The sequence below is a fragment of the Candidatus Methylomirabilis limnetica genome, from assembly GCF_003044035.1.
Lineage (GTDB): Bacteria > Methylomirabilota > Methylomirabilia > Methylomirabilales > Methylomirabilaceae > Methylomirabilis > Methylomirabilis limnetica.
This window is the reverse complement of record NZ_NVQC01000017.1, coordinates 115,343-172,555: the sequence shown is the minus strand read 5'-3', so window position 1 is coordinate 172,555 and position 57,213 is coordinate 115,343. Positions and strand designations below refer to the sequence as shown.

Genomic DNA, 57,213 nt, shown 5'->3' with positions numbered 1-57,213 from the left:
CGCTCTCCGACCCGGCCACGTTCGGCGGCGAGTAGATGACCTCGGGCCACATCTGCTACGTCGATGAAATTCAGGCCAGTATCGATATACGCCGGCATTCGACGGTTCAAGAAATCGACGATGATCTGACCCGTTGGAGTAGGTTTAATGTCGCGGGGTCCGACCGGAGTGCTCGGGTTGACGATCACGACCGGCAGTCCTCGACGCACGGCCCCTCGTGCCTCTTCTTCGGCCAGGAACTTTGACCGCTTGTAGTGGCCGGTCATCTGGTCAAGACAGGACGGTGTCTCCTCGTCGGCTGGGCTGCCATCGTGCCGATAGCCGAGCGTGCCGACGGTACTGGTATAGACAACCCGCTCAACCCCTTCCTCCATGGCGGCTTCCAGGAGCTTTCTGGTGCCGTCCACGTTGACCCGGTAAAAGACCTCCGATGAGGGCTCCCAGAGCGAGTAGTGAGCCCCGACATGGTAGAGCCTTCGGCACCCCTTGAGAGCGTGTCGTAAGGTTTCCTTATCAAGGAGATCGCCAAAGGCCAACTCAAGGTCAAGGCCGTCGAGGTTTTGGAGGTTGCTCCCGCGCCGAGCCAGCGCCCGAACGGCATGCCCCTCCGCAAGCAACAGGCGAACGACGGCGGCGCCGACGAAGCCCGTCCCACCCGTAACAAGTGTCAGCATGACTGGATAATATGTGAACGGTCCGGTTTAGGCAACGGTCAATGCGATGTGCAAAGCGCAGTCCGGGGTGTGTAGGGGCAGTCCCTTGTGGCTGCCCTAAGGGCTGGGAGAGAGTTCAGGTGAGGGCGCTTTGTGCGGACACGCACCCCCTCACCCCAGCCCTCTCCCGCCTGGGGGAGAGGGGGTCTTCTGCTGCGAACTTCTGACTCAGGGCGCTAAGAGGTGATCGTTTGGGAGAGGGAGTCGATTTGTCGCCGGAATGCCTCATCCGTTGCGAGCCTCCGCTTGATCTTCTCGCAGGAGTGGATCACTGTCGTATGGTCCTTTCCGCCGAACGCCTCGCCGATAACCGGCAGCGAGGAGGCGGTGAGTGTTCGACTGAGGTACATGGCGACCTGGCGCGGCAGAACCACACCCTGGTTTCTGCCCTTGGATTTGAGATCCTCGACCTTGACGCGATAGAAGTCGGCCACCGTGTGCTGTATGGCGGTCAGCGTGATGACCTTGGCCCGCTCGGCGTTCAGTTCCTTCAGTGTCTCCTGGGCGAGCTCTAAGGTGATGTCGCGGCCCGTCAGCGAGGCGTAGGCGATGAGGCGGACCAACGAGCCTTCCAGTTCCCGGATACTTGACTGCACGTTCTTGGCGATAAAGAGTGAGACATCATCAGGGATCCGCGCGCCATCCGCCTGCGCCTTTTTCCGAAGGATGGCAGCCTTGGTCTCGAGGTCCGGCAACTGGATGTCAGCGATCAGACCCCACTCGAACCGGGAACGTAGCCGCTCCTCCAGCGTGGGGATCTCGCGCGGGAGGCTGTCAGAGGTGACCACGATCTGCTTGGAGGAGTCGTACAGATCATTAAAGGTATGGAAGAACTCCTCCTGGGTCCGCTCTTTGCCGGCGATAAACTGGATATCGTCGATGAGAAGCAGGTCCAGGCTACGGTAGCGGTTGCGGAACTCACCAGTGGAATCGAAACGGATGGCATTAATCAGGTCGTTCGTAAACTTCTCGGATGAGACATAGGCAAGCCTGAGCCTATTATTTCGCTTGAGGGCCAGGTGGCCGATGGCATGGAGCAGGTGAGTCTTCCCTAAGCCAACGCCCCCATAGATAAAGAGCGGATTGTACGCTTTCGAAAGCTGCTCTGCCACGGCCAGACAGCCGGCGTGGGCGAACTGGTTGGAGCTCCCTACGACGAAGTTCTCGAAGACATACTTCGGGTTGAGGACTGCAGATTCGTTCCGGAATCGCTTCACTGGTCGTCTGACGGCAGGTTCGGGTTTTACATCTGGCTCGCCCTGCCCCCCTGGCTCAGCAATGCGGAGGATGACCTCGACGCTGGCGAACATCAGATCCGCGAGTACCGATTTGAGTACAGTTAGATGGTGGTCCTCAAACCACTCCTTAAAGAATTGATTCGGGAGCTGAACCGTGACGCATGAGTCTTCCAACGACTCCAGGGCCAGGGGGCGAAACCAATTGTCGAAGCTTTGGCGTGTGACCTTACCCTGGATGATTGAGAGGGCCTCTTGCCAGATCTCATGTGCCCTGGTGGACGAATTGATCGGATTCACCTGCGCACCGTGCCCATTGTTATCCACAGGAAGCCTCCCTATCTAACCTGTTGAATCTATTAAGAAAATGCTGTACGATTCCTATAGAGTCTTTGCCAGATGGGGTTTCCATTATCCACAGGGTTATCCACAGGTGTGGATAAGGCGTAAATGCTTGTCGCGCCTCATGAAGAGGCCCATCGTCCCCGACGCGTGACGAGTTCGACAGATAAGGTGGCTGTGGGAAACCGTGTCTCATGTGCAATTACCCGCATGACGTTGTTAAGGAGACGTCTCTTTTAGCCCACTCCATCACGACTGTCAAGTCATTTGTGGGCTTGGGAAAATAATCATTTGTTGGTTAAAAAACACTGTATTTACAATAGGTTACACTTATTACATTTACATGAGGCAACTATCGACCGTTAAGCAGGCGGCCCGTGAAGCCATATGGGCAGCGCAGCGCGAGCTATCGCGGTACGCGAGGCCGCGTTGACAGTGAAATGACGGCATGGTACGTTCTCCGAGCCGAGTTTCGGGGTGGAGAAATCTTTACTTCAGACTCGAAACTCAAAACTGCTATGCAGGCTATAGTGAAGGAGATAACGGCTTGAAGAAGAGCGGGGTATCAATCTACGAGCAGTTTCGCCGGATACATCCTCGTTCGGAGGTTCTGTTCCGTCGAGCCAAGGTGACCATTGCCGGAGGCCTGACCCATGACATCCGGCACCTGCATCCCTTCCCCATCTACGTGGATCGGGCCCAAGGATCTAGTAAGTGGGACGTCGATGGTCACGAGTTAATCGACTACTGGGTGGGACATGGGGCGCTTATCCTTGGCCATGGGCACCCGGCTGTTCGAGGAGCCATTGCCGAGCAGCTTGACCGCGGGACCCACTACGGCGCCTGTCACGAACTGGAGGTTCGGTGGGCCGAGCAGGTGCTGAAGCTTACCCCCTGGGTCGATCGAATTCGCTTCGTCGGCTCGGGGACTGAGGCGACGCTTCTGGCGATCCGGCTCGCTCGGGCTGCAACGGGCAGGGGCAAGATCGTCAAGTTCGAGGGCCACTTTCACGGATGGCACGACTATGCGGTGGTCGCGGTCCGTCCGCCCTTTGGCCGGCCTGTTTCCGCCGGCGTGCCGCAAGGCGTCCTTGATGAGATCCTCATTTGCCCACCGAACGACTGGGATGCTTTCATGACTCTGGCCTCAGGCAGGGACGATATCGCCGGTGTAATCCTGGAGCCTGGGGGTGGCAGTTGCGGCACGATCCCTACCGACCACGACTTCCTGACCCGGCTCCGGGAATTTACCCATGCCCAGGGCGTGGTTCTCATCTTCGACGAGGTGATTAGCGGATTCCGTTTGGCCCCTGGTGGCGCGCAGCAGAGGTATGGGATTTACGCAGACCTGACCACGCTGGCCAAGATCCTGGCCGGGGGGCTCCCTGGTGGGGCCGTAGTCGGTAGCGCCCCTCTGATGGACCAGTTGGCCTTCAGGGACGATCCGGTATGGAACCGGGAAGAGCGGGTGAGCCATGCCGGGACCTTCAACGCGAATCCGCTCTCAGCGGCGGCCGGCCTGGCGACACTCTCGCTTCTGGCTGACGGCCAAGTCCAGATCGAAGTCGATCGTGCAGGACAGACGTTACGGAACGGGCTTACCGAGGTCATCAAGGCACTTGGGGTGGATGCCTGTGTCTACGGTGAATCTTCAATCGTCAACCTCTTCCTCGGGCCTCATCGTCATGGCCTTGTCCCCGACCGACCCTCATGCAAGTCTGACCACCACCTCCTCATGAACCATCCGAACCAGGAGGCCTATCACCGGCTACGGTGCGCACTGATCCTGCACGGCGTCGATTTCCCCCTCTTCCACGGGTGGGTCTCGGCAGCGCACTCGGATGAGGACATCGAGAAGACGATCCGAGCCTTCGAGGCTGCGCTCCGCCTGATGCAGGACGAGGGTGTGCTGTAGGGTTGACAGTTGACGAGTCACAAAATCCCCCCTCGCCCCCCTTTACCAAAGGGGGGTTGGGGGGATTTATGAACCATGAACTTTGAAAGCCTGCGAGAGCGGCTGGCTGGCATTGTCGGGGCTGACCATGTTGTAGCGGCGGAGTTCTGTGCCCCATACGCCGTGGATGACAAGGCTCCAAGGGCGGTTGTCTTTCCTGCGGATGCGGCCTCGCTCTCCGAGGTCATGAGGCTCGCATCCTCCGAGCGACTTTCGGTTGTGCCGTGGGGGAGCGGAACGAAGATCGGCCTTGGGGGCATCCCTGCGAGGGTCGATCTGGTTGTTGGGCTAAAGCGGCTCAATCAGATCATCGATTACGAACCGGGCGATCTTACGGCGACCTTTCAGGCCGGGATGCTGCTTCGCGAGGCTCAGACGTCTCTCCATCGCAGCGGTCAGTTTCTGCCCTTCGATCCGGCGTGCTGCGAGCAGGTAACGATCGGGGGTATCCTCGCCACCAATTCGAGCGGCCCGTGGCGGCATCGGTATGGGACCGCCCGCGACATGGTCATCGGGATTCGCGTTGTCCATGCCGATGGCACTCTCACGAAGGGCGGCGCGAAGGTGGTCAAGAGCGTCAGCGGGTACGACATGAACAAACTCTACGTCGGCTCGCTAGGGACTCTTGGGATTATTCTCGAGGCCACCTTGAGGCTCTATCCACTGCCGGCCGTGGAGCGAACCTGGATAGCGACGTTCCTGACGGGTGAGGCGGCTGCGTGTGCGGTAGCTCAGATCCTCCACTCAACCATCGTCTGCGCAAGGGTCGAACTCCTCTCGTCCTTTGCGGCGCAATCGGTTGGCAGGCAGGCCGGCTGTGCTCTTCCGGCGGACACTGTCGCGGTGGCTGTGTCAGTGGGAAGTATATCCGAGGCGGTGGATACCCAGATCTCGGCCATCAGGAAGCTCTGTCACCAGGAGGGGGCCGTGGCTGGATTCCTCGTAGAGGGGAGCGCGCAAGAAAGCGTGTGGAGAGCCATCTGCGACTTTCCGTCAGCGAGCGGCGATGGCCGGAGTTGGACGATGCTGAAGGCGAGTGTCCCGCTGACAAAGGTCCTTGAGACCATTCATCGCGCTGAAGCGCTTGGCCGCGATCTCGGCCTGGAGTCGGCCGCCGTCTCTGATGCCGGCTGCGGGATCGTCCGGCTGTATTGGAGAGATGAGACGGGTTCGCCGGAGAAAGATCCGGCCGCCATCGCGAAGGGGGTTGAGGAGCTTCGGAGATGGGTCCTACGCGATGGTGGAAGCCTGGTGATCCTGTCGGCTCGGCCAGCGATCAAGGCCAGTATCGATGTGTGGGGTCCGGTCGGAAACGCTCTATTCCTGATGCAGAAATTGAAGCAACAATTCGACCCCCAAGGGCTCCTCAACCCTGGTCGTTTCGTGGGAGGAATCTGAAAGACAGGGTATAGGGTTTAGGGGATAGGGTATAGGTAAGCATGGATAAGCGAAGGATCGGGGAGGAACTGGCAGCAATCGTGGGCCGCGAGTGGGTCATCTCCGACCCGGACGAGTTGACCGTGTACGAGTGCGATGGGATGACGTACCAGGGGAAGGCGCTGCCTGATGTTGTGGTCCTTCCAGACAGCACAGAGCAGGTGGCCGAGGTGGTGAGGTTCTGTGACAGGGAGCAGCTTCCCTTCCTGCCGCGTGGAGCGGGCACCGGGCTATCGGGTGGCGCCATTGCGATTCAGGGCGGGGTCATCGTCGGGCTGAACCGCATGAACGGGATCCTGGAGATCGATCTTGCCAATCAGCGAGCGGTAGTAGAGCCGGGCCTGGTGAATCTTACCCTGACTCAGGCCGTTGTTGATCGTGGGTATTACTTTGCCCCGGATCCTGCGAGTCAAGCCGTCTCCAGTATTGGCGGCAACGTGGCGGAGAACTCCGGAGGCCCCCACTGCCTCAAGTATGGCACCACGGCGATGCATATTCTCGGGCTGGAGCTGGTCCTGGCATCGGGAGAGATTGTGCAGGTTGGCGGGAAGACGCTGGACTGTCCTGGCTATGACCTTACCGGCCTCTTTGTCGGATCGGAAGGGACCTTGGGGATCGCCACGAAGGTGACCGTCCGCCTCCTGCGCCAGGCCGATGCCGTAAAGACGCTGCTGGCCTCATTCCGCACCATCGACGCAGCCAGCGAAGTGGTATCGGAGATCATTGCCACAGGCATTATCCCCTCAGCCCTGGAGATGATGGATCGTCATATCATTAAGGCGCTTGAGGCGTGGTTACATATCGGCTACCATGAAGGCGCCGGCGCGGTGCTACTGATCGAGCTGGATGGGCCGGCTGCGGAGATCGAGGCCCAGGCGAAGGGGATTGAGCGGATTTGCGCCCAGCATGATGTCCTTGACCTTCGCATCGCTAAGGATGAGCAGGAGCGGACCCTCCTCTGGAGGGGACGGAAGGGTGCGGTCGCAGCCGTAGGCCGGATTACCCACGAATTCTACCTGCAGGATGGCGTGATCCCTCGGACCAAACTTCCGCAGGTACTCAGGGAGGTCGAGGCGATTGCGGAGCGCAACTCTTTTGTGATCGCAAATGTCTTCCACGCGGGTGATGGGAACCTCCATCCCCTGATCTGCTTTGATTCCCGCAGGGAAGGAGAGCTGCAGAAGGCTATTGCGGCTGGGGCGGAGATCATGAGACTCTGTCTGTCCGTCGGCGGGAGCATCACGGGGGAGCATGGGATCGGGATGGAGAAGATTGACTTCGTTCCGCTCATGTATAGCCCGGACGATCTCGAGGCGATGCGGAGAGTTCGGGTGGCCTTCGACCCCTCTTCGCGGTGTAACCCCGGCAAGCTCTTACCCACTACCAAATCCTGTAGTGAGGCCAATGTTGCCTATCGGCCACACCGTGTTGAGCGGGAGGGCCTCGCCCAGCGCTACTGAAGGAAAGACAGGGTATAGGGTTCAGGGTGTAGGGTGTAAAGAAAAACCCATGCCTTGTATCCCCAGACCCTACACCCCACACCCCAGACCCTTTCCCCATACCTGGTAACCGGACGGGCTCACCATACGTATTTATGAACGACAGGAGGAAAGACCAGGAGCCTGCTGAGGGATGGCGAGAGGCTTCAGAGAGAGAAGCCCATCTCATCCAGCGGGCGCAGGATGGCGACCAGCAAGCCTTCGAGGCCCTACTCAGGCTCTATGACCGGCATGTGTGTGCCATTATTGGTAGCTTTCTCCGGCGGAAGCAGGACGTAGAAGACCTGGCCCAGGATGTCTTTCTGAAAGCGTACCTGGCTATCGGGCGGTTTCGACCGGGGGCCCCATTCGGGCCATGGCTTCGTCGGATCACCGTCAACACCTGTTACGATCACCTCCGGAAAATCCGTCGACACGCCGAGATTACCTTTACCGACATGGGGGAGGGTGAGCGTGATTTCATGCACCTCCTGGCCGATAAGGGGCATCCGTCACTTGGAGACCAGGTTGCGGCCAGAGATCTCGCAGAGCGGGCGCTGGCTGGCCTTGCGCCAAAGGACCGACTGGTCATCACATTGCGGGAGGTTCACGGGCTTGAGATCGCGGAGATCGCCAGCACGCTCGGCTGCACCAGGGCGGCCGCGAAGGTCCGTCTATGGCGGGCGAGACGGGTAATGCAGGCGTGGTGTCAGAGCCTGATCCGTCAGGAAGAAGAGGCAGTACATCGTGAAGGGAGGGGCGAATGACTTGTCACGAGGCAACGACACTGTTGAAGGGCAAAGGCGGGGAAGGTCACCCCTCTGCAGATGATAAGGATCTCGCGCTTCACCTGAAGAGTTGCCCTACGTGCGGTGAGGCGATGAAGATCGCCAACCTGTCGTCGGCGCTGTTTCAGACCTTGCGCGAAGAGATCGAACCCGGACCCGCCTTTTACCCGCGCTTGCGAGCGCGATTGGCAGAGCGAGAGATCAACCAGCCCGATACGAGCCTGCTTCATGCCTGGGGATTCGCGAGACGATTGATCCCGGCGCTGGCCATGGGAGTCCTGCTGCTCGTCGGGGTGACGCTCTCCCCGGATCGAGTCCGGGGCAGGCTCTTGGGAGCGTCGCGCTCGTCGCTTCCGGTTCAGGTGCGGGGCGGAACGGACATGTATGCCTTTTCCCTGGAGGAAGTGAACCTTCCGGGGGTGGTCGGGCAGCCCAGTCGGGACCAGATGCTGGCGTTCGTGTTGAGGCAGGATGACGTGCAGGGCTTGAGGTAAGAGAGAAAATAGGGTGAATCAGATGATTGAGACGCGCGCTAAGGTTGGACTCGCCTTTCTCATAGTCTTTCTTTTGGGTGTCGCGGCGGGCGCCCTGAGTTGGTCGGCATACCTGCACCGGGTCGATCCGGCGAGCCAAGCTGTGTGGACCGGGAGATTCAATCGGGAGCGTTACGTCCGAGAGTTGACGGAGGCGGTGCGGATCCAGCCGGAGCATGTGGGCGCGTTGAACGCGGCGCTGGATGAGACGCGCGAGGAGTTTCTGACGTTGCGCAGGCGTCTTCAGCCGCAGTTCGAGGAGGTGAGACAGCGGGCGCGTCAGCGGATTCGCTCGATCCTGAATGCCGAGCAGCAGCCCCGCTTCGATGCGTTTGTCAAGCGGTGGGACGAGGAGCGTCGGGCGGAGGAAGCGGCAGCCTCTCAATCGAAAGCGTCGGAGCGCAAGCCGTAGGATAGGGTAGAGGGTATAGGGTATAGGGTAAAAGACGAGGGTATGGGGTATAGGGGAAAGGGAAACGGGTATAGGGTATAAAAAAGGTTGGCATGTGAGTTCTAAACCCTACACCCTACACCCTATACCCTGTTTTTCAAGGAGGTAGCATGACGGCGTTGCAGCGCAAGGTTTGCCCGTGGACGATGATGTCGGTGATGTTGCTGACTGTTCTGCCTGCTGTCGTGGCGGGGGCGGAGGACAGCCTTTCCCCCTCGTTTGCGCGGAGTCGCGTAGAGGTGTCTGACGATCTGAGGCGCCTGGTCGTTCAGTCGGCGCCCCAAGCGGAATCGAGCCGGACCGAGCTAACAGAGGTGGGTGACCTTCGCCTTTCCCTGCGCGAGGCCGTCCTGCTGGCCCTGAAGAACAACCTCGATATCGCCATCACTAGCTTCAGCCCAAAGATCAAATCCGAGGACATCGCTATCGCAAAGGCCATCTTTGATCCGACCTTCTCCCTCACCCTCGATGCGAACCGGACAGTCACGCCTACATTTAACGTTCTTCAGGGGACACAGGTCAGCGAAATTGAAAACCGCGATGTCAATACCTCTCTCACTCAGAAGCTGCCCTTCGGTGCCAGCTACACGTTGAGCTTGACCAATAACCGGTTTGATACCAACTCGGCTTTTGCTCAACCCCCGCAAGGGTTCAACCCCTCGTACAAGACGTTCCTTAACTTAAGCATTACGCAGGATCTCCTCAAGAACTTCGGCGTCGATGTGAACACGGCCCCCATCAAGATCGCCAGGAATAATCAGGCAATCTCGGTGACGCAGTTCCGTCAGCAGGCGAACCAGGTGATCACCAGCGTTCACAGCACCTACTGGAGTTTGGTGTTTGCGATTGAGAACCTGGAGGTTCAGAGGCGCTCGCTGCGCCTGGCCAGGGAGCTGGAGGATCTCAATAGGGCGCGGGTGCGGGCCGGTGTCGCGGCCCCGGTAGAGGTAACTCAGGCTGAGGCCCAGGCGGCAGCCCGGGTCCAAGATGTCATCCTGGCCGAGAAGGCGGTCAAAGACGCCGAAGATCAACTCAAGCTCATCGTTAACTTCCCTGACGGTGAGCGAATCTGGGCCAGGACGGTTCTTCCGGCTGACACGCTACCCTTTGAGGTGGCGCCGATGAATACCGACGCCAGCATCCAGGAGGCCTTAGAGAAGCGGCCAGAGTACGCCGCAGCAAAGCTCACGCTGCAGAACAGCGATCTCGATCTGCGGGTCAAGCGGAATCAGTTGCTGCCCAGCCTCCAATTGCAGGGTAATGTCGGCCTCAACGGCCTTAACAGCAGCGCCGGCGGCGATCTGGATCGATTGACCTCGGGCGACTTTACGCAATGGTCGGCAGCCATGGTCCTGACGTACCCGTTAGGCAACCGCTCTGCCAGGTCGGCATTTACTCAGGCAAGGCTCAGCCACGATCAGGCTGGAGCGAGCCTGCTGAATCTTAAGCGTCAGATTATCTCTCAGGTTCGGGAGGCGGTCCGGCGAATCGATGCCGATGTCCGGCGCGTAGAGGCCACCAGGGCGGCGCGGGCGCTGGCGGAGGAGCAGCTCCGGGTTGAGCAAAAGCGGCTCGAGGCCGGCGTCACGACCACCTTTAACGTCCTCTCGTTTCAGCGAGACCTGGCGGTAGCCCAGGCCAGCGAGATCCAGGCGATCACAACCTATAATCAGGACTTGGCCAATCTCGATCTTCAGAAAGGCACTATCCTCGAAAAGAATCAGCTCGAGCTGTGATGCCCATGAAAATGCCAAAAGCGAAGGTGCTGTTGGTTGTCATTGGTTTGGTCGCGCTTTCCGGCCTGGGTGGCTGGGCGTACCTGCGAGGCCAGAAACGAGTCGAGTACCGGACGGCCAAGGTTGAGCGGGGCGACATTGAGGCAACTATTTCGGCTACCGGAAATCCCAACGCCGTAGTCACCGTTCAGGTCGGCAGTCAGGTCTCCGGGAACATCAAGGAACTCCATGCCGACTTCAATACCAAGGTCAAGAAAGGGCAACTCGTGGCCAGAATCGATCCGGAGATCTTTGAAGCCAAGGTGAACCAGGCCAAGGGCAATCTGGACAACGTTCGGGCGGCCGTACTCAACACGCGGGCGATGCTCCAGAAAACCGAGGCCGATATCGCCAGCGCAAATGCTTCGCTGGAAGTCGCGAAAGCGAATGTGGCCAGGGCTAAGGTTGCCGTCCTGGACGCCCAGATCAAGCTCAAGAGCCGGATCAACCTCTTCAAGGAGGGCGGCATCTCTGCTGAGGAGCGCGATTCGGCGCAGGCGACCTACGATTCCAATATTGCGGCCCTCGAGGCTGCGAAAGCCCAGGAGCAGGCTGCGCAGTTTTCTCTTCGCGCCACCCAGGCCCAGCACGAAGTAGCTATAGCTCAAATCGCGTCGGCCGAGGCACAGGTGAAACAGAGCGAGGCCGCCCTGAGGCAGGCGCAGATCGATCTCGATCATACCTATATCCGGGCGCCGGTGGACGGAACCGTGGTCTCGCGGAGCGTAGATGTCGGGCAGACGGTAGCAGCGAGCCTATCCGCCCCGACCCTTTTCCTGATCGCACAGGACCTGACCAAGATGCAGGTGGACACAAACGTGGATGAGGCCGACATCGGGCGTGTTCGAGTAGGGCAGGACGCCGCCTTCACCGTGGATGCCTTCCCGGGTGAGATCTTCAGGGGAAAGGTGATCCAGATCCGGCAGGCTCCAATGAACATCCAGAACGTGATCACCTACGATGCCGTGATTGGGGTTGCCAATCTTGATTTTAAACTCTTTCCAGGGATGACGGCGAATGTCAAGATCCTGGTGGACAGCCGGGAGAATGTGCTGAAGATTCCCAGTGCTGCCATGCGGTTTAGGCCCCCCGACCTGAAGGAGCAACCGAAGCAAGGAGGAGAGGCGTCGGTCCAGACTCCACAGAGATTTCCGACAGGGAAAGGGACGCCGGATTTCCTCGGCATCCGGAAGGCTGAGAGGGATCAGACCATCTGGGTTCTGGGTGAGGATAGTAAGCCGCGGTCGGTCACGGTGAAGCTGGGAATCACCGATGGCAGTTTTAGTGAGATGATCGAAGGCGACCTCAAGGAAGGGCAAGGAGTGCTCACAGGGATCGGGTCCACAGCGGCCCCACAGGCCCAGCCGTTTGGCCAGCGCGGGCCGAGGTTCTAGGGTAGAGTCATGGCAGCTCTCATCGAGGTCGACAGTTTGGTCAAGAACTATCGGCTGGGCGATGTCACCGTCCAGGCATTAAGAGGGGTCTCCTTCCGAATTGAACGAGGGGAGTGTGTAGCGATCATGGGTGCCTCCGGGTCCGGCAAGTCCACCTTGATGAACATCCTGGGATGCCTGGACAAGCCAACATCCGGAAGCTACCGGCTTGACGGCGTCAGCGTGGGTCAGCTCAATCGAGATGAGCTTGCCGAAATCCGAAATAAGAAGATCGGCTTCGTCTTTCAGACCTTTAACCTCCTGGCCAGGACCAGCGCCGTAGCGAACGTGGAACTCCCACTCCTGTATAATGGTGCTGCGGTCCGCGACCGCCGGGTCAGAGCGCTCAACGCCCTCCGAACGGTTGGCCTTGAAGATCGGAAAGAACATCATCCGAACCAGCTTTCGGGCGGTCAGCAGCAGCGAGTGGCGATCGCGCGGGCCCTTGTCAACGAGCCGCAGATCATCCTGGCTGATGAGCCCACTGGCAATCTCGATTCGCAGACCAGTTCCGAGATTATGGCGATTTTCCAGCGGCTGAACAGGGAAGCTGGGATCACCATCGTCCTGGTGACCCATGAGTCGGACATCGCGACCTACGCCGGGCGCGTACTATTCTTCAAAGATGGCCGGCTGCTGCGGGATGAGGCGGTTGAGCGGCCAAGAACAGCGCTCCAGGAGTTGCAGCAGCGCCCGGCAGACGAGGCAGAGTAGCCGTCTATGAATATCTTGGCCAATGTCAGGATCGCCTTGAGGGCGCTCCGGGTTAATCGACTTCGATCGGCCCTCACCATGCTTGGGATCATTATTGGAGTGGCTGCTGTGATCGCTACGGTGGCTGTAGGCTCGGGGGCCACTGCCCAAATCCAGGAGCAGATCCGAAGCATCGGCAGCAACGTGATAATCGTCCTGTCTGGCAGCGCGACCAGCGGCGGGATACGCGTGGGGGCCGGGTCGGTCATGACATTGTCGGAAGATGACGCCAAGGCGATTGCCGGCGAGTGCCCGGCGGTGGCGTTGACGGCATCCAGTGTACGTGGAACTGGACAGGTCGTACTTGGGAACGACAACTGGTCTACGGTAATCCAGGGGGTTACGCCGGAATACCTGGAGATCCGCGATTTTCGGGTCCTCAATGGTCGTCCGTTCACCTGGCAGGATGTGGACGGGGCGGCGAAGGTGGCGCTTGTCGGCGATACAATAGTGAAGAATCTGTTCGGCGGGACCGACCCCGTCGGACAGATCATCCGGATCAAGAAGGTACCGTTCACCGTCCTCGGGAGCCTGTCTCCAAAGGGCCAGTCAGCCTGGGGACAAGATCAGGATGATGTCATCCTGATTCCCATCTCCACGGCCAAGAGGAAGGTGCTTGGAGTGAGCCAGGCTAATGCCAGGGCAGTGGGGGCGATCGTGGTGCAGGCTCGCGGCCCGATGGTAATGCGGGAGGCTGAAGAACAGGTTGTGGCCCTCCTCCGGCAGCGGCACCGCCTGCAGCCGGAGGAGGATAACGACTTCACCGTGCGGAACCTTGTGGAGGTGTTTGGCGCCCAGGAGCAGGCGGCCCGGGTGATGTCGATCCTACTGGGCGCCATCGCCTCGGTCTCGCTGGTGGTAGGCGGGATCGGCATCATGAACATCATGCTGGTGTCCGTGACGGAGCGAACGCGGGAGATCGGACTGCGGTTGGCGGTAGGCGCCAAGGCGCACGATATCCTGACGCAGTTCCTCGTCGAGGCGGTCACCTTATCGCTCATCGGTGGCCTGGTCGGGATTGCGCTAGGCCTCTCGGTTTCGGTTCTGATCTCATACTTCGCAATGTGGTCTACCCAGATTAGCGGAGGCGCCGTCCTGATGGCTTTTGCGTTCTCGGCGTTGGTGGGGATTTGTTTCGGCTACTACCCGGCCCGCAAGGCCGCCTTCCTCGACCCGATTGAGGCGCTACGATATGAGTAGGGGCGCTGCTTGCTGCGCCCGGTGTGAGGTAAATCCCCCCGCTACCCCCTTTATCAAAGGGGGGTTAGGGAGGGTTTGGTGCGGAGTCCGAAGTAGGGGCAGCCCTTGTGGCTGCCCGTCCTTGTGACTGCCCGAGGTGCAATGAACGATCCGGGGTTTGAGTCATTCGGGACGACGGCGGATGTCGGGATCATGGCATGGGGCGAGACTCTGGAGGAGCTTTTCGCTAACGCCTCCAGAGGGATGTTTGCGCTGATGGTTGATTCCGGAACAGTGCGCTCTACCGGCCTCCTTCCTCTTGAGGCGCGGGGAGGAGATCTACCGTCTCTGCTGGTTGCCTGGTTGAACGAGCTCTTATACCGCTGCGAAACGGAAGAATGGGCCCCCTCAGACGTACGAATAATAGCGGTCGAAGGCGGGCACGCGAGTGGAGAGTTGACGGGGGAGCCGGCAGAGGCGGGGCGGCATCGGTTCAAGGGCGTGGTCAAGGCCGCGACCTATCACCTCCTCGAATGTCAAAAGGACGGCGATCACTGGCGAGCCCGGGTGGTCTTTGATGTGTAGCCTTAGCGATGCACCGCTACGCCGACCTTGGCGCACCAGCGTTCGATTGGACAGCGACTACAAAAGGGAGAAATCGGTCGGCAGAGGTTCTGACCGAACGGGACCAGCAGGTCGTTGTAATAGATCCAGTGCCGCTTTGGCAGTTTCTGCCGGAGGGCCATCTCGGTGTGGTCGGGGGTTTTGGTGCTGACGTAACCCCAGCGATTCGAGATCCTATGGACATGCGTATCGACGCAGATCCCCAGCTTTCTGTAACCAACCGTCACGACAAGGTTAGCGGTCTTCCGGCCAACCCCATTGAGGCTGAGGAGCGCCTCGATGGTATCGGGGACGCGCCCACTGAATTGGGTTAGCAGGACTCGGCAGACCTCCTGGATGGTTCGGGCCTTGGTTTTGTAGAAACTGACCGGGTAGATTGCCCGAGCGATCTGCAGCTCACTGATCGCGAGCATCGTGTCAGCCCGATCGGCAAGCCGATACAGCCGCTCCGAGGCTTCACCAGTGACGGGATCCTTGGTCTGTTGGCTCAGGATGCAAGAGATCAGGACCCGAAACGGGTCGCGGGACTCCTCGGCGATCTTGCCTACGACGGCGGGCTCCCAGACGGAGATTGCTCGGCGAACAGCCTGCAACATAGTACCAATCTGCCTGTTAGTGATCATACTCCCATCCTGTAGGATATCGGCCTGGACGCTGATGAAAAGGGAGGGCTATGTGGTTTAGAGTCCGAAGGTCGAAGAATCCTTGATGAGTTGGATGACCTCTTCAGGGTTATGGGCAATCTTGAGCGTTGCGAGGTCGTTCGGCGTGATCTTCCCTTCGTTCATGACGGGATCGCGGAGCCACTCGTGTAAGCCTCGCCAGTAGTCATTGCCTACCAGAATGACTGGGAACGGCTTGATCTTCCTAGTCTGGATCAGCGTGATCGACTCGAACATCTCGTCCAGCGTGCCATAGCCACCCGGCAGGATGACGAAAGCGATGGAGTGTTTCACGAACATGACCTTTCGGACAAAGAAGTGCTGGAAATTCACAAGGTTGGTCAGGTATCGGTTAGGTTCCTGCTGCTGGGGGAGCTCGATGTTCAGGCCGACCGACACGCCGCCCACCTCGTAGGCGCCTTTGTTAGCCGCCTCCATGGCTCCAGGGCCACCGCCGGTGATGACGGCATACCCGTGCTGAGCCAACAAACGGCCGATCTGCTCTGCCATCGCGTAGGCGGGATCATCTCGTCCTGTATGCGTCGATCCGAAGACAGAGACGGCCGGCGGAATCGTGGCGAGCGTCTCCAGCCCATCAACGAACTCCGCCACGACGCGGAAGATCATTCGGATGTCTTGCGCAGCCAGTCGGTCAGTAACAAATGGAAATTTCATACCGAGTCCGTTTCCTCCTTCATCATGCCTTAGCTTGTGATTGTAACACACCAAATCATGGTGAGATAGTGACCCCGTACGTTCAAGCTTTGGCGCCAAGGCGCAAGGTGTGGTAAGATCACACCTGATAAATGATCAGAGCGTACGCATAAGGAGAGATGATGCTCGATATTCGCTATCGAATCGACCGGATGAAGGTACTGCATGCCCTGAGGGAAAGCGGCCCCACCGAGACCCAGGCGCAGCGGTTGGACGAGCTATACCAGGCACGAGATGAAGACGGGATGTTTGCCCTCCTGGAGGTGGCGACGCTGACCCCGCCGGCCAGAAAGACGTTCGAGGTCATCAGGCAGGCTCGGCTGGTTGGGGAGCGGCTGACTGAACTGGGCCGGACCATCCCGCTTCCCCACGAGAAGATTCAGGAACTCTACCCGCAGATGCGCGACATCAAGCTTGAATACGAGCGGTTGACCACAGAAGCTGACCGGGCCATGACGCGGGTCTAACACGCAGAAATCAGACGAAATGAAGAGAGTGGAGGATGCAGATGGAGGCGGCGGTCGTCATTTACGGAAAGGATACCTGACCCTACACCTCGGCGGCTCGGGAGGAGTACGCCAAGCGAAACGTCCCGTTCACCTACCTCAACGTCAAGAACGACCCAAAGGCTCTGGCGCAGATGTTGGAGGTTTCGAAGGGTTCGCGCGAGGTTCCCGTCATCATCGAGAAGGGCAAAGTGACCATCGGGTTTGGCGGGACCTGAGCAGTCTAGAGGCGCCAACGGTCGTTGGCGTAAGTGAGGAAGAGCTATGAAATTTGAAACGCGTCGCAGCCTCAGTATAGTCTTAGGGTTAGTCCTGCTTGCAGTCTCCATGGTCATGATGCAGTACCTTGTAAAGCTGTTAATCTGGTGGGGATAAACTGCTAGCTCCGGGTTCCGACACCCCCGTAGTAGACAGATGCGCAGTGCACTTACCCTTCCGGATTTCCTGGACCCTCCCCTTCCGCTCCCGTCCAACTCGACCCGGACCGCATGGACTTGCCCCGGAAGATCCTACATCAATGAGAAGTCATCCATCGAATAAATCTGCAGCACATTCGACTACGTCATGTTAAAGACCTATCACACATTGCTGCCGATAAAAGGGACCCGAAGCCCTAATCGGGTTGACGCGGATTACCCAGGGGCGTATCCTCTGCATCCATGAATGCCACACAAATGAACACAATTGACGCAATGAACGCCGCACGCAACGAACGCGTAGGAGAGATGGGGACACTCAAGGCGATTATCTTTGACGTGGATGGGACGCTGGCCGATACGGAGAGGAATGGGCATCTGGTGGCCTGCAACGAGGCGTTCGCGCGGATGGGGTTCGGCATTCGCTGGAGCTGGGAGGAGTTCAAGGAGCTGCTGAAGATCCCTGGTAATGCCCGGCGGATGCGGCTGGCGCTTTCGACCCGGACATCGCTCTCCGAGACCGAGATCGACCGGATTGTGCCGGAGCTGTTTGCGCTGAAGAAGGAATTCTACCTGAAGCGGGTTGGTGAGCTATCGCTTTACCCCGGTGTGGCCCGGATCATCCGTGAGGCGACCCTGCGCGGTGTTCGACTGGCGATCGTGTCGGTTACTGATGAGGATCAGATCTTCGCGCTCCTGAAGGCGCAGATCCCCGAGGCGCTCGGTGCCTTCGACCCGATTTTCGGCCAACAATCCGGCAAGAAGGACTCGGCCCTCTATGCTCGGTGTGCTGCGATGCTCGGATGCGATGCGTCGGAGGTCCTGGTCATCGAGGACTCCGAGAAAGGTTTCAAAGCGGCCAAGGGAGCCAGTTTGCCCTGTGTCGTGGTCTATAATGAGTATACGCGCGGCCAGGACTTCACCGGCGCCGAGCTCGTGGTCCGGAGCCTGGAATATCTGACCCTCGACCTCCTGGAAAGGCTCTGTCTGGGCTGACCAGGAAGCGCGCGATCGCATGTGCGGGATCGATCCTTGACATCGTCAAGGGCGAGATGTATGAACTGTATCAAAATTGAATTGACGTCGATTAAGAAAATCTCCCCTCGCCCCTCTTTTCCAAAGAGGGGTACATCCTCCCTTTGGCAAAGGGAGGTCAGGAGGGATTTTTCGATACCGTAAAGTTATTATTTGGAGACAGTTAGTAACTGTATGCATAGCACATCACCGTCTGCTAATGGGGTAGCGATGGTCATCGGGGTCCCGAAAGAGATCAAAGAGGCTGAGAGCCGGGTGGCGATCATACCGGCCGGCGTGCAGGCCCTGCGGGCGCATGGACACAGGGTTCTGATTCAGCGAGGGGCCGGGGTCGGCTCTGGCTTGCCGGACGAGACCTACGCCAGGGCAGGGGCGGAGCTGGTGGGCGATCCGAGCATGATCTATGGTGAGGCTGATCTCATCTACAAGGTCAAGGAACCTAGCCCTCCAGAGTGCGAGATGCTCCGGGAAGGACAGGTGCTGTTCACCTTCCTGCATCTGGCCCCCACGCCTGAACTCACCAAACGGCTCCTTGCGCGGCGGGTGGTGGCCGTGGCCTATGAGACCGTAGAGACGCCGGAAGGCAGAAAGCCACTGCTCGAGCCGATGAGCGAGATCGCTGGACGGATGGCTATCCACATCGGGGCGTACTATCTGGCTACCCCACATGGCGGACGGGGTGTGCTGATCGGTGGAGTGCCCGGGGTCCCCCCCGCCACCGTGGTGATCCTTGGCGGCGGAACCGTCGGGGCCAACGCGGCGAAGGTGGCGGCGGGCATGGGCGCCTGGGTCTATCTGTTGGACGTGGACCAGGCCCGCATGCGCTACCTGGACGAGATCCTTCCCGAGAATGTGACGACCCTCATTTCAAACCAGATGAGCATCGAGGAGTGCGTGAAGCGAGCCGACATCCTGATCGGGGCCGTCTACGTCTCTGGGGCCAGAGCCCCCAAGCTGGTGACCGGAGAGATGGTCACGCTCATGAAGCCGGGATCGGTCATCGTCGATGTGGCCGTCGACCAGGGTGGCTGCATCGAGACCAGCCGCCCCACTTCCCACAGCGATCCTGTCTATGTAGTGGATGGTATCTTGCACTACTGTGTCGCCAACATGCCTGGCGCCTTTGCCAGAACCTCGACCTTTGCCCTCACCAACGTCACCCTTCCCTACGTCCTCCGGCTCGCCGACAGTGGGTGGCGCCGGGCCATTCTGGAGTGCCCGGAGCTTTCGCTGGGACTGAATGTCGCCCTTGGCCACGTCACCCATCCCGCTGTTGCCGAAGCGCATGGCCTGGCCTACCTGCCGCCCCTGCAAGTGGCGAAGGGCTAGCGCGAGGCGATCGCCCCCTATCTATGACCTCTCAGACGAATCGGCATGATGTCGGCTCCCATGTGGCGGCTGTCTATAACGCCATGCTGGCGGAGTACGACCAGATCGAGGACCAGTTTTATTTCGCCGAATGCTACCAGGTGTACAGGGAGTCTGTCGAACGGATCGTCCGCGAGAGGCCAGATGGTATGGCGCTGGACCTTGGGTGTGGGACGGGGAAACAGACGGTCCTGCTGGCACCGCGGCCCGGGCGGGTGGTCGGGATCGATATTTCAGATCAGATGATCGAGGCGGCGCGCAGGCGATGCAATGGCCGGCCTAACGTCAGCCTTGTGACCGGCGACATCACGAAACTACCGTTCGAAGATGGATGCGCCCAGGCCATGGTCGCCTATGGCGATGTCATCGGCCACAACTTCACCGCGGTTGATGTGGTGCTGCGAGAGATGGTTCGCGTCTGCGCACCGAGTGGCCTCATCTCGTTCGAGGTCGATTCGAAGTGGTGTCCTGACCTGCTCTACCTCCCGAAGGAGCTGTGGCAGGCCATGACGACTCGAGGCGGGCACCTGCGGGAGTGGAAAGAGATGCAGTTTAAGACCTTCACCTGGCGAGAGCTTACGCGCCTCCTGCAGGCACACGGTCTCAGGCTTGTTGATGTCCGGAGCATGAACATCCTGACCATGCTGTTCCCCCCATCGCTACTTTTTCGCAGGAGGCAGGATGCCCCTCGCTTCAATGCCCTCTTCCGCCGCGTGATGGCGCTCGACTTGGCACTGGGAAAGTTTCTGCGGTGCGGTTCCACCAGAATCGTGACGGTAGAGAAACCGTGAACGGTGCGGGGTGTGGCGTGCGCGAAATCAACGACTAAGGGCCTACAACTTAAGCAGCGTCAAAAAATAACCTGTACATATTCATGATCCGAAAAGGTTCTGGGCGCCTTGATTCGGTCCATGCGCAACGGCTAACAGCCTTCAGCCTTCAGTCTATCTACCTTGTAGTTACGATACACCATTATCTCGCCCGCGACTCCGGATACTACGGGTTCAAGACCCCACCGCGGTGCCTGGCCCTTACTGCGCGCGCCCTGAATTCCCTTGACAGGGATGACGACGTGGGGTAGATGAAGGAAGTTGCAATCCGTTCAGAGTAGACGGAGGCTAGAATGGCGAAGGTCCTCAGCATCATCCCCGAACGGTGTACCGCCTGTCGAGCCTGCGAGCTGGCCTGCTCGGTGAAGCACTACGGCGAGTTCAACCCCAGCCGATCGCGCATCAAGGTCAGCATCTTCCTTGAGGAGGCGGTCTACATCCCCACCGCCTGCACCCAATGCAGTGAAGCCTGGTGCGCGAAGATCTGCCCCACCACCGCCATCCTTCGCAACGACGACTACATGGCGTACTACGTCGTCGACAACAAATGCGTCGGCTGCAAGATGTGCGTCCTGGCCTGCCCTTTCGGGGCGATAGAGCTGTATGCAGACCACGGTAAGGCCGAGAAGTGCGATCTCTGCCTCTCTATCGACGGCGATCCGGAGTGCGTGAAGTTCTGTACGCCGAAGGCGTTGCTCTTTACCGATGAGGACGCGGGTCCCAAGGCCAAACAGGCCGCCACCGCCCTTCGGATGAAGGAGGTCTACAAGGAGATGGCAGGCTGATGGGCTGGACAGGCACGATCCTCAGGGTCAACCTGAGCAACGGTAGCGTGGCGAAGGAGCCGCTGAACCCGCAGCTCGCCAGGGCCTACATCGGCGGTCGGGGCCTGGCGACGAAGATCCTGTACGATGAGATCGACCCACGGCTCGATCCCCTCGGACCGGCCAACAAACTGATCCTCGCCACCGGCCCGCTCACGGGCACGAACGCCCCGACCGGCGGCCGGTACATGGTGGTGACCAAGTCGCCGCTTACCGGCGCGATCGCCTGTTCGAACTCGGGTGGATATGTCGGGGCGGAGATGAAGTACGCCGGCTACGACCTGGTGATTGTGGAGGGGAAGGCGCCACATCCGGTTTATCTCTGGGTCAATAATGATAAGGTGGAAATCCGGGAAGCGGCCAAGGTCTGGGGGAAGTCCACCCACGAGACCGAGGATATCCTTCACAATGCCACGAATGCCGAGGCCAAGATCTGTAGCATCGGGCCTGCGGGTGAGAAGCTGAGCCTGACCGCCTGCATCATAAATGACAAGCATCGCGCGGCGGGTCGCTCCGGGGTGGGCGCGGTGATGGGATCGAAAAACCTGAAGGCGGTGGTCTTCCGGGGTACCCAGTCGGTTAAGGTCGCCCAGCCCCAGGCGTTCATGGGGGCGTGCCTGACAGCCGTAGCAAAGCTTAAGGGGGACCCGGCAGCGGGAGCGGGGCTGCCGATGTACGGTACCCCAGGGATCGTGAACGTTATCAACGCGCATGGCTTCATGCCGACCAACAACTTCCAGTTCGGCCAGTTTGCCGGCGCCGAGCGGATCAGCGGCGAGACCATCCGTGACGAGATCCTGACTCGGAACAAGGGCTGCTTCGCGTGTACCATTGCCTGCGCGCGGGTGACCGAGGTCAAGGCTGGAAAGTTCAAGGGATCGGGTGAGGGGCCGGAATACGAGACCGTCTGGGGCCTCGGCGCCATGACCGGTGTCAGCGACTTGGCGGCGGTCACCAAGGCGGGCTACCTGTGTAATGAATTGGGGATGGACACCATCGAGGCGGGGGTGGCCATCGCTACCGCCATGGAACTGTTCGAGCGGGGCTACATCCCGGAGCGGGAGATCGGCCGCTCGCTTCGTTTCGGCGATGCGGACGCCCTGGTGGAGATGACGGAGAAGCTGGGGAGGGGAGAGGGGTTTGGCGCAATCCTGGCCTTGGGCGGGGCGCGGGTAGCCGAGCGGTATGGCCATCCCGAGCTGTTCATGGGGGTGAAGAAGCAGGCATTTGCCGCGTACGACGGCCGCGGCGCCCAGGGGATGGCGCTCGGGTATGCCACCTCTAACCGAGGCGCCTGCCACCTGCGTGGCTACACCATCTCGGCTGAGGTGTTCGGCGTTCCGCTGAAGGTGGATCCGTTCGCTATCGAAGGGAAGGCGGCAATGTCCAAGGCATCCCAGGACGTCACCGCTTTCGTCGATTCGACCGGCGCCTGTCTGTTCACCACCTTCGCCCTGGAGCCCGCTGATATACATGCTATGTTGGAGCTTGCGACGGGCGTCGGTTATACGCTGGGAGAGGTGATCCAAATCGGTGAGCGGATCTGGAACCTCGAGCGGCTCTTTAACCTCAGGGCCGGATTAAGCGCTAAAGACGATACCCTGCCCCGTCGCATCCTGGAGGAGCCGATTCCAGCCGGACCGGCCAAGGGGAAGGTGGCCCGCCTCGGCGAGATGCTCCCGGAGTACTATCGCCTTCGAGGCTGGGACCCGCAAGGGGTACCAACACAAGAAAAGCTGAGAGAACTGGGCCTCTAGTAGAGCAGGGTATAGGGTTTAGGGTGAAGGGTTTAGCAAGGATATGACGGATTTTTGGGAAGTTGTTCTTACCCTATACCCTCTACCATGTCCCCTATACCCTCCAAATCAGACCAGAGGCCGAAAATGACTTGAAGTAAGCGTTTTCCTGTAGGGGGTACTTTATGGGATATGTTCATGCAGAGATAAAGTTAAAAAATCCTCGGCTGCCAAATCTCAAAATAATTACAGTCAAGGCAATGGTTTATACGGGGGCTTTGACTTTATGTATTCCGGATCACATCGCACTTCAACTCAAGCTAGAGATTAATAGCCAGCGTGAGGTAACAACCGCAGATGGTAGAAAACAAATGGTTCCTTATGTTGGTCCAATTGAAATACTTTTTGAAAACAGAAATTGCTTCGTTGGAGCATTAGTTTTAGGTGATGAGGTTCTTCTTGGCGCTGTTCCAATGGAAGATATGGACTTAATTGTATCTCCAGGTCATAGAAAACTAATAGTCAATCCAGATAGTCCAAATTTTCCACATGCATTAGTAAAATAAATGCTTCACGAATCAATTCAGCGGACGGCAAAAAGCGCCGATGCTGATTTCTGGCGTTAGGCGCCTTCTTGAAGCATTCCGTACAGCACCACAGAGGAATATCTCAGAATGCTACTGTTCACTGAGGCTCTCGCAACCATTCACCCTTGGCGAGGGGTAATTGTGGTTCGACAGGCTCACCACGAACGGCTAAAGTTGAAGACACTTCTTGTTGCCGGATAACCAGTATGGGTAAACTTCATCAGGTGATTGTCGGGGCCAGCGCGGCCGGCCTGGCTGCCGTAGAAGCGATCCGGCGAGTAGACCAGGACTGCCCCATCACGGTCGTCTCGAAAGAACTGTTGCCGCTCTATTCGCGGGTCGGCCTCACGCACTTCATCTCCCGCGAGGTCGGCTATGATGGGATGCGGATGCGGGACGACGGGTACTTTGACCGGATGAAGGTGCGGGGGGTGATGGGGGTCGCTGCCATCTCCGTCGATCCAACCGCCCGCCTGGTGAGGCTGAGCAACGGTGAGAACCTGGCGTACGACAACCTGCTGGTGGCGTCGGGCTCTCACGCCGTGATGCCACCGATCCCGGGGACGGATCTTCATGGCATCTACCCCTGCATCACCAACAATGATGCCACACAGATCGACGAGGCGATCCCTCGCACGAAAGAGGCTGTCGTGATCGGGGCTGGCCTGATCGGGATCCAGGTGGTGGATGCGTTCGCCCGTCGCGGTTTGAAGACGACTGTCATTGAACAGATGCCGCACGTGATGCCCGCCATGGCCGATGCGGTCTCGGCCGCGATGGCGGAGGGGGCGCTTCGGACAGCGGGAGTGACCGTCAGGTGCGGTGTCAGGGCGACCGAGTTGCTGGGCAATAACGGCCAGATCACCGGCGTGCGGGTTGAAAGCGGGGAGGTGCTCCCGTGCCAGCTTCTGGTGATGGCCGCCGGCGTCGCGCCCAATATCGACTTCCTCGATAGGACCGGCGTTACGATCCATCGTGGGGTATCCGTAGATACCTACCAGCGGACCAGCCTGGAAGGGATCTATGCCGCCGGAGACGTCGCCGAAACGGTCGATATGTTCAGCGGCGAGCGGGTGATGAACGCCATCTGGCCTGAAGCGCTGAACCAGGGGCGGACGGCCGGGCTAAATATGGCCGGGGTTGCCACGACTTACGAAGGGTCGATGGCGATGAATGTGACGACGGTCATTGACACCCCGATCGCCTCAATCGGTATGTGGAATCCACCGGATGGGGAACCGTATCAGATCCGGGAGGTCCGGGACGACCTGAAGCGGATCTACCGTAAGCTGGTCTTCACGGGAGAACAACTTGTTGGCGCAATGCTGGTGGGGATGATCGAGGACGCTGGCATCCTCCATAACATGATTCGGACCCGGACCACCTTCACCTTGACGCCGGACCACCTGGCGCCAGCCCCCGTTCGATGGGGAACTGTTCTGCGCGCGGTCGATAAGGCCGGCAGGGTGTGAAGATCGAGGTGGCGCTGTACGCTACGTTATCTCAGTACCTGCCGAAGGGCTCCCAGAGCCATAAAGCGACCATGGAGTGTGCCGATGGGGTGACGGTCGGACAGGTGATCGACCAGCTAGGCATCCCCAAGCCGCAACCCACGATGGTCCTTATCAACGGCCTCCACGCCGGCGAAGACACCCCCCTCAAGGAGGGAGACCTCCTTGCCCTATTCCCGCCTCTGGCCGGTGGGTTACCGATCGTCCTGCCCAGAAGGCTGAACAGTCTGTAGGTGTTCATGGGCCTTCACCAGGAGATCCCGGGAGTTCTTGAAGGTCAACCGCGCCATGGCGAGGTCATATGGAAGCCAGTCGAAACCGATATGTTCATGGGAAAGGCTGATCTCGGACTGATCCGTTTCTGCGAGAAAGTAGATGACGGTCTTGAAGATCCCGATCCCTTTATGTCGAAAAAAATACCGGAGCGTCTGCTTGTAGCCGTCTACAAAGCATGCCTCGGAGATTCCGGTCTCCTCCTTCAGCTCACGCTTGGCTGTTTGCTGTGCGTCTTCGCCAGTTTCGATGTGCCCCTTGGGAAAGTCCCAGTGGCCTGATCCGTAATGGAGAAGCACGTAGTGCGGCTCCGGCGCTCGCCTGAACAGGATTACCCCGGCCGAGATCTCACGTGGCATATCACCCCAATCTTGCTTAATCCGCCCCCTCTGGCACGAATGCGGGCGCCTGAAATCAGGCGCTATTTCCCGCTTCCCTCAGAGCACCCATTATGCTATATACTACCACATGAATGAAAGGGCGGTTTCAAATCCCCCGTTTAAGGTCTATGGCATCAATTTGGTGGCCCGGATGCTTCGTGAACCGCCGGATGTCCTGACGCTCCACTGCCCACGGGGCGCCTCCATCAGATACGGCCAGGTTGTGATGGCCGGTGACGGCTTCGATGAAGGGTCCAGCTCCTTCCGAGAGATGCCCCCGTTCGAAGCGATCGTCGCCTTTGAGGAGGCATCTGAAGGCGTGGAAGGGCACTATTTCTACCGGAATAACGAGGAGTACCGGATCCTCTCGCTGGATTCGATCATCATCGCCTTCCCGCAGCCGTAACTAGCCTTATCTCGGCGAAAGCCCGTCATTGATCTCCTTTGGCCCAGCCTCTCTCCCTGACCTCTGTTCGTGTTCGTTCTAACCTACCCCTGCCCCTACCCGTCCAGCCTCCTATAAAACTTTTGGCTCTTCCGAATTTTCCGTGGGTCAACTGCTGTCCGTCATTTCGCCTGTCTGCGTACGGACACACACAGGCATGGGCGTGACAAGCCTGCCCCATACTTGATACGGGGGGAGAATCCAGGTCTCATCCGTCATTCCGGCGAAAGCCGGAATCCAACTCCTTACACGAGTTCCGCACGCGGGCCCCTTCACTGGATACCGGCTTCCGCCGGTATGACGAACTCCTCCTCCTGCCCTAGGGAGTAGAGAAATCCTTTTACTCACGCTCACTCCGGAAGAACCAAACTTTTATGGTGAAGGTTTTCCTGCCAGCAGCTTCTCGATCTCGGCCTTGGTGGGTAGTGATTCTTGCGCACCGTGCTTGGTCGTGGCCAGGGCGCCGGCTGCGTTTGCAAAGCGTACGGCGTCCTCTAATACTAGTAATCGATCTGTGTCGAGTGCATCGGCCCGGGGCTTCCCAGCCAGGACCGCGGCCAGCGCACCGTTGAACGCGTCACCGGCGGCGGTTGTATCGACGGCCTCGACCGGGACGGCCGGCAGATGTCGCACGACCGATGCTGTGCACAGCAGCGCCCCCTGAGGTCCAAGCGTCACGATGACGACTTGAGGGCCACGCAAAAGCAGCGCCTTGGCCGCTGCCGTAGCGCTGGGCAGGTCGAAGACCGCGATCCCTGTCAACGCTTCGGCCTCGGTCTCGTTCGGCGTCAGCAGATCGACGTGACGGAGGAGATCGTCCGATAAAGGGGATGCCGGCGCCGGATTCAAAATTGTCATCATCCCGTTGGCCTTGGCGAACCGAAACGCCCGCTCGACGGTAACGATCGGAATCTCGAGTTGCACAAGCATGACGGTCCCATAGGCCAGGAAGGGTTCGTACTGCTCAATGGCCTCCGGTAGGAGCAACTGATTGCTGCCAGGAGCCACTGCGATCTGATTTCGCCCCTGTCGATCAACAACGATCAGGGCGACACCCGTCGGGGCCGACTCGTCCCGGAGCAGACCATTGGCCGGAAGTCCCGCCGTGACGAGGTCTCGACAGATCCGATCACCAAAAGGATCACGCCCGACCTTCGCCAGGAACCGGACCTCGGCTCCGGCCTTGAGCGCCGCAACGGCCTGGTTCGCCCCCTTGCCTCCGTTCGAGAGGAGCAGTTCTCCGCCGAGGACCGTCTCCCCTTCCCGCGGCAGTCGGGCGACAGTCACGGTCAGATCAAGATTCGCGCTGCCGATCACGACAACCTGTCTGCTCAGGCAGTCGGCCGGCATATCCGCTCCAAGAAAAGGGCCATAAACCGTCCGGCATCCACCTCCATACACACCTGCAGGTTCGGCGGCTTTTTCCATTCCTCCTTGAGGGGACGCCTGTCGGCAATCGTCATCCCTTGAGCTGGACCGTCGCCCGTCTCCACCTCGACATGCAATGGCCGGCTGCTGACAAGGGATCGATCGATCGCAACGCCAACCGCGAGCGGGTCGTGGAGTGGGATCGCGGCATACCCCGTCCGCCGCTGTTCAACGCCAAACAGTCGCTCAGTGGTATCGCGGACGAACTGGGTCACGCGACTGTCGATGTGCCGGACCACCGCGTCGATCAGCTCAGCCGTGAGCATGACCCGCTGCGTGACATCCAAAGGGATGAGGGTGATCGGCAGGCCGGAGGTGAACACGAGCTTGGCGGCATCGGGATCGGTGTACAGATTAAACTCCGCCCCTGGTGTCACGTTGCCCGGCGCCTGGATCGCCCCGCCCATGACGATGATCTCTTTGACCTGCGCCATCTGCGTCGGGGCCGCCTGGATCGCCATCGCCAGGTTGGTCAGCGGCCCAAGACAGATCAGGACGATCTCCCCCGGGGCGGAACCGATGATCTCAGCGATGAGGGCCGGGGCGGGTTGTGGTTCGGGGAGTTGTTGTGGTTCGGGGTATCGGGGTATCCCTTCCCCCGTCTTGAAACGAGATAACTCTCCCAGACCGTCCTCGCCGTGGTAGTCCTGGGCTGGGCGCAGCTTCTTTTTCAGGGGGCCTCTGGCACCGACCGCCACCGGTGGTCCGGGACTGCGACCCATCACGTCGAGGACCATACGGGCGTTCCGCGCCGCCTGCGCCACCGGGACGTTGCCGGCCACGGTCGTGATTGCCTCGACAGAGAGCTCTGGGGAGGCGAAGGCGAGGATCAGCGCCAAGGCATCGTCGATGCCAGGATCGGTGTCGATGATCACGCGAGTTGGGGGCATCCGCTCTGCTCCTTTGCGGCCATTGTAATCGAGTTTGGCCCGGCCTGCTATCCTCTTGTTGACACCCACTACGCTCGTTCCCTATGATGCCGTCATGTTGCCGTCTTGTACTGGATCGCAAGGATGTTGGCAGCACCAGGGCATAATTTCGGCGCATAAGTTTTCGCTTGCGCTCTTGGCGGGCAATGGAGTAAACCTCTACCGTTACTGCCGGCATATTGCGGACTGTGCGCCGGTTCGTTGAGGAGCGTTGAAGATGAGCCCAAAGGTTACTATCGACCGTGGCAAGATCGCTGATTTCTGCCGACGATGGAAGATTACCGAACTCGCATTCTTCGGCTCTGTGCTGCGTGACGATTTCCGCCCGGATAGCGACGTCGATGTCCTCGTCACCTTCGCACCGGATACCAAATGGAGTCTCTTTGATCACGTGGCCATGGAAGAAGAGCTATCCACGCTTGTCGGCCGCAAGGTTGACCTGGTTAGTCGTCAGGCAATAGAACGTAGTTCCAACTGGATCCGCCGGAAAGCCATCCTCGATGGCGCGGAAGCGTACTATGCCTCGTGATGATGCCGCGATCTTAGATATCTTGAAGGCAGCTAACCTGGCGCTCGCATTCACGGGGAAATTGGATAAGGCTGCGTTTCTCGCTGACCTAAAAACCCAGTCGGCAATCCTACACCAGTTGCTCGTGCTTGGAGAAGCGGTCAAGCGGCTCTCTGATGCGTTTCGCACCAAATATCATGGGGTTGCCTGGAGTCAGATCGCCGGCATGCGCAACATACTCATTCATCAGTACGATCATGTTGATCTCGATGAAGCTTGGCAGACTGTTTCTGTGGACGTTCCAACTCTCATTGCCTTGTTAGAACCGCTGGCTCCACATGAGGGTGGCGAATGACCAGACATCGAAAGACCGACTGCACGGCATTTAGGGTAGGCGAGCTACATGTAGAAACGTTCGACCCCGTAGGGGCAGGGCTTGCCCTGCCCCAGGGCGCGGCGAGCAGCGCCCCTACATAATGCGACCATCTGACGCGATTGGCCGCGGCCTCCGCCTGTACTTTAAAACGCTCAAAGTATTACATAATCGCGATGCAGCGCCGCTATACGCTCCCCGGTACTCCTACCAATATGAAGCCCCATACAGGTTGATCAGAGCCGGCTCGCTAAGGTACAGTTTTTGCTTGCACTTTAGGCGCTCAATAAGGTAGACCTCAGTGCAGAACATGGGCTGGCCCAAGTTGGACCGCGCGTAAGCTCGTTGAGGAGCGTTGTACATGAGCCCTAAAATCCCGATCGACCGCGACAAGATTGCGGAGTTCTGCCACCACTACCACATCCGTAAGCTAGCGTTCTTCGGCTCCGTCCTGAGGGATGATTTCAGACCAGACAGTGACGTGGATGTGCTGGTGGAGTTCGAGCCTGGTCACGTTCCAGGACTGAAATTCATTCAAATCCAGGACGAACTTTCAACGATCCTGGGAGGGTGGAAAGTAGACCTCGTGACGCCCAAGTTTCTCAACAGGCGTATCCGAGACCGCGTGCTGGCCAGCGCCGAGATACAGTATGCAAAAGGATGACCTCGTCTTTCTGGGGCACATGCTGGATACCGCCCGCAAAGCGCTCGACAAGATACAGGGGAAGAGCCGGTCGGATTATGACGCCGACGAAAATCTACGTTTGGCCTTAGCTCACCTCATCCAGATTATCGGCGAAGCAGCCCGGCGGGTTTCGCCGGAATGGCATACAGCTCATCCGGAGATCCCATGGTCGGAGATCATTGGGATGCGTCACAAGGTCGTGCACGATTACCTGAACGTAGACGAGGATATCGTCTGGGAAGTGGTGACGAGCGATCTTTCAAGACTCGTGGCGGCCCTTGAAAGGATTGTCCCGCCTGATGACGTGGATGCTTGAGTGTCCACAAGCGCCATCGGTCGCGATAGAGTTTTCCTAATGTGAGAACTGCATTGAGGACTCACAGCGGCTGGCGGAAGGGCGCGGCATAGCCGGTCATCTCTAGGTAGCCCACACCGGAGATCGGTAGGTCACCCGCAGTCCCAGACGCTGAAACCGACCCCTCCCAGTAGGTGACCTGGGTGCTGCCGCTGGTGTTCAGCTCCTGATCAGGGAACGCAACCTGTACAGACAGGTAGAGGCGTCGGCCGGGAACCTGAATCCGCCAACGGATCGGGTATCGGCCGCCGCTCTTAGGGCTCTGCCAGACCTCTTGCGGTGTGAGTCGAAAGGCGCTGAAGGGTAGATGCTCAATGCGCCCATCCGGATAGATCAGGCTCCCGCTGGAGTGGGGGTCGGGGCGACCATCCGTCAGGCGGAGCTGGTAGAGCATCAGATCTACGCCATCCGTCAACTGGATCGCGAACCAGTCCCATCCGACTTGCGACGCGGTAAACTGGTTACTCCCGAACTCATGATCCATCCATGTTGATCCGGTCACGGTCTGCGGCCTTCCTGCGAAGGTCAAGGTGCCGTTGGTGGTCATCCTGGTGAGCGAGTAGTAGTGAGAGGCATGGCCTGGCCCTGACGCCTTTTGGATTACGCCATTACTGCCATGAATTGCGGGCGGTTTCGTCGGGATCATGGTGAGGTCGATCGCATACCCGGGAGCGTGAGCGGTTAAATGCTGGGCCTTCCCATCTCCACTGGCTTCCCACGGGCCGTTCCAGACCTTGAATCCTTTGGTCAAGGCGCCGGCCGAGTCCAGGGCGCCGCGGCTTCGGCGCTCCCGGTATTGGAAGCGGCGGTGCGTGAGGTCCGAGATGGCGAAGTGGGCTAGATGCAGGTCGGCAACTGCCCAACGGGATCGGCTATTGCCGCGTAGCGCAGGATCGACGCCAACCCGAAAGAAGGTCAGTTGGTAGCCGAACCGCTGCCCATCCTCGGTCTGCAGATGGCCCGAATAGTACCACCACTCGGTTTTGAAGTCGGGATGCGAGGCATGGTCTTGCGGAAAGGCGAATCGATAGCCAGGAAGCGCCCGCCGAAAGACCCCTTCCGCCTGCGCCCCAGTCCCGCTGAGCAGGCAGAGAAGCGCCACCACCGCGATCCTGAATCCCCTACCCCTCATACGCCACCGCTGCGGCGATGTTCAGACGGGCTGCTCGCCTTGCAGGCAGGTAGCCGGCCAGCAGGGTCGTGCCGAGCGCGATGATCGACGACTTGATGACGACCCACCAGGAGAATTGAAACTGGATGGTCCAGCCAAACGACTGCTTGTTGATAACGTAGATCAGGATGAGCGAAAGAGCGATGCCGGCAATCAGGCCAAGCAGATCGGCCAACAGGCCAAGTAGTCCCGCCTCCCACAGGACGATCCGCATAAGCTGTGCTCTCGTCGCCCCGACCGACCGTAGCACGCCGATCTCTCGCTGGCGGCTGACTACCGAGGCCCACAAGACGTTGAAGATCCCGAGAATGCTCACCAGGATCGCGATCAGTTCCAGGGCGCGCGCCACCGCAAAGGTGTTGTCAAAGATCTCCAGAACCCTGGCCTTCAGCGCCCTGTTCGAGTTGAGCGCGATCGCGCCATCCTCTCCTGCAATCGTCAGAAGCTGCCGCCGTACTGCGGCCTCGTTGGCGCCAGGCTGAAGATAGATCGCCAGGATGTCGGCTCCCTGCCCGCCTCCCGTCCTCGCCCAGAGGCCCCGATCCATCACCACCTTGCCGCCATCGGTTGAGTAGTCATAGAAGACCCCGATGATCGGGGGCTCGACCCGGCCTGAGGGGAGATGGAGGGGTAATCGGTCCCCCTCGGTGAGCCCTCTGGACAGCGCAAGGCTCTCTGAGATGATCACCCCGTCCTCAGCCTTCGCACGCCGAAGGATCGTAGCCGACTCCCCCCTCCTGAACAGGAGCCTGCCGTATCGCGCCGCCACTTCAAAGTCCCCCGCTGCGAGCAGCCCCTCCTGCCCAAGCAGATCCACCCGCTGGCCGATGAACGGGTCGAGGGCAGCGATCCCTGGGGTCCGGGCAGCGCCTTCGATGAAGGTGTTAGGAAGCCTTGCCTGGCTTCCTTTCACGAAGCGGGCAGCCGGCGACACCATGATGTCGGCCCTGATCGTCTGCTCCACCCACAGTTCCACCGTCCGCCGGAAGCTGCCAATCATCAGGGTCAGCCCAACCAGCATTGCAATGGCGGTCATCATTGCGGCGACCGCGACCGCACTCCGCCCGACCTGCGAAGAGAGGTTGCCGGCTGCAAGCGTGAGCAGTGGAGCCCGTCTCCCCCTACAGAGGGAATGAATGCCTGTCCCGGTGAAGCGCAAGAGCAGGGGGGTGAAGCATGCGACGCCAAAGATGAGGCAGGCCAAAGAGAGATAGCCGAAGAGGGGAGCGCCACCAACCGGACCCGGACGAGTCAACAGGAAGGAGGCGGTGAGCAACAGGAGACCGCCCAGGAACGCGAGCGGGGAGCGGCGCGTCCAGGTCCTTTCGAGGGAACCGAGGTGCATCGCGTCCTTCGGTGCGATCCGGCTCGCCGCATAGGCAGGTGCGAGGGAGGCCAGCAACGCACCGGCGCTTCCCAGCCCGAGCGCTATGAGCAGAAGGATTGGACTGATCTCGATCTCTTCTACCCGAAGGTAGGCATAGAGGGTCGAGACCGTCCTTGAGACGCTCTGCAGGAGTACCCGGCCAAGCAGCATCCCGCCGCCGACTCCAAGCAGCGAGCCCAGGAGCCCCAGCGCCATCCCTTCCGCAGCAAAGAGCGCTGCCACCGCACCCCGCGTGAGCCCGAGTGAACGGAGGATCCCGATCTGACGCCGCCGCTCCAGGACCGAGAGGGAGACGGCATTATAGACCAGGAATAGACTGACCAGCAGTGCGATCGCGCTCAGGGCGGTCAGATTCAGACGAAACGCCCTGAGCATCTTCTCCACCTGGTGGCCCCGCCGATCCGGTCGCTGAACAGTCAGATGCGGGGGCAGGACCTTCACAAGGCGTGCCCTGATCTCATCCAGCGGTACCTGTTCATCCGTCACCAGATCGATTCGGTCGAGTCGCCCAATCTTACCGAACGCCACCTGGGCAGCGGCGATGTCTAAGATCGCGATATTGCCGTCGAATGCACGGGCCGGCCCTTGCGGGGTAAGCAGTCCCTTGATGCTGAACCGCTGCCGCCTCGGCCCAACCAGGAGGGTCAGGCTTCCACCTTTCTGCAGTCCGTGCGCCTCTGCGAACGCCGCAGTCACAAAGATTGCGTCAGGGCTGAGCAGATCCTCAATCCCAGGCGGATGGTCGCCATCAGCCAGTCTGTATTCTCGTAACGGATCTTCGGCAAACAGATCGACCCCCATCAGCAGAAGGGCTTCGCCAGGACGATCAGCGACGGGAGCCACCATCTGCATGATTGGCGCGGCCGCCGACACCCCGTCCACCTGCTGCACCACCGGCAGGAGCCGCTCGTCGATTCCCAGCTCACCACTAAAGATCTCGATCGTGGCCCGACCTGCCACCAGATCGATGGCGCGCGCAAACGAGCGCAGGACGCTCTCGTTGGTTGCCTGGATTGCGGTAAAAGTGGCGACACCGATGGCGACGCCCGTCACGGTCACCAGTACCCTGACCGGGCTCGTCCACAGATGGCGAAGGATGATGAGCCGTATGACCGACCAGGTATGCATGTTAGGGCTCCGCGATCCCCTCTATTTTCCCATCGCGGAGGTAGACGATTCGATCGGCTCTTCTCACCGCCTCTTGGCTATGGGTAGCCATGACAATCGTCTGGCCGTGATCCCGATTCAACTCCTTGAGCAGATCCAGGACCGCTCCACCCGCCACCGAATCCAGGTTCCCCGTTGGCTCGTCGGCCAGGACAACCCGCGGCTCGGCCACAATCGCCCTGGCTATCGCTACCCGTTGCTGCTCGCCACCGGATAGCTCATGAGGCCAGTGCTCCGCGCGGTGCGTCAACCCCACACGCTGTAGCCCCCCCTCGACGCGCCCTTCGATTTCGCCGCGCTGCATCCCGTCTAATAGGAGGGGCAGGGCGACGTTCTCTCGTGCGGTGAGTGTCGGGAGCAGATTGAAGCACTGGTAGACGATCCCGACTTTTGTCCGACGAAGCCGCGTGAGGCGGTCGTCAGAAAGGGAATCGAGGCGCTCTCCCTCGAACCACACCTCGCCAGAGGTCGGACGGTCGATCCCGGCCATTAGATTGAGGAGGGTACTTTTGCCGCAGCCGCTCGCTCCAACCAACGCGATGAACTCCCCCTGCCCAATGGTCAGCGTAACCCCATCCAGGGCCCGGACCTCAACCTTGCCTAGCGAATAGACCTTTGCAATCTGCTGCAGCCTGATCATCCACGCTCCCTCACCCTGATCCAACCCATTATTACGCGTACCCTCCGCCGAGTCAACGCGCCCGCTCCTGGAGGGTCACGTACAAAAAGGCCAGGAATTCGATTGACAAGCCTACAGACGAATAGTATAGGTACTTTCATGCCGAAATAACCCGAAATTACTTTGCTCCTTACCCGTTTCCGTCTTGCCTGCTGGCAGGAGGCTATTCATCGTTTGTGTGGCGTGAATCGATCCAAGGTTGCGGCGGGCACTGCAAGTCGCTCCGCCGCAAGGGACACTTTTGAGGAGGCGAAAGCAAATGGGGAAACCATGGAGGTTCAGGAACATATCGAGCACGGGGCTGTTGTTGACTGTCGCGTTTCTGCTCTCAGGCTGTCCGATGCGTGCGGATCTTGCCGGTGAGGAGGAGGTCAGGTCTGCTGCGTCGGTTCATGAGCCACCGGCAATAGGAGCGCCATCTGCGCAACAACCGGCAGGGAAGGAGTCACCGCTCAAGGATATCTTCTTCGATTTCGACAAATCGACCATGCGCGACGATGCAAAGCCAAATCTCAACGAGGATCTTCAGTGGCTTAACGCCAATCCGACGGCGCAGATCACGATCGAAGGCCACTGCGACGAACGCGGGACGGCAGAATATAATCTGGGCCTGGGCGAACGCCGGGCTACGGCTATCAGGGACTACCTGGTGGCGGCGGGAATCGATGCCAGGCGTATCAAGACCGTGAGTTTCGGGAAGGAACGCCCGTTCGTCCTGGGTCAGGATGAGGCGGCCTGGGCATGGAACCGAAGAGCGCACTTTGTGGTGGGCGGGCGGTAGCACCACGAAGCTATGGGCGGAAGAAGACGAGGGTGACCAGGAGAAACAGGGGAAGGAGGATGCCGATGGTATACTTCATGTACCCGAAGAAAGACGGCATCTTGATCCCGGCCTCTTCCGCGATCGCCCTGACCATGAAGTTGGGGCCATTGCCAATATAGGTATTCGCTCCCATGGAGACGGCGCCAACAGAGATCGCTGTCAGGAGCGCCTCCCCATGTAGGCCCCCAGTTGTGGCCCGCAAAAGCTGGTCCAGACGTGCGGCTTCCGTCCCCATCAGGCCACTGGCCATCGAGGCGAAGGTCAGATAGGTCGGCGCGTTGTCGAGGAAGCCCGAGAGGCTCCCCGTCACCCAAAAGAACTGCCACGGGTGCGTGAGGCCGAGATCGCCTCCCCGAGCCTCCAGGATGGCCAGAGCAGGGATCATCGTCGCGAAGATCCCTGCAAAGATCACTGCCACCTCCACAATGGGGTAAAAGGCGAAGCCGTTGACATCGCGCGTTTCCCGGCGTGTCATCAGCATGGACAAGCCTGCGAGGATGCCCATCCCCACCACCTGCCCTCCCCGTCGCGCATACTCGGACTGAAGACCGATCTGGACACCGAACCGCCCAACAACAAAGGCCACCATGAGTACGCCCAGTAATAGCAGGAAATTGACCTTGCCTTCCACGCTCAGCTTTTCCTGAACCCCGAGATCCTCCCTTACGGCCCCTTGGTGTGTCGCTCGCTCGGCCTCAAACCAACGTCGGTCCCATACGTAGAAGATGATGAGCAGCGCCGTGATCATCAGGAGCCAGTGAGGCAGCAGTTTCAACGTCCACTCGAACGGCACCCCTCTAAGAAAACCGAGAAAGAGCGGCGGATCGCCGAGTGGGGTGAGTAGCCCGCCGATATTCGAGACGATGAAAATGAAGAAGACCACGATGTGCGCCCGATGCCGACGCCGCTCGTTGGTGCGAAGGATCGGACGAATCAGAAGCATTGAGGCCCCTGTGGTTCCGATGAAGTTCGCTAGGATAGCCCCCATCGCCAGGACGACGGTGTTGGTGAAAGGGGTCCCAGGCAATGAACCTCGCAGGTGAATTCCGCCAGAGATGATAAACAGGGCCGCGAGTAGGACGATAAACGCCGTATACTCAATCCCCGTCTCGATGAGGCGAGAACTATCCAACCTGAAGATGTAGAACAATACGGGAAGTGCGAAGGTGGCGCTGACGAGCCCCTTGTTGAGGTTGGATTCCCACCAGCGTGGAATAAGCAGCGGCAGTACCGCAATGGACAGGAGCAACAGGGCGAATGGGGCCACCCAGACCAGCCCAAGCTGATGACCCAATGGCGTCCCACCCTCCTCCGCAGCCGCGGCGAAACCCTGCATGGCCAAGAGTGCCAGTGCCGTCAACACCGGTTTCACGCGCCCGGTTTCACCATACCAGAGTTGACGTGAAAGTCAAAGCGCTTCCGGCGTTATGCGGTGGATGCTCCTCTTCACATCCCCTCTCAGCACACCAACGAGGTTGCTGTGCTATACTGATTTTTCTGAAAAAGCATTCAGCAATCAACACTCAGCCGTAGCCGTAGGTCGGGTTAGCGCAGCGTAACCCGACAACTCGGCTGTGCATGGCTACGCGTCAGGATGGCAAAGTCGATGAACGGGATCTTCAGGGTCGCCCACCTCTCTGATCTGCATCTCACTTCACTGGTTGACGTCAAGATCCGCGATCTCCTGAACAAACGCGCGCTCGGTTATCTGTCCTGGCGGTTCCGGCGTCGTCATGAGCACGCACCTGAGATCTTAGCTGCTCTGCTTCACGATCTGAGTGAGCAGGCGCTGGACCACATCGTGATTACGGGTGATCTGACCCAGATTGGCCTCCCCGGTGAATTCCAACAAGCTCGACAATGGCTGGAGACCCTTGGTTCACCGACTGACGTGACCGTTGTCCCGGGTAACCACGATGCATACGTCCGCACTCCGTGGACGGACACCTTCGCTCTGTGGGCACCCTATATGGCCTCCGATCTGGGATTGCAGACTGGAGAACAGCAGGCGCCAGACCGTACACTCTTTCCAAGTGTACGTGTGCGCGGGCATGCCGCTCTGATTGGAGTGACCTCCGCACACCCGTCCGCTCCTTTTTTCGCCACAGGAAGCCTGGGGGCTGCACAGATGGACAGACTCGGCGACATCCTCGATCTCACCCGCCGACAGGGCCTGTTCAGAATCCTCCTCATCCATCATCCCCCTATAGAGTCCATGGTCGCGTGGCGAAAACGACTCACCGACGGGGCCGCCTTGGGGGCCATTCTCGCTCGGCACGGCGTGGAGATGATTTTGCACGGACATACTCATCATTCTTCCGTGGCGTACCTTCCCGATGTGCGAGGCACTATTCCCATTATAGGAGTCCCTTCTGCCTCTGCGCGCGGTGCAAAGCCGGAGCATCGTTCGGGGTATCATGTCTACGAGGTGCGTCCGTCGTCTAACGGATGGGAGGTCCGAACGTCGTCGCGCGGCTACTCCCCGGGGAACCACTGTTTTTTTGCAGGGGATCAGCGAGTGATAATGGTGGCGGGTTCGGCGACGGGTTCACCGTACACGACGGTACACCCACACAGTCACCCCACCCAGCACGGCCAGCGGGCTTAACACGGTCAGCGCCGCGTTCAGATGCAAGATGGCTCCAAGATGGGCTACAGAAAGGCTGCTCAGGTGAAAGGCAGCCCCGACCAGCGATCCGTGAAGGATTCGCTTGCCCGCCGTCGCCGTCCGAAGGGGACCGAGCACAAAGGGGATAGCAACGAGTACCATCATCAGGGTCGATAGGGGCATCGTGATCTGCTGCCATAACCTGATCTCTAAGCGTTCTGCGTCCTGGCCGGTTTTTTTCAAGAATGCTATATGCTGGCCGAGGGTCGAACGGGACAGAATCTCTACTGGCAGGACGAGCAACTCCACCTGCGCTGGTGTCAGTGCTCCAGCCCATGGAAGACTGGCAAGGCGTTTCGTCACGACCCGTTCCGCCTCGGTTATTTGTTGCACCACATTCAGAAGTACCCACCCTTGCGAATCCTTGGGATCGGCTCGCTGTGCCCACGTTACCAGGCGTAACCGGTCGTGGTCGTCGAAATCGTAGATCTCGACATCGGAGAGAATGCGACCGGGCAGCACCTGATGTACCCGGATAAATTGCTGCCCATCGCGCGACCAGAATCCCTGCTTGGTGTGCAGAGCTTCCGGATTCGAGATCGCTTGGATGCGACGCGTGTAGGCGAGCTGATCCGTGGACGGAGCCACCCACTCCTGCACCCCTACCACTACGAGCATGAGGAGGATGCCGGTCACGGTCACCGACCATCCGATACGCAGTGGCGAGGTGCCCAAGACCTGCATCGCGATGAGTTCATGACTACTCGCTAATTCGCCAAGGCCGATGATGCTCCCCAGGAGGGCAGTCGCCGGCGCCAGTTCGATCATCCGGCTCGGCATCGTCAATAGGACGTTCAGGACCGCGTCGGACAGCGCGTAGGTGCCGCGCCCTATCGAGTCCAACTCGGTAACGAATGCCATCAGGCTGAATACAGACAACAGGACGGCCATCACAAGGGCATAGCTCCTGATCACCCTGAGCCAAATATGGCGATCGATTGTACTCATGGATGCGTTATCCCTCTCCACAACAGGCCTGCAACCAGGACCCCCAAGAGAAGGTGGACCCACCAGATACCCGGAACAGCGCTCACAGCCCCCTGCGCAACCCATGTCCTCGCCATCATGTTCAGATTATAGAAGATGACATAACACAGCACCGACACGAACAGCTTGGCATACTTGCCCTGGCGTGCCTTGGCACGACCGAGAGGAAAGCCCAGCAATCCCATCAGAAAGGCGGCCACCGGGGTTGACAGTCGCCATTGAAACTCCGCGATATCCTTGGGCGAATCTGAGCGGGCTAACTGCCAGGTTGGGGCGGCTTTTCGCTTGAATTCCTCCGAGGGGGCATGCGATTTCTCCCACTCGAGAACCAGCCCGTCAGATGCGGCATGTCTCACCCTGCCCTGATCTCGAGAGATCTCATAGATTTGTGCTCCAGAACAGACCAGGGTCTGGCCCGCACTCGTCTCCACCGGCCCAGGGTAATAACCCTCCTCCGCCCGGATAAGTCGAACCAGATCCCCCGACCGAGACTGGATAAAGACCTTCTGCATTCGGCCACTGCTCTGGTCGCGATGTTGAAAGAACAAGACAGTGCCGGAGGAGTTTTCGTAGAAGTGGCCCGGCTTCATATCGTTCAGATCGATATCGGTAACCGCTTGGTGTTCCAGGCGATAGCGGGTTTGGTTGGCCCATGGTCGCGCATAGATGGACAGACATGCCACGATCCCCGCTACGACGAGAGAACCCGCGAACACGATGCGTATTATCCGTGTCGGACTGACACCGGAACCAAAGAGGGCGGTTATTTCGGAATCGGTGTAGAGACGTCCCAGGGTCACGACAATCGACAGGTGCAGCGCGATCGGCAGCAGGATCTCCAGCGCGACCGTAGCCCTGACCAGGACCAGCGGCAGGACGCTTTGGGCGGGCATGACGCCGTCAGCTACCTGATTCAGATAACGGATGGCCGTAAAATTGGCAAACAGCAGTAACAGCCCTCCGCAAAAGATGAAGAGCGGCTTGGCGATTTCCCGGGTAAGATATCGATCGAGTATCGACATGGTTATGAAGTGTTCAGCGATCAGCCTCGGATAAAGTGAAGGGGCGTATCAAAAGCTGACAGCTTGCTGCTGATGGCTGACCGCTTCCTTAGAATCCCCTAGTCTGCTGTGTGGATTTGCCCATCTTGGATCTACCTCTTCCAAGAGATTATATGGTATCGTACTGCTGCCAGATCGCACAAGTCTACACTTATTGAAGATAAGGCCGAACGGCACGTCAGGGTGTGCGGGCGTGCGTTCGCAGGAGGAGATGGTCAATGAGGTGCGTCATCTTAAGCGCGGGACAAGGACGACGCCTGCTCCCGTTGACAGCCGAGGTCCCCAAATGTGCCCTACAGATCGGTGGCCGGTCCCTCGTGGAGTGGCAGATCGCTCAGTTGATGAGGTGCGGCGTCGATCAGGTGACCGTGATCGTGGGTTTCGAGGCTGAGAAGGTGGAGCAGCTCGTACGGGGCCATGGCAGGTCGAACCAGATCACCACGCTGTACAATCCCTTTTTTGCCGTGAGCGATAATCTGGCTAGTTGTTGGTTGGCCCGTAACCTGATGACTGAGGACTTTATTTTGTTGAACGGGGATACGCTGTTTGAGACGGCCGTTCTGGAGCGTCTTCTGGATGCGCCGTCCCGGCCGGTCACGCTCGTCACGGACCGCAAGCCGGCCTATGACGCCGACGATATGAAGGTAACGGTCAACGAAGGCAAGGTGCTCAGGGTGGGGAAGATCCTGAGTCAGGAGCAGTCCCATGGAGAGTCGATCGGAATGCTGCTGTTTCGTGGAAGCGGGCCTGGCCTATTTTCTGATGCCATCGACCGCGCGATGCGGGGACCGGATGCCCTGAGGCACTGGTATCTCTCGGTCATCGATGAAATGGCACAGGCAGGCCTGGTCTGGACCTGTCCCATCCAGGGCCTGAAGTGGGCTGAGGTGGATTGTGTTGCTGACCTGGAGGATGCCCACCATCTTGCCACGTCATGGTCAGACAACTCGGAGCATTCGGCCTCGTTTACGATCACTTGCCCCCAGCGATTCTCTGAGCCAGATCCCAATCGCTGACTGTGTCCACGTCCAATGCCGCCTCAGGGAATGGGAGCATAACGACCTCGATCGAGATGTCCAGGCGCCGCGAGAGTCGGGCGAGAGCCTGACGAAGAGAGAGCCATCCGAAGAAAAACCCCAGGGCGGGAACCCATCCCAGTTTCGAGATAAGCTGGATCGGTTTCTTGCGTAGTCCTTCAACCTGACCCCAGAACTCCACCAGGGAACGGCCTCGTACGGTCAGAAACGCGTACAGGTTGCATCCGCAGATCCCGCCGTCCCGAAATTTGAGTACGGTGCGCCGCATTTCCGGGTAGGTGGCCGCCACTAGGTCGTATGCGGCCAGCCCGACGACGACATCGGCGTCCCTCATCCGAGCCTCCGAACAGAAATAGTCTACCAGCCGGGCATGCAGGAGGGCGTGGTCCGCCGTCACCAACAGAACCGGGTGTTCCTGCGGGAGAGACTGCATGACGGCGTACACGCTGGAACTGGGTGTCTCACGAGCCTCAATCCATTTCACCTGCCCGGACGCGCTCAGGTTGTGAAGTTCATCGTTGGCCTCCACTGCGTGCCACGCAGGCCCGCATAACACCCGATCGCCGATCTCTTCTGCCTCGGCCAAGGCGCCCAGCACGCGAAGGACCATGGGAACGCCGCCAACAGGCACGAGCGCTTTGCACGGGACACCCGCTGCGCGAGCCACAGGGTCGTCCGATACACGGTCCCCGGCTAGCACAATTGCGGTAAATGGCTGACCATTGCTCATCTCAACGCCTTTTCATAGATACGGTAGCGTTTGTAGGGCACCCCTCCTATCATGGCAAGCATATTCCGCATCGGTCTGTTATCCTCCAACACCCAGGATAGCTCAACCGCCTGGACTCCACGCCTAAGGCCATGGCCCCGCACGGCATCAATGAGCATAAACGCAAGTGCGGTCCCCAACGCGGTTCCCTGAAAACGTTTGCGCACGCCCATCAGGGCGACACGAGCCGTTTTCGGATGCTTCACCTTAAGCCGCCACAAGAGCTTGAGCCAGCCAAACGGACACAAACGTCCATTCAGATCGCTTATCGCCTCATTGACATTCGGAAAGGCGACGATCATCGCGACCGGTACTCCATCCACCTCCGCAATCTGTACGTACTCATCCTCAACCAGCAGTCGCAGGCTATGCCCGAGGTGTCGAAACTCCTCCTCTGTGAAGGGAATGAAGCCCCAGTTGGCCGACCACGCATCCTCATAGATCTCTCGAAGAATTTTGAGTTCTTCGCTCAGACATGACCAGCGCATCGGCCTGATCCGTACGGCGCCTACGGCTCGACTCAAAATGATCCGCATGAGTTCTGGAGGCGTGAAATGTGTGGCAATATGATAGGCCAGCAGGTCCTTGACGCCATGATATCCCTCGGCTGCGAGCCGACCTGCATAGTACGGGCGGGCATGGCCCATCATGACCATCGGAGGCGTATCGTAACCCTCCACGAGCAACCCACACTCCTGGTTGATCGAAAGGTTGAATGGGCCGCGGATGCGCAACATCCCTTGGTCACGCAGCCAGGCCTCCGCTGTACTCAACAGTGCGTGAAACGTTTCTGCCTCGTCCTCGGCTTCGAGCAGGCCGAAAAATCCGGTGGCGTCCCGATACCGTGCCTCGTGTAACGCGTCAATCTGGGCACTGATCCGGCCGACAGGCTTCCTCCCGCGGTAGGCGAGCCAGAAACAACAACGTGCGTGCGCGAAGTACGGGTGACGCCGGGAGAACTGCTCCTGCCGTTCGAGAAGCAGGTGGGGGACCCATGCGGGATCATCGACGTAGATCGACCAGGGGACGCGAATGAACCGCCGAAGGTCCCGCGACCCGTTTATCGGTTCGATTCTTATAGGTTCGAGCGCTGCTCGCATAGTAAGAGGTTCCCTGTTGGTGTACGGGTTGCGGGGCTCTGGTCCAACGTCCCTGTGCCGCAGGGGAGTTGTTGTGTTAGTGCAACGATTATGATACACCTCACTTTCTTATTGTGAAAGACCTCAGGTCTTGTATATAATGCAATGTCGTAAGTTCGATGGTGGGGTAGGCAGGTCTATTCATGGCCTTGAGTACGCGTTATTATCCAGGACATCATGAAAACTTTCAATATTTATTCATCCGGCACTAATGCGAGTCTCGTACGAGAGCTGCCTGCCGTAGGCCTCGAGACGCCAGTGCCCTCTTGCAGGCTTGTGAGGGTAGCTGCCGTCTCTCCCTTGGTGCGATGCGCGTGGCGCGTCGTCAAGTGGTCAAGCTCTATTGAGGAGTGCGGGAACAGTTCGGTCGATTCTACTCCTTCTTGGCTTACTGTGAGGGGCGTCGCTAATGGTGAGAGGCAGGAATGATCAGGCAACGGCGTAATGTATAGAGGGGGTAGGGAAGGAATGAAAACAGGACCTACGCCGACTGAAAACACCGTGCCACTTCGAATCAGTGGCTTTTCCACGTTGGCCGAGGCCCTGGATTATGCAGCCAGTGGAGAGACTGGATGCAATTTCTATGGGGACCAAGGCGAGTTGCACGCAGTCCTGCCTTATGCTGATCTTCGAGAACAGGCACGATCACTGGCGCGCCGCCTTTTGAGTCTGGGACTCGAGCGAGGATCTCGAGTGGCGATCGTTGCGGACACAGATCCGGATTTTCCACGCTTCTTTTTCGCGTGTCAGTATGCCGGCCTCGTGCCTGTTCCGCTGTCGGCTTCGCTCCTGATAAGCGGTCACAAAAGATACGTCACCCAACTCAGGGCGCTTTTGGCGAACTGTCAGCCGTCTGTTGCGGTGGCTGGTCCTGAATTCTTCCCATTCCTGAGCGAGGCCTCCGAGGGCCTCGAGTTGGACCATATCGGGACCGTAGAAGCCTTCACGTGCCTTCCAGAAGTCCAACAGGAGTTAGAGCCTTTAAGCTCCACGGAGATGGCCTATATCCAATACACCTCGGGGAGCACCCTGTTGCCCCGAGGGGTGATGATCACCCAAACTGCAGTGCTCGCCAATCTGGAGGGTATCCTCGCGCAAGGCCTCAAGATTCGTCCCGGAGATCGCGCTGTATCCTGGCTGCCTTTTTATCATGACATGGGGCTTGTCGGGTTCGTGCTTGCGCCGATGGTGGGCCAGGTCTCGGTGGATTACCTGAAAACGCGATCCTTTGCCATGCGACCCCGATTGTGGTTGTCCCTGATGACGCAGACCAAGGCCACCATCTCTTTCAGTCCGACTTTCGGATACGAGATGTGTGCGAGGCGTCTCAGGCGGGATGATGTCGGCAAGTTCGATCTCAGCGCGTGGCGAGCCGCAGGGGTAGGCGCTGAAACGATTCGGCCTGATGTCCTGGAGGAGTTTGCAGCAGCCTTCGCACCCAGCGGGTTCAAGCCAGGCGCCTTTTTGGCCTGCTATGGCATGGCGGAGGCGTCCCTTGCCATCAGCTTTGCATCCCTCGGTGAAGGGATCACCGTTGATCACGTTGAGCGGACGCCTTTGTCAGAGCGTGGAGTAGCGATGCCGCTCAACGGACGTGGGTGCGAATCGGAAACGGATGTGACAAATACGAGCCGCTTTGTCAATTGCGGCACGGCTCTCCCTGGGATTCAGGTTGAGGTGCGAGATGAGCAGGGTCAGGTTCTCCCGGATCGCCGCGCCGGAGTGATCTTTGCGCGGGGTGCCAGCATCATGTCCGGATACCTCGGAGATCGTGGGAAAACTCGGAAGGTCCTGTCCTCTGATGGGTGGCTTGATACCGGAGACATTGGCTATCTCGTGGAAGGGAGCATTGTCATCATTGGCCGGAAGAAAGACGTCATTATCATTCACGGTCGAAACATCTGGCCTCAGGACTTAGAACATCTCGCCGAGGAATTACCAGAAATCAGAATAGGCGACGCATGCGCGTTCTCGATCGAGACTCCTAACCGAACTGAATTGGCCGTGATGGTCGTCCAGTACCGGGAGCTGAATGCCGTCAAGCGGACCGAATGTATCCATCGGTTGCATGGGTTGATCCGCGAGCAGTTCGCGATCGACTGTTTCGTTGAGCTCGTTCCTCCCCGTACGCTGCCGCGCACGTCATCCGGGAAACTTTCCCGCTCGAAGACTCGGGAAGAATTCCTGAGCCGCAATAACGTAGCCCAGCTCTTTCACAGCCAAAACGGATCCGCCGGGACTCGTCCAATACAACCCCGCCCGCAAGCGGAGCCATGCGGGACATTGTTGCATTAACGGGGGCGACGGGATTCATTGGGAGTGCTGTAGCCCGGAGACTGATACAAGGAGGATGGCGCGTACGTGCGCTACGCCGGTCACCGTCCCCGACAGCCCGCCTTACGAGTACTCCGCTTCAGTGGGTTCTGGGTACATTCGAAGATCGCGATTGCCTCGAAAGTCTGGTGGGCGATGCGGATGCCGTGATCCACTGCGCAGGGGCGGTACGCGGGATCACCGAGGCCGACTTTTACCGGGCGAACGTTGAGGCGGTCTCACGGCTGGCCCATATTGCCGCCAGCCGAAGCCCCGTGCCCAGATTTCTACTGATATCATCGTTGGCGGCTCGAGAGCCGGAGTTGTCACCCTACGCAGCCAGCAAGCGGCTGGGGGAGCTCGCCCTATCTGAAACGGCCGATCGGCTCCCGTGGACCGCGCTTCGCCCTCCAGTGGTCTATGGCCCCGAGGACCGCGCGATTCGTCCTCTGCTTCGTCTGATGCTGTACGGGATCGCCCCCATACTGGGTCGAAAAGACGGCAGATTCTCCTTGCTCTATGTGGAAGACTTGGCAGAGGCCGTGATACAATGGTTGATCAGCAATACCGTAGAGAAACGAGCGTTCGAGTTAGATGATGGGCATCCTAATGGATATACTTGGCATGAGGTTATTGAGACCTTCCAGCGACTTCGCGGAAAACGGGTGATCCATTTTCAGGTGCCGGAGCTGATCCCTAATGTCGGCGCGAGGCTCAACAAGATCGTGGCATCCGTGATAGGATACGCGCCGATGTTCACCCCTGGAAAGGTGCGGGAGTTCAGGCACCCGGACTGGATCTGCGATAACGCTCCGTTCTGCCGAGTTGCCAACTGGACGCCAAAGGTGCGTTTGGAAGAAGGTCTGAGGCTCACTCTTGATTTTCCGTTACCATGGCAAGGGGCGGGCGCATAACCTTATTCACGTCAGGCTAATTTACAGATGACTCACTACGAGACGATACTGCCGCAACTCTACGAGATCCTGCAGCCATATGGGCAGGTGGGACAGATCCTTTCAGGGGAGACAGAGCTCGTAGCCGATCTCAATCTCGATTCGCTGAAGGTCATGGAGCTTCTGCTTGAGTTGGAGGAACGGTTCGACATCTCCATTCCTCTCAACATCGTTTCGGATGTACGAACCATTGGGGATTTTGCCAGGCAGATCGAGCAACTTATGGAGCATAGGTGATGGCTCTCCTGAAGAAGTTCCGACAGTTGGCCGATGCCCGGAAATCATTAGCAATGGTGAGCGAGGATCCCTTCCGGGTGACGATCGAGCGCCTCTTGTCGCCGACCGAGGCCGTCGTGAACGGCCGTCCGGTGATCCTGGCAGGGACGAACAACTACCTGGGGTTAACGTTCGATCCTCAGTGTATTGAAGCCGCGGCCCACGCCGTGCGGGAGCAAGGAACAGGTACCACCGGTTCCAGAATGGCGAATGGTAATTTCATTGGACACCTTGCGTTAGAGAGAGAGCTGGCAGAGTTTTATGGACGTCGATGGTGCGATGTCTTCTCGACCGGCTACCTGGCTAACCTGGGCGTCATTTCAGCGCTCGCCGGTCCTGGAGACGTAATTCTGATCGATGCCGATTGCCATGCGAGCATCTATGATGGCTGCCGGATGAGCGGTGCTGAGGTCATTCGATTCCGCCACAACGATACCGCTGACCTCCATAAGCGTCTGACACGTCTGGGGAAGCGTTGCCCCAACACGCTGATCATCGCAGAAGGTCTCTACAGTATGCTGGGGGATAGATCGGCGCTGGTGGAGATAGCGGCCTTGAAACGGGAGCATGGCGCCTATCTGCTCCTGGACGAGGCCCACTCGCTTGGAGTCTTGGGAGAGCGTGGCCGCGGGCGCTCCGAGGAGGCCGGTGTCGAGGACAGTGTCGATTTTATCGTCGGGACCTTCAGTAAGAGCCTGGGTGCCACCGGCGGGTTCTGTGTTTCGGATCATCCAGTGATGGAACTGGTCCGGTATGCCAGTCGCCCGTATATCTTCACTGCCTCCCTATGTCCATCGGTTGTTGCCTCCACAAGGGCTGCCCTGCGAAGACTCCGAACGGCACCCGAGCTGCGTCTTAAGCTCTGGACCAACGCGCAGCGGTTGTACGACTCGTTGAAAGGTTTGGGATTCAGGCTGGGTCCGGAACCCAGTCCGATCATCGCGGTTCGAATCGGACAGGCGGAAGATACGATCGCCTTCTGGAACGGTCTTTTCCGTCAAGACGTGTACGTGAACATGATCCTGCCACCCGCTACCCCCGATGGGGGGAGTCTACTCCGATGCAGCGTGAGCGCGGCGCACACCCCTGACCAGATCGACCGCATCTGCGAGGCCTTCGCGTCCGTCAAAGTGATCCTATCCTCTGACCGTGCCGACAGCCACGGCGCCATCCGTCCGCAGGCCTTCCACGACGGAGGGTCTGTGAGACCGTGAGTGTGGGCGCTCCACCGATCGCGAACAGCGTGATCGCGCTTTTCGTGGCCAATCTGTCGGGTGGCGGAGCCCAGCGGCGCACGCTCACTCTCGCGCACGCGTTCGCCGCGCGCGGACACGAGGTTCATCTTGTAGTCGTGCGCTCGGACGGCTCATTGCAGAGCGCGCTTTCGCCCCGTGTACGGCTCGTACGGCTCGAATCCTGGCTGCTCCGCTTTCCCTTGGTCCGCGGCGGACACCGCCTGCAAGTGGGGGCAAGCGTGCCGGCGTTGGCACGCTATCTGCGCCAAGAGCGTCCAGATGTCCTGCTGGCGGCGGCCAGTCACGTCAACCTCGCGGCGGTGTGGGCGCGCCGCCTGGCGCGCACGGGAACGCGCCTGGTGCTGCGCGCGAGCAATCACCTCTCGCGCTCCGCCTGGAACTGGAAGAGGCTGCCCCGACCACTACTGCCGGTGTTCGCACGGCTGTTCTACCGCTGGGCTGACGCCTTTATCGCTGTTTCAGAGGATGTCGCGCACGATCTATCACGGGTAACCGGTATTCCACACGAGAGTATTGCAACCATCCCCAACCCCGTAGTCACACCCGAGCTCGAGGAGAAGGCGTGCGCACCCCTCGATCATCCCTGGTATCGGCCTGGTCAGCCGCCCGTGGTCCTCGGCGTCGGTCGGCTCGCGGCGCAGAAGGATTTTCCCACCCTGCTTCGCGCCTTCGCGAGGCTGCGCTCGAAGAGGCCGGCGAAGCTCCTGATCCTGGGCGACGGTAAAGGCGACCGACGTGCGCGGCTCGTGGCGCTCGCTGAAACACTCGGGATTGCCGACGACGTCGAGCTTCCGGGCTACGTCGACAACCCCTATCCCTACATGGTACGCAGCGCCGTTTTTGTGCTCTCCTCCGCCTGGGAGGGATTGCCGGGTGTGCTCATCGAGGCGATGGCTTGCGGCTGCCCCGTCGTGAGCACGGATTGTCCCGGCGGCGCCGCCGAGATTCTGGACGGCGGCGTGTACGGGCCGCTTGTTCCCGTGGGTGACGACGCCGCGCTCGCGGCGGCCGTAGAGTCGGTGCTCGACCGTCCCCCCGATCGCGGGCGCTTGCGCGCGCGAGCGCGCTGCTATAGCGTCGATCACGCGGTGGAGCGTTACCTCAAGGTTCTCCTCGGTGTCGCTGGCGCCCCTCCGTCCGACGAGCTCGTGACAGGGGGCGCGGCCAAGGGATGAAGGTGCGGAGTGAGAACTGACCACTGTGTCGGACTAGTCGTGATACATCTGCTTGCGCGGCGTCAAGCAGGCGACGGTACCTGCCACTTGCCTTCACAGGACATCCGAGCGATGTGGAGCAACCCGTCTTGAAGCACAGAAAACCGAACGCCAGTTCGAGGAGGCGCGCAGGTGTGCGGTATTGCCGGATTCCTTGACGCGCGCAGCACGCTCAACGCCGATGAGTTGGCGGCGACAGGCGCGGCGATGGCGGCGACCCTGCGCCACCGCGGGCCGGACGGCTCCGGCGTATGGACCGATCCGGCGGTGGGGGTATCGCTGGCACACCGGCGGCTCGCGATCCTCGACCTCTCGCCAGCGGGGCGCCAGCCGATGGTCTCTTCCTGCGGGCGCCTTGTCCTGACCTACAACGGCGAGATCTACAATCACGCCGAACTGCGCGACGCGTTAGTGGCGGCAGGACGACCGTTTCGCGGACACTCGGACACCGAGGTCTTGGTCGAGGCGTGCGCCGAGTGGGGCGTCGAAACCGCGCTCGGGCGGCTCAACGGCATGTTCGCCTTTGCCGTGTGGGACCGGGCCACGCGGACGCTGGTGCTGGCGCGTGATCGCATCGGCATCAAGCCGCTCTACTGGGCCCGATTCGGCGAACTGTTTCTGTTCGGCTCCGAGCTCAAGGCGTTGCGCGCGCATGGTGGCTGGACACCAGAGATCGACCGGGACAGCCTTGCCGCTTTCATTCGTTACAGTCACGTACCCGCCCCGTACAGCATCTATCGCAGGGTCAGCAAGCTGCCGCCAGGCCATCTGCTTGTGCTACCCCATTCCGGCGCACCCGAGGTCCGTCCCTATTGGGACGCACGGCAGGTCGCCGCTGCGGCCGCTGCTAACCGTCTCGACATCAGCGAGGCGGAGGCCGTCGACGGCCTAGAATCCCTGCTGCGCGACGCTGTCGGCCGTCATATGGCCGCCGACGTACCGCTGGGCGCCTTGCTCTCCGGCGGGATCGATTCGTCCCTGGTCGTGGCCCTGATGCAGGCGCAGAGCAGCCGTCCCGTCAACACCTACACGATCGGTTTCGCGGAGCCGCGCTACGATGAGGCTCGCCACGCTCGCGCCGTGGCGGCGCATCTCGGCGCCGCGCACACCGAACTGTACGTCGCGCCCGAGCACGCCTTGGAGATCATTCCTGAGTTGCCGCGCTGGTATGATGAGCCGTTTGCCGACAGTTCCCAGATCCCGACCCTGCTCCTCTCGAAGTTGACCCGGGGTCACGTCACCGTGGCGCTCTCGGGCGACGGTGGCGACGAGTTATTCGGGGGCTACAAGAAATATTATAGGGCGCGGGCCCTCGCGCAGGCAGGCAGATACCTGCCCATGCCGCTGCGGGGCGCCATGGCCGCCGCCGCCCGTTGGGTCCTGGCGGGAAACGCAATGCTGTGTGGCGTCCTCCCGGTCTTCCTCCGCCCCGGACTCTCGCTCAGTCGGGTGAGCGAGCTAACCCACGCCTTCGCGGCGGTAACTGAGGGCGACCTCTACCGTCAGGTGGTCAGTACGCCGGAGGACCCGGCCGCCGTCATCCCTGGCGCGCGTGAGCGGCCGGATCTGCTCCAGGACGCGACGGCAGGCGCTAGCTTGCCCGACTTCATGGAACGCATAGGCTGCCTCGATATGACCACACGTCTGCCGGATGGCATCCTTACCAAGGTGGATCGGGCGAGCATGGCGTTCGGCCTTGAGGTTCGTGTTCCGCTGCTTGACCATCGCATTGTGGAATATGTCTGGCGCCTTACGCCGGCGCTCAAATACGCCGGTGCAGGCGAGAACAAGCGGCTGCTGCGCCAGGTCCTCTACCGGCATGTGCCGCGAGCGCTCGTTGACCGCCCGAAAAGGGGCTTTGCCGTGCCGGTAAAGGTGTGGCTTCGCGGTCCATTGCGGCCGTGGGCGGAAGAGCTTCTCGACGAGCAGCGGCTCGCCGAGGATGGCTTTTTCAACCCCACCCTTGTCCGCGCGCGCTGGCGCGAACACCTTGCGGGGTCGCACAACCGCCAGCGGTTGCTGTGGTGCGTTCTGATGTTCCAGCAGTGGCGGCGACATCAGGCGGCCGAATCCGCAATCCCGTGCGAGCGTACCGCCTGAAGCGGCTGCAGCTCCCGCATTGCGCGCCGACGATCACGAACAGAGCCTGGACACTATGCGCATCGGCTTCCTCTTCAACCACTACTCGCCGCATCAGGTGCCGCACGCGACGCCCTACGCCTACGAACTGTCGCGCCGGCACCCGGAATTCGAGGTGATCATCGCCGCCTCAACCGAAGCTGAGGCCGACATGGCCAGATCGATCGGCGAGCTCTATCCCGGGCATCGCTGCACACTCCTCCGCCTCCACCCGGCGTGGTGGTATCCTCTGATCGATCCTGTGGTGTCAAAGTTCACATTCGAGCGTAAGAAGCGCATTCTCAAGGACAATCTTGATTTCTTCAGGAGCCTCGACGCACTGGTCGCGCCGGAGCGACACTGCCGACGGTTGCGCACGCAATACGGCCTGAGGGATTTGAAACTCATCCACACGCGGCATGGCGCCGGCGACCGCGAAGGAACGAGGGACGAGCACGTCACGCTGTTCGATTTCGTGCTGTTGCCTGGGCAAAAATACGTCGACCGGTTCATAAAGGAAGGCCATCTGTGTGCCGGTCGCTACGCGGTGATCGGCTGGCCGAAGTTCGATGTCGTTCGAGCTCTCAAGCCCAAGCGACCGCGCTTGTTCCACAACGCCAACCCGGTCGTCGTCTATAACCCGCACTTCGACCAGAAGGTCGCGTCATGGGCCAGGATGGGACACGCGGTCCTCGATTTCTTTGTTGCCAATCCGCACTACAACCTCATCTTTGCGCCACACGTCGTGCTCTTTGCGCGCCGCTGGCGGCACGGTACATGGCTTCCGCGCCGTTACAAAGGGGTCCCAAATATCCTGATCGATACCGGCAGTCCGGCCTCAGCCGATATGACGTATACGCTCGCGGCCGATATCTATCTGGGCGACGTGAGCAGCCAGGTATACGAGTTTCTCCTCGATCCCAAGCCCTGTATCTTTCTCAACGCGCATAGGGTTACGTGGGAGCATAATCCATACTACGCGCATTGGCACTTTGGACAGGTGATAGACGACGTCTCGCACGGTCTCGGCCCGGCTCTGGAGGTCGCTTCGGAAACCCACCCCCAATTCCTGCCCAAGCAGCGCGCAGGATTCGCCTATACCTTTCATGAGGAGCCAGACAGCACCGCAGCCCAACGCGGCGCTGACGCCATTGCCGACTTTCTCGCGGCCGTTATGGGGCACAACAGCATGTCGCCTCTTTTGCGGTTATGATAGCGGTCATAAGCTTGGCCACCGCGTGTTCAATGGAACGTACCGTGGAGCAGCGTTATGGCATCTTATTCCAAGCCTGTCGGAGGCGCCAGGCTTCGACTTTTCGGACCCGGTTAGACGTGATATCCCGCCTGCATCGTCAAGGTTCCTGGTCAGTAGTCAACCTTATTCGGAGCTGCTTGGTGTCGCCATGCGGTTTTTAAGTACCATCGTCCGGATGTATCCGCGACGGAGCGCACTCACCCTCATCTCCCTCTTGTTCGCCAGCATTGCAGAGGGGGCCGGACTCCTCTTTCTGCTTCCGATGCTGAGCATGGCGACCGGTGAAAAGACCTTTGTGACCGGTTCGCTCCCATCCGGTGCGCAGCATATCCTGATGCAATCACTTTCAGTCGTAGGACTCACGCCGACAGTCGGTACGCTGCTGATTGTTATTGTCTTCTGTGTGACGGTCAAAGGGGCATTTCTCCTATTGGCCAAAACTCAGGTCGGCTATACGGTTACGCACGTCGCCACTGAACTACGACTCTCGCTGCTCCAAGCTCTGCTGGCCGCTCGGTGGGAGTATTACGTGCGCCAACCCGTCGGAAGCTTCGCTAACGCAGTAGGTACTGAAGCGATGCGGGCTTCAATGGCGTACCTTGAGGGCGCCAAGAGTACGACCCTGTTTATAGAGGCCGTTGTGTATGCATGTGTAGCCTTCGTTGTTGCGGGGAAGACAACCTTGGGAATACTGGTTCCCGGAATCGTAATCTTCTATGGACTCAACCGTTTCATCCGCATGGCACACCGAGCTGGAAACCGCCAGACCCATTTATTAAAATCCCTTCTCGCCGGCCTAACTGATAGCCTTCAATCCATCAAACCCCTCAAAGCGATGGCGCGCGAAGAGTTGATCGGCCCTCCCCTCAAGTCCAACGCCAGGCGATTAAACCGGGCGTTTCAGCGTGAAGTACTCAGCACCGAGCTGCTCAGCTCCTCCCAAGAGATTCTTTTAACCGTCATTATTGCTGTCGGGTTATATGTGGCCCTTAGCCGGTGGCAGATGCCGTTTAATATCGTAATGGTTATGGTGTTCCTTCTTGCTCGATTGTTGACCTGCCTGGCCAAGATGCAGCGGCAATACCAGAAAATGCGAACCCTGGAAAGCGCCTTCTGGTCGTTGCAAGCGGCCATTGACGGCGCGAACCGTGACCGTGAAGCAGAGCCAGGAGGCCTTCCCCCCCACCTCGAGAGAGCCCTTTGCCTGGACAAGGTCAACTTTGGATATGGAAAACATCGTGTGCTTTGGAATGCGTCGCTGACCGTTCCGGTGGGATCATTCACTGCCATCATGGGACCATCCGGGGCGGGGAAAACGACGATAGCAGATCTGTTTACGGGTCTGTTGCGTCCGCAGCAAGGTCATGTCTTTATCGACGACCTGCCGCTGGACAGCGTGGATCTCAGGCAGTGGCGGCGGATGATCGGATATGTACCACAAGAGACCTTCCTGTTTCACGACACAGTGCTGCAGAACGTGACGCTTGGCGATCCGGAGCTGAGCGAGGCTGATGCCGAAGCCGCTCTGCGTGCTGCAGGCGCCTGGGACTTTGTGATAGCACGGCCCTCCGGGATCCACAGCTCGGTCGGGGAGCGCGGGTCGACGCTGTCAGGAGGCCAGCGGCAACGCATCGCCATCGCCAGGGCGCTGGCACATCGGCCCAAACTGCTGATTCTGGACGAAGTTACCAGTGCGCTCGATCCGGAGACCGAGACTGAGATATGCCGAATGCTCCGTGGCCTTCTGGGCCGGTTGACGATTTTGGCCATCTCGCATCAGCCTACCGTGGTGGAGTCTGCCGACAGGGTCTACCGGATACGACACGGCGAGGTTTCTTTGGTTACGAGCGACCATGATTCGGGCCTTATCCCAATCATGCCACAGGCGTAATCCCAGTTGAGGGGTCGATCTTGACTGGATCGACCTTTCTATAGTATAAATAGTCGTTTTTTGCCTGGTCCTACGAATGGTCGGCCATGTTTCCGGACAACAAACGGGTGGCGTCCCTCATCTGCCGGGAAGCGTACCCATTGTGAGTAATGGCTGTTTGCGCCCACATACTTAGAGAGGCTCCAGTCACGCTGTGGAAGCTATCATCCCGCGAGCGCTGCCGGCGCGTGCTGAGGCAGGCGGGGGTCACGGCGATTGTGGATGATCTCTCCTCCGTGAAACCAGACGATTCCGTGCTCATCGTTCGCGGGGATTACCTTTTCGATGGCCGGGTCCTTCACAGTCTGGCCAGGTCGTTGAATGTCGTGTTCCAGGTGCCCATCGGAACATCTCGCGCGGTCGTTGCAGCTCATGTGCCGGCTAACCTGGCGGCGGAGGCCAGTGCGATGCTGTCTTCGGAAGGTCACACGGCTGCTCTACCGGGAGTCAGCATAGAGCAACTTGAAGGCCTGCTCTCGTCATTTAACAAGTCGTTACGCAAATCGGAGCCACCCTTTGTGGTGCCCATCAGGGCCGAAAACAAACGCGCGCTGGAGGAGCGCTTGTTTTCCAGCTCCTACAGAAGCGTGACCGATCTGGTCACTAAATGGGTGTGGCCTACTCCTGCCCAATGGGTGACGCGTCTGTGCGTAGCCGTGGGCATGAGGCCGAACCATGTCACGATGACCAGCGTGGTACTGGTCATCGTGGCCGCGACCCTGTTTGCTAAAGGTAGCTACGGATGGGGACTTGCCGCCGCATGGGTCATGACCTTCCTCGATACGGTAGACGGGAAGCTCGCCAGGGTGACCGTCACGAGCACCCGGTTCGGCCACTTTCTGGACAAGATCCTGGATCTGGTCCATCCCCCGGTGTGGTACCTGCTGTGGGGCGTCGGGCTGGAGTCCTTCCACCCGGGCATTCCGTCACTCACTCTGAACCTCGCGGTATGGGCGATCTTCATCGGATACATTCTCGGACGCTTGGTCGAGGGCGCATTTCAGCATTTGCTTGGCCAGTACGGTATCTTCTGCTGGCGTCCCTTTGACTCCTACTTCAGACTCGTAACTGCCAGACGCAATCCCAATCTGATCCTTCTTACCGTAAGCCTGGGTTTCAGCAGGCCGGATTTGGGATTAGCTGCCGTTACCGTATGGACGGCGTTCTCGACCCTTCTGCTCCTGGTACGCCTTGGCACCGCCGTCTATGCGCGGATTACGTACGGACCGTTACGATCCTGGCTAGCCGATGGAATTGGACACTGTGGCGACCGTTCGCTTGCCGTACGGCTGTTTACCGATCGAATGCCGTCTTCGGGAAGCGAAGCGTGACCGGGATCGCCTCTGCGCCGCATTAGCACCGCCATGCCTATGCTTGCGAAGAATGACGTCGGTTCTACTCCTTGCGCCCCGAATCCGTGGGACACCAGCCGGCCGCGACGGCTTGGCATCCTGATCAATCCGCAGAGCGGGGCGAATCGACACAGTCTTCAGGCCATCCTGCGCATCCTGGACCGGTACAAGCCGGCGATCCACCGATTGGTTAGGGGGCCAAAGGACGTAGCCGGCGCCCTTACAGACATGGCTGCGCAGCAAGTAGAGGTCCTGGCTGTCTGCGGTGGTGATGGAACCGTCCATGCCATGCTGACTGCCCTGTTTCCTACCAGCCCCTTTGCGGTGAGACCTTTGGTAGTTCTTATTGCAGGGGGGACCACGAATATGACCGCTGCCGACGTCGGCATGGGAGGTAAGCCGGTGCGGGCCTTAGAGCGCCTGCTGGCTTGGTCAGAGGGTAGGGGGCCCTCGGGACAGCTTGTCCGGCGGGCGATCCTGCGGGTGGATTGTGGACCGGGCAGTGCCCCTCAGTTTGGGATGTTCTTCAGCGCCGCCGGCATCGTTCAAGTCACTCGCGTTCGACGGGCGACTCGCCGGCAGGCCGGATCGAAACTGATGCGCGGTGGCCTGGGGACAGCCGTCACAGTGGGCCGGTATCTCCTGGGCCTTGCCATGGGACGACGCGTTGTTGAGCCCACCCCGATCGCTGTTCGTTTAGACGGTCAATCGTGCGGTACGCACAACTACCTCGCGCTGTTCATCACCACGTTGGTGCGTTTGAATCCAGGAATACGACCGTACTGGGGGGAGGGGGATGGTCCACTCAGGTATACGGCGGTTGCCTATGAGCACCAGGATCTTCTGCTCGCTGCGCCTTCGTTCTTCCATGGTAGACCCAACCGGTACCTGACACCTGAGTCTGGGTACACGAGCAGGAACATCCATGAAGCCGTACTGCAATTAAAGGCGAAATGCGCGCTTGACGGACAAATCCTTGCGGGCGAGTCGCCGCGCGTATTAACGGTGACTCACGGCGGGGAGATAGACTTTGTACGACTCTAATAAAATGGCGCCTTCTGCTGCCCTGCATGGACCGAAATCGCCGGCTACCGACGAGCGAGAGACTCCGGCTTTTTCGCACCGAGAGGCCAAGAGGCTTGTTCAGGATCTGTTCACACCAAAGCCCGCACTCTATTGGGCTGACTTTCTGATGACGGTGTCCATTGGGTACGGCTTTGCTGCGATCTACCTGATGGCGCCAGCGTTCTCGGTCATGCAGATTGTAGCATTCCTGGTTTCCGGGCTGGCGTTATTCAGGGTTGGCATCTTCATCCATGAGCTTGTCCATAGAGAGGAGCCCTCCATGATAGGATTTCATATCGCCTGGAATCTTCTGTTCGGGGTGCCTTTTCTCCT

General features: G+C 59.5%; 55 protein-coding genes (2 of these 55 only partly in view). 40 read left to right on the top strand and 15 right to left on the bottom strand.

The window, feature by feature from the left end; translation table 11 throughout:
• Both hpnA and dnaA read right to left on the bottom strand, forming a co-directional pair.
• A protein-coding gene (gene hpnA / locus CLG94_RS06125) for a hopanoid-associated sugar epimerase (RefSeq protein WP_107561972.1) crosses the window boundary here: on the bottom strand, positions 1-674 show its 5' portion. The gene continues 319 nt to the left of window position 1, outside the view; 674 of the gene's 993 nt are visible here — the first part of the coding sequence; it begins with the start codon at positions 672-674; the stop codon falls past the left edge of the window.
• Between the two features lie 215 nt (positions 675-889).
• Positions 890-2,248 (bottom strand): chromosomal replication initiator protein DnaA, encoded by a 1,359-nt coding sequence (gene dnaA, locus CLG94_RS06120; protein ID WP_107562029.1) that lies wholly within the window; start codon positions 2,246-2,248, stop codon positions 890-892.
• 589 nt (positions 2,249-2,837) lie between these two features.
• On the opposite strand from dnaA, the gene CLG94_RS06115 reads away from it, so the two are divergent.
• From CLG94_RS06115 to CLG94_RS06065, 11 genes are all read left to right on the top strand, one after another.
• Positions 2,838-4,205 carry an aspartate aminotransferase family protein gene (locus tag CLG94_RS06115; protein ID WP_161954054.1) on the top strand — a complete coding sequence of 456 codons (1,368 nt, stop codon included), beginning with the start codon at positions 2,838-2,840 and terminating at the stop codon, positions 4,203-4,205.
• Between the two features lie 75 nt (positions 4,206-4,280).
• Positions 4,281-5,642, top strand: a complete 1,362-nt coding sequence (locus tag CLG94_RS06110; protein ID WP_107561970.1) for an FAD-binding oxidoreductase — start codon at positions 4,281-4,283, stop codon at positions 5,640-5,642.
• 41 nt (positions 5,643-5,683) lie between these two features.
• Positions 5,684-7,141 (top strand): FAD-binding oxidoreductase, encoded by a 1,458-nt coding sequence (locus CLG94_RS06105; protein WP_107561969.1) that lies wholly within the window; start codon positions 5,684-5,686, stop codon positions 7,139-7,141.
• 134 nt (positions 7,142-7,275) lie between these two features.
• Complete coding sequence (locus tag CLG94_RS06100; protein WP_107561968.1) at positions 7,276-7,926, top strand: RNA polymerase sigma factor; 651 nt, start codon at positions 7,276-7,278, stop codon at positions 7,924-7,926.
• Positions 7,923-8,441 (top strand): hypothetical protein, encoded by a 519-nt coding sequence (locus CLG94_RS06095; protein WP_107561967.1) that lies wholly within the window; start codon positions 7,923-7,925, stop codon positions 8,439-8,441. Before CLG94_RS06100 ends, CLG94_RS06095 begins: the two co-directional genes overlap by 4 nt.
• 22 nt (positions 8,442-8,463) lie before the next feature.
• Complete coding sequence (locus CLG94_RS06090) at positions 8,464-8,892, top strand: hypothetical protein (RefSeq protein WP_133174652.1); 429 nt, start codon at positions 8,464-8,466, stop codon at positions 8,890-8,892.
• A gap of 149 nt (positions 8,893-9,041) precedes the next feature.
• Positions 9,042-10,667, top strand: coding sequence for a TolC family protein (locus CLG94_RS06085; RefSeq protein WP_107561965.1), 1,626 nt, complete (start codon positions 9,042-9,044; stop codon positions 10,665-10,667).
• A gap of 5 nt (positions 10,668-10,672) precedes the next feature.
• Entirely contained in the window at positions 10,673-12,100 is a 1,428-nt protein-coding gene (locus CLG94_RS06080; RefSeq protein WP_161954053.1) for an efflux RND transporter periplasmic adaptor subunit, read from the top strand.
• A 9-nt stretch (positions 12,101-12,109) separates the two neighbouring features.
• The gene (locus CLG94_RS06075) at positions 12,110-12,853 is read left to right on the top strand and encodes an ABC transporter ATP-binding protein (protein WP_107561963.1); all 744 of its coding nucleotides are present in this window, start codon (positions 12,110-12,112) and stop codon (positions 12,851-12,853) included.
• 6 nt (positions 12,854-12,859) lie between these two features.
• Complete coding sequence (locus tag CLG94_RS06070) at positions 12,860-14,092, top strand: ABC transporter permease (protein WP_107561962.1); 1,233 nt, start codon at positions 12,860-12,862, stop codon at positions 14,090-14,092.
• A gap of 141 nt (positions 14,093-14,233) precedes the next feature.
• On the top strand, positions 14,234-14,656 hold the full coding sequence (locus tag CLG94_RS06065; RefSeq protein ID WP_107561961.1) for an archease: 423 nt from the start codon (positions 14,234-14,236) through the stop codon (positions 14,654-14,656).
• A 2-nt stretch (positions 14,657-14,658) separates the two neighbouring features.
• Here the strand turns inward: CLG94_RS06065 and CLG94_RS06060 are convergent, their stop codons facing one another.
• Positions 14,659-15,318 (bottom strand): endonuclease III domain-containing protein, encoded by a 660-nt coding sequence (locus CLG94_RS06060; RefSeq protein WP_107561960.1) that lies wholly within the window; start codon positions 15,316-15,318, stop codon positions 14,659-14,661.
• A gap of 57 nt (positions 15,319-15,375) precedes the next feature.
• A complete protein-coding gene (locus tag CLG94_RS06055; protein ID WP_107561959.1) occupies positions 15,376-16,032 on the bottom strand; it encodes an LOG family protein in 657 nt (218 codons plus the stop codon).
• Between the two features lie 158 nt (positions 16,033-16,190).
• On the opposite strand from CLG94_RS06055, the gene CLG94_RS06050 reads away from it, so the two are divergent.
• The 10 genes from CLG94_RS06050 to CLG94_RS06005 all read left to right on the top strand — a co-directional run bounded on the left by CLG94_RS06050 (position 16,191) and on the right by CLG94_RS06005 (position 25,117).
• A complete protein-coding gene (locus tag CLG94_RS06050) occupies positions 16,191-16,538 on the top strand; it encodes a hypothetical protein (protein WP_133174651.1) in 348 nt (115 codons plus the stop codon).
• A gap of 41 nt (positions 16,539-16,579) precedes the next feature.
• Positions 16,580-16,795, top strand: a complete 216-nt coding sequence (uxx1, locus tag CLG94_RS13770; protein WP_107562028.1) for a UXX-star selenoprotein family 1 — start codon at positions 16,580-16,582, stop codon at positions 16,793-16,795.
• A gap of 456 nt (positions 16,796-17,251) precedes the next feature.
• Entirely contained in the window at positions 17,252-17,989 is a 738-nt protein-coding gene (locus CLG94_RS06040) for an HAD-IA family hydrolase (protein WP_161954052.1), read from the top strand.
• Between the two features lie 249 nt (positions 17,990-18,238).
• Positions 18,239-19,357, top strand: a complete 1,119-nt coding sequence (gene ald, locus CLG94_RS06035; protein WP_107561956.1) for an alanine dehydrogenase — start codon at positions 18,239-18,241, stop codon at positions 19,355-19,357.
• A gap of 23 nt (positions 19,358-19,380) precedes the next feature.
• Entirely contained in the window at positions 19,381-20,187 is an 807-nt protein-coding gene (locus CLG94_RS06030; RefSeq protein WP_107561955.1) for a class I SAM-dependent methyltransferase, read from the top strand.
• A gap of 332 nt (positions 20,188-20,519) precedes the next feature.
• The gene (locus CLG94_RS06025) at positions 20,520-21,011 is read left to right on the top strand and encodes a 4Fe-4S dicluster domain-containing protein (RefSeq protein WP_107561954.1); all 492 of its coding nucleotides are present in this window, start codon (positions 20,520-20,522) and stop codon (positions 21,009-21,011) included.
• Positions 21,011-22,807, top strand: coding sequence for an aldehyde ferredoxin oxidoreductase family protein (locus tag CLG94_RS06020; RefSeq protein WP_107561953.1), 1,797 nt, complete (start codon positions 21,011-21,013; stop codon positions 22,805-22,807). Before CLG94_RS06025 ends, CLG94_RS06020 begins: the two co-directional genes overlap by 1 nt.
• Before the next feature lie 164 nt (positions 22,808-22,971).
• Positions 22,972-23,352 carry a clan AA aspartic protease gene (locus CLG94_RS06015; RefSeq protein WP_107561952.1) on the top strand — a complete coding sequence of 127 codons (381 nt, stop codon included), beginning with the start codon at positions 22,972-22,974 and terminating at the stop codon, positions 23,350-23,352.
• A 227-nt stretch (positions 23,353-23,579) separates the two neighbouring features.
• On the top strand, positions 23,580-24,845 hold the full coding sequence (locus tag CLG94_RS06010; protein WP_107561951.1) for an NAD(P)/FAD-dependent oxidoreductase: 1,266 nt from the start codon (positions 23,580-23,582) through the stop codon (positions 24,843-24,845).
• Positions 24,842-25,117 (top strand): MoaD/ThiS family protein, encoded by a 276-nt coding sequence (locus tag CLG94_RS06005; RefSeq protein WP_107561950.1) that lies wholly within the window; start codon positions 24,842-24,844, stop codon positions 25,115-25,117. The genes CLG94_RS06010 and CLG94_RS06005 overlap by 4 nt, the downstream gene beginning before the upstream one ends.
• Here CLG94_RS06005 and CLG94_RS06000 read toward each other — a convergent pair.
• The gene (locus tag CLG94_RS06000; RefSeq protein ID WP_107561949.1) at positions 25,079-25,516 is read right to left on the bottom strand and encodes a bis(5'-nucleosyl)-tetraphosphatase; all 438 of its coding nucleotides are present in this window, start codon (positions 25,514-25,516) and stop codon (positions 25,079-25,081) included. The two genes, CLG94_RS06005 and CLG94_RS06000, sit on opposite strands and share 39 nt — an antisense overlap.
• A gap of 172 nt (positions 25,517-25,688) precedes the next feature.
• On the opposite strand from CLG94_RS06000, the gene CLG94_RS05995 reads away from it, so the two are divergent.
• Positions 25,689-25,943, top strand: a complete 255-nt coding sequence (locus CLG94_RS05995) for a hypothetical protein (RefSeq protein ID WP_161954051.1) — start codon at positions 25,689-25,691, stop codon at positions 25,941-25,943.
• Positions 25,944-26,354: 411 nt separating this feature from the next.
• Here the strand turns inward: CLG94_RS05995 and rbsK are convergent, their stop codons facing one another.
• Positions 26,355-27,332, bottom strand: coding sequence for a ribokinase (rbsK, locus tag CLG94_RS05990; RefSeq protein ID WP_107561947.1), 978 nt, complete (start codon positions 27,330-27,332; stop codon positions 26,355-26,357).
• Complete coding sequence (locus CLG94_RS05985) at positions 27,314-28,300, bottom strand: nucleoside hydrolase (RefSeq protein WP_107561946.1); 987 nt, start codon at positions 28,298-28,300, stop codon at positions 27,314-27,316. The genes rbsK and CLG94_RS05985 overlap by 19 nt, the downstream gene beginning before the upstream one ends.
• A 256-nt stretch (positions 28,301-28,556) precedes the next feature.
• Between CLG94_RS05985 and CLG94_RS05980 the strand changes: the two genes are divergently transcribed.
• From CLG94_RS05980 to CLG94_RS05965, 4 genes are all read left to right on the top strand, one after another.
• The gene (locus CLG94_RS05980; protein WP_107561945.1) at positions 28,557-28,868 is read left to right on the top strand and encodes a nucleotidyltransferase family protein; all 312 of its coding nucleotides are present in this window, start codon (positions 28,557-28,559) and stop codon (positions 28,866-28,868) included.
• The gene (locus CLG94_RS05975) at positions 28,858-29,202 is read left to right on the top strand and encodes a HepT-like ribonuclease domain-containing protein (protein ID WP_107561944.1); all 345 of its coding nucleotides are present in this window, start codon (positions 28,858-28,860) and stop codon (positions 29,200-29,202) included. Before CLG94_RS05980 ends, CLG94_RS05975 begins: the two co-directional genes overlap by 11 nt.
• Positions 29,203-29,581: 379 nt before the next feature.
• Positions 29,582-29,884: a nucleotidyltransferase family protein gene (locus CLG94_RS05970; protein WP_107561943.1), complete on the top strand. Its 303-nt coding sequence runs from the start codon at positions 29,582-29,584 to the stop codon at positions 29,882-29,884.
• Entirely contained in the window at positions 29,871-30,221 is a 351-nt protein-coding gene (locus tag CLG94_RS05965; protein WP_107561942.1) for a HepT-like ribonuclease domain-containing protein, read from the top strand. Before CLG94_RS05970 ends, CLG94_RS05965 begins: the two co-directional genes overlap by 14 nt.
• A 61-nt stretch (positions 30,222-30,282) precedes the next feature.
• Here the strand turns inward: CLG94_RS05965 and CLG94_RS05960 are convergent, their stop codons facing one another.
• From CLG94_RS05960 to CLG94_RS05950, 3 genes are read right to left on the bottom strand one after another with little or no spacing between them, the layout of a single operon-like run.
• Positions 30,283-31,392, bottom strand: a complete 1,110-nt coding sequence (locus tag CLG94_RS05960) for a lipocalin-like domain-containing protein (RefSeq protein WP_107561941.1) — start codon at positions 31,390-31,392, stop codon at positions 30,283-30,285.
• Positions 31,382-33,946, bottom strand: a complete 2,565-nt coding sequence (locus CLG94_RS05955) for an ABC transporter permease (RefSeq protein WP_107561940.1) — start codon at positions 33,944-33,946, stop codon at positions 31,382-31,384. The genes CLG94_RS05960 and CLG94_RS05955 overlap by 11 nt, the downstream gene beginning before the upstream one ends.
• Position 33,947: 1 nt before the next feature.
• A complete protein-coding gene (locus CLG94_RS05950) occupies positions 33,948-34,625 on the bottom strand; it encodes an ABC transporter ATP-binding protein (RefSeq protein WP_107561939.1) in 678 nt (225 codons plus the stop codon).
• Between the two features lie 298 nt (positions 34,626-34,923).
• Here CLG94_RS05950 and pal point away from each other — a divergent pair, with 298 nt between their 5' ends.
• Positions 34,924-35,445 (top strand): peptidoglycan-associated lipoprotein Pal, encoded by a 522-nt coding sequence (pal, locus tag CLG94_RS05945; RefSeq protein ID WP_239993141.1) that lies wholly within the window; start codon positions 34,924-34,926, stop codon positions 35,443-35,445.
• Positions 35,446-35,455: 10 nt separating this feature from the next.
• On the opposite strand, the gene CLG94_RS05940 is transcribed toward pal, so the two are convergent.
• The gene (locus CLG94_RS05940; protein WP_432264758.1) at positions 35,456-36,823 is read right to left on the bottom strand and encodes a sodium:proton antiporter; all 1,368 of its coding nucleotides are present in this window, start codon (positions 36,821-36,823) and stop codon (positions 35,456-35,458) included.
• A 270-nt stretch (positions 36,824-37,093) separates the two neighbouring features.
• On the opposite strand from CLG94_RS05940, the gene CLG94_RS05935 reads away from it, so the two are divergent.
• Positions 37,094-38,095: a metallophosphoesterase family protein gene (locus CLG94_RS05935; RefSeq protein WP_161954050.1), complete on the top strand. Its 1,002-nt coding sequence runs from the start codon at positions 37,094-37,096 to the stop codon at positions 38,093-38,095.
• Here the strand turns inward: CLG94_RS05935 and lptG are convergent.
• A complete protein-coding gene (lptG, locus tag CLG94_RS05930) occupies positions 38,036-39,103 on the bottom strand; it encodes an LPS export ABC transporter permease LptG (RefSeq protein WP_161954049.1) in 1,068 nt (355 codons plus the stop codon). The genes CLG94_RS05935 and lptG overlap by 60 nt on opposite strands.
• Positions 39,100-40,164: an LPS export ABC transporter permease LptF gene (lptF, locus tag CLG94_RS05925; RefSeq protein ID WP_107561936.1), complete on the bottom strand. Its 1,065-nt coding sequence runs from the start codon at positions 40,162-40,164 to the stop codon at positions 39,100-39,102. The genes lptG and lptF overlap by 4 nt, the downstream gene beginning before the upstream one ends.
• Positions 40,165-40,421: 257 nt before the next feature.
• On the opposite strand from lptF, the gene CLG94_RS05920 reads away from it, so the two are divergent.
• Positions 40,422-41,219, top strand: coding sequence for a phosphocholine cytidylyltransferase family protein (locus CLG94_RS05920; protein ID WP_193450636.1), 798 nt, complete (start codon positions 40,422-40,424; stop codon positions 41,217-41,219).
• On the opposite strand, the gene CLG94_RS05915 is transcribed toward CLG94_RS05920, so the two are convergent.
• Positions 41,176-41,970 (bottom strand): nucleotidyltransferase family protein, encoded by a 795-nt coding sequence (locus CLG94_RS05915; RefSeq protein WP_107561935.1) that lies wholly within the window; start codon positions 41,968-41,970, stop codon positions 41,176-41,178. The genes CLG94_RS05920 and CLG94_RS05915 overlap by 44 nt on opposite strands.
• Positions 41,967-43,109, bottom strand: coding sequence for a GNAT family N-acetyltransferase (locus CLG94_RS05910; RefSeq protein WP_107561934.1), 1,143 nt, complete (start codon positions 43,107-43,109; stop codon positions 41,967-41,969). Before CLG94_RS05910 ends, CLG94_RS05915 begins: the two co-directional genes overlap by 4 nt.
• A gap of 507 nt (positions 43,110-43,616) precedes the next feature.
• On the opposite strand from CLG94_RS05910, the gene CLG94_RS05905 reads away from it, so the two are divergent.
• The 11 genes from CLG94_RS05905 to CLG94_RS05855 form a co-directional block, all read left to right on the top strand.
• Entirely contained in the window at positions 43,617-45,443 is a 1,827-nt protein-coding gene (locus CLG94_RS05905; protein ID WP_107561933.1) for a fatty acyl-AMP ligase, read from the top strand.
• Positions 45,422-46,375, top strand: a complete 954-nt coding sequence (locus CLG94_RS05900; RefSeq protein ID WP_107561932.1) for an NAD-dependent epimerase/dehydratase family protein — start codon at positions 45,422-45,424, stop codon at positions 46,373-46,375. The genes CLG94_RS05905 and CLG94_RS05900 overlap by 22 nt, the downstream gene beginning before the upstream one ends.
• A gap of 27 nt (positions 46,376-46,402) precedes the next feature.
• A complete protein-coding gene (locus tag CLG94_RS05895) occupies positions 46,403-46,651 on the top strand; it encodes an acyl carrier protein (protein ID WP_107561931.1) in 249 nt (82 codons plus the stop codon).
• Positions 46,651-47,904 (top strand): serine palmitoyltransferase, encoded by a 1,254-nt coding sequence (gene spt / locus CLG94_RS05890; protein WP_107561930.1) that lies wholly within the window; start codon positions 46,651-46,653, stop codon positions 47,902-47,904. Before CLG94_RS05895 ends, spt begins: the two co-directional genes overlap by 1 nt.
• Positions 47,901-49,121: a glycosyltransferase gene (locus CLG94_RS05885; RefSeq protein WP_320414610.1), complete on the top strand. Its 1,221-nt coding sequence runs from the start codon at positions 47,901-47,903 to the stop codon at positions 49,119-49,121. The genes spt and CLG94_RS05885 overlap by 4 nt, the downstream gene beginning before the upstream one ends.
• 171 nt (positions 49,122-49,292) lie before the next feature.
• Complete coding sequence (gene asnB / locus CLG94_RS05880) at positions 49,293-51,260, top strand: asparagine synthase (glutamine-hydrolyzing) (RefSeq protein WP_107561929.1); 1,968 nt, start codon at positions 49,293-49,295, stop codon at positions 51,258-51,260.
• A gap of 55 nt (positions 51,261-51,315) precedes the next feature.
• Positions 51,316-52,491 (top strand): CDP-glycerol glycerophosphotransferase family protein, encoded by a 1,176-nt coding sequence (locus CLG94_RS05875; protein ID WP_107561928.1) that lies wholly within the window; start codon positions 51,316-51,318, stop codon positions 52,489-52,491.
• A 190-nt stretch (positions 52,492-52,681) separates the two neighbouring features.
• Positions 52,682-54,424, top strand: coding sequence for an ABC transporter ATP-binding protein (locus tag CLG94_RS05870; protein WP_107561927.1), 1,743 nt, complete (start codon positions 52,682-52,684; stop codon positions 54,422-54,424).
• Between the two features lie 149 nt (positions 54,425-54,573).
• Positions 54,574-55,794 (top strand): CDP-alcohol phosphatidyltransferase family protein, encoded by a 1,221-nt coding sequence (locus CLG94_RS05865; protein ID WP_107561926.1) that lies wholly within the window; start codon positions 54,574-54,576, stop codon positions 55,792-55,794.
• A gap of 33 nt (positions 55,795-55,827) precedes the next feature.
• Entirely contained in the window at positions 55,828-56,859 is a 1,032-nt protein-coding gene (locus CLG94_RS05860) for a diacylglycerol/lipid kinase family protein (RefSeq protein ID WP_107561925.1), read from the top strand.
• Positions 56,860-56,863: 4 nt separating this feature from the next.
• Positions 56,864-57,213, top strand: the beginning of a protein-coding gene (locus CLG94_RS05855) for a fatty acid desaturase family protein (RefSeq protein WP_107561924.1). The gene runs 784 nt beyond the window's last position; the window shows 350 of its 1,134 coding nt (coding positions 1-350); its start codon is at positions 56,864-56,866; its stop codon lies beyond the right edge, outside the window.

Coding starts and splice junctions, on each gene's coding strand:
- CLG94_RS06110 (WP_107561970.1), top strand. CDS start 4,281: ATGAACTTTGAAAGCCTGCGAGAGCGGCTGGCTGGCATTGTCGGGGCT.
- CLG94_RS06105 (WP_107561969.1), top strand. CDS start 5,684: ATGGATAAGCGAAGGATCGGGGAGGAACTGGCAGCAATCGTGGGCCGC.
- CLG94_RS06100 (WP_107561968.1), top strand. CDS start 7,276: ATGAACGACAGGAGGAAAGACCAGGAGCCTGCTGAGGGATGGCGAGAG.
- CLG94_RS06095 (WP_107561967.1), top strand. CDS start 7,923: ATGACTTGTCACGAGGCAACGACACTGTTGAAGGGCAAAGGCGGGGAA.
- CLG94_RS06090 (WP_133174652.1), top strand. CDS start 8,464: ATGATTGAGACGCGCGCTAAGGTTGGACTCGCCTTTCTCATAGTCTTT.
- CLG94_RS06085 (WP_107561965.1), top strand. CDS start 9,042: ATGACGGCGTTGCAGCGCAAGGTTTGCCCGTGGACGATGATGTCGGTG.
- CLG94_RS06080 (WP_161954053.1), top strand. CDS start 10,673: ATGAAAATGCCAAAAGCGAAGGTGCTGTTGGTTGTCATTGGTTTGGTC.
- CLG94_RS06075 (WP_107561963.1), top strand. CDS start 12,110: ATGGCAGCTCTCATCGAGGTCGACAGTTTGGTCAAGAACTATCGGCTG.
- CLG94_RS06070 (WP_107561962.1), top strand. CDS start 12,860: ATGAATATCTTGGCCAATGTCAGGATCGCCTTGAGGGCGCTCCGGGTT.
- CLG94_RS06065 (WP_107561961.1), top strand. CDS start 14,234: ATGAACGATCCGGGGTTTGAGTCATTCGGGACGACGGCGGATGTCGGG.
- CLG94_RS06060 (WP_107561960.1), bottom strand. CDS start 15,318: ATGATCACTAACAGGCAGATTGGTACTATGTTGCAGGCTGTTCGCCGA.
- CLG94_RS06055 (WP_107561959.1), bottom strand. CDS start 16,032: ATGAAATTTCCATTTGTTACTGACCGACTGGCTGCGCAAGACATCCGA.
- CLG94_RS06050 (WP_133174651.1), top strand. CDS start 16,191: ATGATGCTCGATATTCGCTATCGAATCGACCGGATGAAGGTACTGCAT.
- CLG94_RS06040 (WP_161954052.1), top strand. CDS start 17,252: ATGAACACAATTGACGCAATGAACGCCGCACGCAACGAACGCGTAGGA.
- ald (WP_107561956.1), top strand. CDS start 18,239: ATGGTCATCGGGGTCCCGAAAGAGATCAAAGAGGCTGAGAGCCGGGTG.
- CLG94_RS06030 (WP_107561955.1), top strand. CDS start 19,381: ATGACCTCTCAGACGAATCGGCATGATGTCGGCTCCCATGTGGCGGCT.
- CLG94_RS06025 (WP_107561954.1), top strand. CDS start 20,520: ATGGCGAAGGTCCTCAGCATCATCCCCGAACGGTGTACCGCCTGTCGA.
- CLG94_RS06020 (WP_107561953.1), top strand. CDS start 21,011: ATGGGCTGGACAGGCACGATCCTCAGGGTCAACCTGAGCAACGGTAGC.
- CLG94_RS06015 (WP_107561952.1), top strand. CDS start 22,972: ATGGGATATGTTCATGCAGAGATAAAGTTAAAAAATCCTCGGCTGCCA.
- CLG94_RS06010 (WP_107561951.1), top strand. CDS start 23,580: ATGGGTAAACTTCATCAGGTGATTGTCGGGGCCAGCGCGGCCGGCCTG.
- CLG94_RS06000 (WP_107561949.1), bottom strand. CDS start 25,516: ATGCCACGTGAGATCTCGGCCGGGGTAATCCTGTTCAGGCGAGCGCCG.
- CLG94_RS05995 (WP_161954051.1), top strand. CDS start 25,689: ATGCTTCGTGAACCGCCGGATGTCCTGACGCTCCACTGCCCACGGGGC.
- rbsK (WP_107561947.1), bottom strand. CDS start 27,332: ATGCCGGCCGACTGCCTGAGCAGACAGGTTGTCGTGATCGGCAGCGCG.
- CLG94_RS05985 (WP_107561946.1), bottom strand. CDS start 28,300: ATGCCCCCAACTCGCGTGATCATCGACACCGATCCTGGCATCGACGAT.
- CLG94_RS05980 (WP_107561945.1), top strand. CDS start 28,557: ATGAGCCCAAAGGTTACTATCGACCGTGGCAAGATCGCTGATTTCTGC.
- CLG94_RS05975 (WP_107561944.1), top strand. CDS start 28,858: ATGCCTCGTGATGATGCCGCGATCTTAGATATCTTGAAGGCAGCTAAC.
- CLG94_RS05970 (WP_107561943.1), top strand. CDS start 29,582: ATGAGCCCTAAAATCCCGATCGACCGCGACAAGATTGCGGAGTTCTGC.
- CLG94_RS05965 (WP_107561942.1), top strand. CDS start 29,871: ATGCAAAAGGATGACCTCGTCTTTCTGGGGCACATGCTGGATACCGCC.
- CLG94_RS05960 (WP_107561941.1), bottom strand. CDS start 31,392: ATGAGGGGTAGGGGATTCAGGATCGCGGTGGTGGCGCTTCTCTGCCTG.
- CLG94_RS05955 (WP_107561940.1), bottom strand. CDS start 33,946: ATGCATACCTGGTCGGTCATACGGCTCATCATCCTTCGCCATCTGTGG.
- CLG94_RS05950 (WP_107561939.1), bottom strand. CDS start 34,625: ATGATCAGGCTGCAGCAGATTGCAAAGGTCTATTCGCTAGGCAAGGTT.
- pal (WP_239993141.1), top strand. CDS start 34,924: ATGGGGAAACCATGGAGGTTCAGGAACATATCGAGCACGGGGCTGTTG.
- CLG94_RS05940 (WP_432264758.1), bottom strand. CDS start 36,823: ATGCAGGGTTTCGCCGCGGCTGCGGAGGAGGGTGGGACGCCATTGGGT.
- CLG94_RS05935 (WP_161954050.1), top strand. CDS start 37,094: ATGAACGGGATCTTCAGGGTCGCCCACCTCTCTGATCTGCATCTCACT.
- lptG (WP_161954049.1), bottom strand. CDS start 39,103: ATGAGTACAATCGATCGCCATATTTGGCTCAGGGTGATCAGGAGCTAT.
- lptF (WP_107561936.1), bottom strand. CDS start 40,164: ATGTCGATACTCGATCGATATCTTACCCGGGAAATCGCCAAGCCGCTC.
- CLG94_RS05920 (WP_193450636.1), top strand. CDS start 40,422: ATGAGGTGCGTCATCTTAAGCGCGGGACAAGGACGACGCCTGCTCCCG.
- CLG94_RS05915 (WP_107561935.1), bottom strand. CDS start 41,970: ATGAGCAATGGTCAGCCATTTACCGCAATTGTGCTAGCCGGGGACCGT.
- CLG94_RS05910 (WP_107561934.1), bottom strand. CDS start 43,109: ATGCGAGCAGCGCTCGAACCTATAAGAATCGAACCGATAAACGGGTCG.
- CLG94_RS05905 (WP_107561933.1), top strand. CDS start 43,617: ATGAAAACAGGACCTACGCCGACTGAAAACACCGTGCCACTTCGAATC.
- CLG94_RS05900 (WP_107561932.1), top strand. CDS start 45,422: ATGCGGGACATTGTTGCATTAACGGGGGCGACGGGATTCATTGGGAGT.
- CLG94_RS05895 (WP_107561931.1), top strand. CDS start 46,403: ATGACTCACTACGAGACGATACTGCCGCAACTCTACGAGATCCTGCAG.
- spt (WP_107561930.1), top strand. CDS start 46,651: ATGGCTCTCCTGAAGAAGTTCCGACAGTTGGCCGATGCCCGGAAATCA.
- CLG94_RS05875 (WP_107561928.1), top strand. CDS start 51,316: ATGCGCATCGGCTTCCTCTTCAACCACTACTCGCCGCATCAGGTGCCG.
- CLG94_RS05870 (WP_107561927.1), top strand. CDS start 52,682: ATGCGGTTTTTAAGTACCATCGTCCGGATGTATCCGCGACGGAGCGCA.
- CLG94_RS05865 (WP_107561926.1), top strand. CDS start 54,574: ATGGCTGTTTGCGCCCACATACTTAGAGAGGCTCCAGTCACGCTGTGG.
- CLG94_RS05860 (WP_107561925.1), top strand. CDS start 55,828: ATGCCTATGCTTGCGAAGAATGACGTCGGTTCTACTCCTTGCGCCCCG.